Raw genomic sequence first — 57,671 nt, 5'->3', positions numbered from 1 at the left:
CCGAACCGGCCGGTGCGCCGGTGTCCGGGCCACCGGTGATCGGCTGTCCTAGCGGAGGAGCGGGCGCGACTGACCCTGGCGGCAGCACGCCGCTCGCCTGCGGCGCGGCGTGATCGTCGGTGGGTGCGGCACCATGCGTAGCGGCGACGCCGTCCGCGCCCTCTGTCCGAGCCTGCGGACCGGCGACCGCGTCATTGTCGGCCATGTAGCCGCCGTCCGTCGCGGCAGTCGGCGCGCCGGTGGGGAGCACCGTAGAAGCGATGCCGTTTCCTTGGTCGTGTCCATTGAGCGAGGGCTGATGATCGGCTGGTCCGGTAGATATCGAGTCAGGCTTCGACTCTTCTACGCCCGCGCCGACAAGGTGGTGGAGGGGGTCGTTCGCCGGACCGCCATGGTCGCCGAGCGCGCCGCCTCCAGCCCGAATATACGAACCGCTCTCGTCATCGGCAGTTTCGAGGGCGCGAGCGGACTCACGCAGTGCCTTCGCGGTCCCGTCGTGATCGGCCGCCAGCTTGTCGCCCGCCAGCTTCCGAGCATCGTAATAACGGTTCAGAGCGTCGAATACCGGCTGTGCGATCGGTCCATAGGTGTCCAGAAAGCTATCGAGCCAGGCCTGGGGGCGCTCTGCCCATTTCCGGGTATCGTCCGCGACCTGGTCATGCTGGAGGGCCAGCTGACGAAGCACCGCAGGGTCGATATTCATGCTTTCCGGCATGATCCATCAAATCCTTTCCAACACCGATAGGACCATTGTCGGGGCTTCCCATCCATGGAGGCTCAGCAATCGGGCGCGACGGTGACCTGCGGCCGAGCCGTATCGCTCGGCACTGTCGATGTGGTGAAGAAAGGGTGGCGCGCAATGTGCGCATGCGCGTATACAGAATCGCGCAGGCACTGCCGAGTCGGCTCCTCCGCCAGCAGCAATACCAATTCATTGCAGCGGCGCTGAAAAGTCAGATCGCGCACTACCGACAAATCCGAAGCGCCGCTACGAGGCCGGCCGCCTCGCAATTCTCCGAGGCTCGACCGCGACACGTCCGACCGATGGAGTGACTGCGACGCCGCAACGAGATCATCGATCTCCCTGAGCTCGTCCCATTGATCTGCCGAGACGTCCCGGCCTCGACGTTTTGCTGAGAGAATCTGCTGGCGCACGTCTACGGCACCGAGGGATCGGGCCGGAGCCGGCCCGGCGCCTGCTACCCGGCTATGTGCGTCCCAAGCCAGGTCCGCGCACTTCGCACCGATCGCCTCAGGTGCGACAGTCGCGACATATTCGATTGCTTGCGGCGACGCGATGAGACCGAACCGGTCGATCAATCCCGGCTGTGGCGTTATCAGGTCTAGCTCGGCGGCCGCGCTTACTTCGCCTGCCAAAGACACCCCGCTCAACTGTCTGCACAGCCTGTGATCGATCGGTAGCGACGAAGCCAGGGCCGACATCCGAGCACCCCGATCGGGTCCGAACACCGTCGCGAATTCGGCGAGCACGCGCGCCGGATCGGCGATGCCCTCCCATTCGGTATCCGCAACGTCCCAGACCCAGGGCGTTGACACCGCACGGGGCAGCAATAATCCTGCCGGAATCCAGCCTCTGCCTTCGTTGGAGGTCAAAAGAGGGGTCACGTGGTTGTCGTGCCGCAATACCAGCACTGCCCACTGCAACCCCGCGACCGATGCGCCTGTCACATCGAGCACTCCGGCCAGTAATGTCCGCGCCAGTACCAAATCTCCGTCGGCATGATCCCCCACCAGGTGCGCAGGTGCCGCCGCGGCTGCCATCGCAGCGCCGACCGCGGCCCGGACGACGTCGCCGCCGGATGACTCTCTTGCCTCATCGTTCTGCTGCGGGTAACGCTGCGGCACCTGAGATTTCCCGTTCGAGGCGAAGATAGCCGATGTGTGTGCGAACAACCCGGCCGTCGCCCGCGTCGCTTGGCCTCGCGGTTGTGTCGGTGGCGCATGCGAATCGGTCGAAGCCGCCGCCGAACCGCTGGTCGACTGTTGTGTCCCGGCTGTGGTCCGCGTCGCTGCGGTCATTGATATCCCCTCGGCCGGGGGCAACAGGCCAGCGACGGCCGGCGGAACCTGTTGGGAGGCCTCCATACCAGACGTCACCCGGGTCTCATCGGTGATAGGTCTCGGGCCGGCAGCTGGTGTCGTCACAAGGCCATCATGAGCAAAGGCCTCCACCGATCCGTCGTCTGTTGCATGCTTCGCCCTGCCGAGTTCCATCTCGTTCTCACCGGAAGTCATTGCGTCCTTGGGATTTCGTGGTCCGAGGACCGCAGCCGACACATCACTTTCCATCGTCGCCCGACCCGAGAGGGGGCCAGCCACATCAGCAGGGCGGGAGAGGTCTACCCCAAGCGGGTCAGCCCGTTCGCTGGACACAACGCTTACTGAGGAATGCGCTGTACCGTCCCCTGACTCGACAGGAAGTGCCGATTCATCCCTTGGCGTCGTGCCGTCCACATCGTCAACGGTAGGCGGGGATCCGGTGCCGAAAAGCGTTCTGTGAAGCAGAGGCTTGTCCGATCGGCCTCTCCCGAGAGCGGATCTGTGCCCATTCGACGGCTGCCCGACCGTCTCGGTATCGTGCCCGGCTGCCCATGGGCTCGGTTGCGCCAGCGCGTCAGCGATTCTCTTCAGTCCCGGCAGGTTCGTCAGATTGATCGCATTCGACGAGTTGCGCACCACATCCGCGACCTCATGTCGAGCGCCCTCCAGAAGTCTCGCAGCCATCTCCTGCGACTCCGAACTTGTCCCACCGCTTCCCGAATCATCGGCCTCCGAGATATCCCTGGTAGCCCGGTCTACGATGTCCAGGATTTGGTTGCGCGTCCGGTCGACGAGCACCGCGAAATCACCGAAGGTGTCGGCCGCGGCGGTCAGCGCGTCGGCGAACGCGCGCTGTGTGTCTTGCTGGGACCGCATGTCATCCTTGATCGACTGCAGACCGGCACTGGACCGGACCCGGTCATCGAATGCGTTGCGCGCTTGATCAACTCGTTCGAAGTCGAGGCCAGCGGCGTTGTCGCGCGCGACCCGCTCCATCGCACGCCAGTACGCAGGCGAGATAGCGGGCCAGTTCGTACCGACGATCATGTCCCAGTAGGGGCCGACGGGCTCGGGTTCCCACACGATGATCAGCCCGTCCCAGCTCGAGGTAGCTGGGCGGCACCGCGCGCGTCCGTCGCCTCGAGCGCGTTCACAACATGCGTCGCGTGTTGATACAGCGACTCGGCTCGATGATCACTTTCCCCCACCGCTATGCCGAATGCAGCCCTGATCCAGTCCGTCTTCGCCGTCATCGCATTGTCCAGCAGTGAGGTGGCGCCGCGATCGGTCACGAAACTGCTGACCGCACGAGCCACCCTGCCATTGACCGCGTCGATAGCGAGCGTGAACCGACCCGCCGCGGCGATGACCTCGCCGGCTTCGTCCATGTCGAGCATGTCGAATCCTGTCTGTCGGGTCGTCCTCGTCAGGTCGTGCTCGCGCCGAATTCGGCTTCCTCCGCGGCTCGATAGGTCGCCTCCGTCGGCAAGTCGAACGCGTCGACCGTGTAGGACCGGGTGCCGTTGTATTCCATCTCCGCGCGCAAACCCACCCGGGACTTCATATGCGCGAGCCGGGCGAGCCGCAACAGCTGATCGGCCAGCCATATGTCGCCGTTGTCGCGCGCCTCGTCACTGAGGTGCATCCCGACCACCTCGCCGTCCCGGTTACAGGCGACACCCGCCGTGCGGTCGAGGTTGAAGACCTCATAGATCAGGCTGCCCCAGTCAGGTTCTACCGCAGCGGCGACCAGCTCCCCGAATTCGATATCGTCAGGGTCGTTGGGGTACATATCGGTCATCGGTCTGCTCCTCGGGCTGTTCGTCGGGTGTCGGATCGGTATTCGGTACCGGCTCGGGAGCGGTCGGCGCGTCCGCCGACTCCAACTGCTCCACAAGTGATTTCCAGACGGCATCGCTGACTGTCATGACTTGGCGCAGGCTCCAGAAGCGGGCGCCGAGGTATAACTCCCCGGTGCCGTCCTGGTCGACCTCCAGGTGGTCCGGTCCATCGGTCGGCGGGTTGAGACTGACCGTCGTGATCGGCGGACGTTTGTCGTCGACATTGACGAGCTCGGTCGCCACCCCCGGCATGAAACTCTGGCGAATTCTGCGGCTACCCGAGACCGAGAGCCCCGCGCAGTTCGTGGTCAGCGAGATCTCCGAATTAAGCAGCAATTGCAGCACCCAAGCGCGCGCGACGATGTCCGGACGATCCGCGTTTACCGCGATCGCACGGATTTCGCCGAGATCCACCACGAGCACCGCCTCATTGGTCGTCACACCGATGACCACCAATCGCTTCGGTGAACCGATGGGGTAGGGCAGGTCATCGGCCGCGAGTGTCATCACGTCCGACCCCGTACTCGCGGTCGCCGGATGCGCATTGACAGCGCCGTTCGCAACGTCGATGGTGTACGCCGCGAAGGGCTGCGGTGCCCGGCCGGCGACGGCGGCCAATCTCGCCAAACCCTCGTCGTGCAACCAACGCACCGTGTCGGCGACGGTGACGCCGCCCTGCTCGGTCATTGCGGTTCCATGAAGTCGGCCGGATCCGGCACGGTGTCCATGATCACCCGATACTGCCGTGCCGCATCGGCGGTGCTTTCCTTGATCGCGGCCATGATCTCGGTGACGAGTTCCTGGCTGGTGAACCGATCGGTGGTACCCGGGGTCAGATACAGCCCGGTCAGCCGCCCCATGGCGTCGACTTCCGGAATGACCGCGCCGCTCGGTGACGGCCTGCGCGCGCGAATATTGTCGATGTTCTCGCGTAGTTCGGCGATCCGATGACGTAGATCGCGTGCGGCATCGAGGGCCGCCTGCACGTCGGGATGGATGCTGCTCATGCGCTACCTCCGGATTGGGTTGGAGCCTGTGCGGGGTTCGGGGTGGCGGGCGTGACCGTCGGCGCGATCGACGGCCGCTCCCCGATCACCTGCTCGGTGTGCGGAGTGTCGTCGACATACATCAGCCGATCGGGATGCCAGGCCACGACGCGGTTGCGATCGCCCGCGCCACCCGCACCGCCCATCCCTGGAGCCATCGGCATGTACGGCATCATCGGCTGACCCGAGCGTTGGGCGGCGGCGGCCTGAGCCGATGCCGTCGACAACGGCTCGATCACCGAAGCGCGTTGGGCGAAAGAGGAATTCGCGGTCGTGGGCGTTCCCGTCAGCGGGGTAACCGATGGCATCGGGGCGACGTTGAACGTGCTCGGTGCGGCAGTCGACGAAGCGACGTCCGGGATACCCGCACTGATGTCCGACGGGCCGCTGATATCGCTGACCGATGGTGTTCCGGAATCCGCGTAGTCGGCATAGTCCGGCACACCATCGTAGGAGCCATAGCCGGTCTCGGTCGGATCGTTTGGGGCATTGAGGGATTGGCTCAGCGGCGCGGCCGAGGTCATCGCGCTCATCAGCGCGGGAAGCAGCGAGGACAGCATGCTCATGTCCGGGCTGCTGCCGCTGGCGCCACCAGCCGCAGCGGCCGTTGCGCCTGTGGCCGAATTGCTTGCCATCGGCAAGTTCGCGCCGACCGCCGTGGAGTAGCCGGTGATGGCATCGGTGGAGCGGGCGTTCTGTTCCTGGAATTCGGCGAGCGCCTTCTGCGTCCGAACCTCGTTCTTCGATCGCATCGCGGCCACGAGCTCCTTGCGTGTGGCAATGATCTCCTCCGGCGTCGGATGCTTGGCCTTCGCTGTATCGAAGGCCGAGCGATAGCGGTCGACACCGTCGGCCAGCTCGTCGAACTCACCGGCGAGCTGGCTCAACCGGTTGCGCTGCCGGCCAAGCGATTCCGCCGCCGCCGTGCCGACTGGCGTCCAGTTCTGCAGTCTCCTTCCCGCGCTGTCGAGTTCGGCCGCCGAGTCCGTCCGAAGGCCACGGCCGAAGTTGCGGAGCGCGTCGGCGAACCGACCGGCAGGCCCCGTCCCCGGTCCGGTACGCAATTGCCGCGCGAAGGTCAGCGAGTCTACGGATTCCACGGAGCGCGGCGGTCCGGCTGGCGGCTCGCGCGGGGTGAACCGCGGCATTCCACCCACGGGATTGGTGACCAGATCACTCCCGGCACGCCCGATCGAGCGAGCGTTCTCGTCGTCGGTCGTGCTGTAGTCCACCGCAGAACCACCGACGTGGTGCGCGATGCTGTGCACATCGCCGAGCGAGCCCAACACGTTGTTGATCAAGGCAGCCGTTCGGGTGTTCAGATGCGGGACAAAGTACGCGGAATTCGGATCGGCACCCGCTGGGGTCACCCATCCTTTCGGGATCGCCGTTCCGGTTTCCCGCACGTGCGACGCGAGCCTCGACGCGACCTCGACAAGCTCCCGAGGATCGACATTCAGTGCCATCACAACCTCCATACACGCCCGATCATGCCGACGTCACGGCCGGCATACTCGCGGACGGATCCCCGGCCGGCGGTACGGCAACAGCCGGATCACCGGATCCGGCAATTTCGATGCCGGGTGGGTGCGCGAAGCCGAGGAAGTCGCCGAATTCACTACTGTCGCTCGATGTCTCGGTCGAAGGCGACTGCTTTCCGTCGCCGGGTGTCGCCACCCCGGGTGGTTGCGTGTCGTTGCTCGCCATCAGGTCCGCCAGCGACTGCTTCTTGCCTTTCACGATGACCTCGAGGGTGCCGCCCTGATCCGGACCGAACACGACGACCAGCGCCGTATTGCGGTCCCAGATCGCGACATCGCCGGTCATCAACTGATTGGGATCGACACGGTCACCGATCTGCTTGTTGTCCGACCATTTCGCCTTCGTCGACTTGTAGGCACTCTGCGCGTCGGTCGCGTCGTGGTTGGCGAACGCCGCGTCCAGTGCCTGTGCGACCACCGCCGACACGCGCTGAGAACGAGTTTCCGGCGGCGGATAGGTGTACAGCACGCTGCCATCGGCGGCCGGAATTCGGGTAGTGCCTGGCGCTCCCGACTGCGACGACGACACGTTTGTCGGCGTACCGGCCTGCTGCGCAGGTGTTGCCGGGTTACCGTTAGTCGTCGCCGGATTGCCGTTGTTCGACCACGGCGTCGACGGCGCCTGGCGGGTGCTCGGCGGCTGCGCTTGGGTGGGCGGCCGTTGCGGCGATGGTGGATCGATCTGCGGGCGGTGGTCCATCGGGTTGTCACCGTTGAGCCTGCGTATCATGTCTTGCTGGGCAAGCTGATTCATCCACGAGTTCGGGTCCATGCCCGCACCGAACGGCGAAGAGGGCGGCGTCATCGGCGCGGATATCGGAGAATTCGCCCCCTGCCGAGTGATCTGGTCAATAGCCCGCTGCAGATCCGAATCGGGATTGTTCGGCGGCGCACCAGTCGACTTATCTAGCCCGCTCGGGTTGCCTGTCAGCTTGTCCAAGCCGTCGAAGGAGGGGTTCTGGGGCTTATTCAGATTCGGATCAAGCGGATTCGGCTGGTTGGGATTCGGCTGGTTGGGATTCGGGATATTTGGATTCGGGATATTTGGATTCGACGGTTGCTTGAGCGCCGCCTCGAGCGCCGCCAAGCGCTTTTGGGTGTCATCGACTCCGTCGGTACCCTTATCGACGTTGTCTTGTACTTTCGCCGTCGCTTGTGCAATCAGGTCGAGGAATACGCTATCGAGTGTTTCGCCGCCCGACGGGTCGACCATGATTCCGGATACTACTTGGTTTATCGCCTTGATCAGCTTGCCGATATCGTCCTGTCCGCGCTTTTTGATCTCGTTCAGGTCAGAAATCGCCGACACCATGTCAGTATGCAGTTTGTTGAAGCGGTCGGACGCGGTTCCGATACGAGCGACAGCATCCTGATAGGCGGTTATGGCGGCGGATTGCTGCGCACCCTCGAGCCGCATCGGACGTACCGCAGGAACCTCCGTGTGGGGCACGTCCTGCGGCTTTTTCATATAGCCGTATCCTTTATATACCGCGACCATCCAACTGGCCAGCGAATCAGTAGGGCCAGAATACCAATTTTTGAGTTTGGGGCTCAACTTGACCGGCTGGGCCAGAAAGCCGTCCTTCGAATTAGCCATTGTGCCCCACAAAGGGCGCTGTGCCGAAAAGGTCCCCGGCAGCGCCAGCCCCAGCCCACTCCAGATCCGGAGGAGGAACGACCACCCCACCAGGGACGCCCCCGGCGGGTGTGCCAGGGCTGGGACCAGTAGGCTTAGCAGGATCTGAACCCGGTTCAGAGATTTCGACCGCACCTAGCGACCCGAAAGCCCTCGTCAACTTCATCCCGATACCGTCGGGAAACACTGTTTTCTCACCCGTCTGAGTCTTCGCGGTGCCGACGGGGAACGCTTTCTGCGCACCCTTCAGAGCGCCAACTCCCTTCGGGGCGTTTTTAGCAGCATCATCGACCGCGATTTGACTCTGCTTGACGGTATCTTCGGCTGCCGCCTTTTCGGCTTCGGCTGCATCCAGAGCCTTCTGCGCCTGCGCCTTCGCCTTCGCCGAAGTCGCACTATTAAGATCTTTGGCAGCCTTTGCCACATTATCCGTGGCAGTCGACAGATCAGCCTTTGCGGTCGCCAAATTCCTTGTCAACTTTTCAGCCGATGACTCAGCTTGGCTGACAACATTCTTCAAGCTATTGATCGAGGCGCCTTTTCCGATGAGCATGCCTAAGCCTGTACCAACGGCACCACCCGCAGCACCGGTCCAGGTACCGGTCGCGAGATGCTCAAGATCAGTATGCCCGCTGATGGCTTCATTGAGAGCTCCGCCGACGGCACCACTGCCCGCCCCAAGAGCGAGCTGCTTGACCCATCCGGCCTTTTTACCCATGAGCCCTGTAGCAGCCAGATTTACAAGAGCTCCCAAAACCTCGCTAGACATGTGGCCTCCTTATGCCGAAACCGGGATAGACTCTGGTGGAATCGAGACAGCACTCGATGCGCCCTGGCCGGGCGCCGGTATCTCGATACCTTTTGGATGGGAAAAGCCGTCGAAGACTCCGAAACCTAGTTGCTGCCCGATCGTTTCGGCGCTGAATGGCCGCAGCGTGCCGTTGATGATCGCCTCCGCAGAGGTACCCGCGTCTCCGCGGAAGACAGCCATCAACGCCAGGTGCCGGACGCCGGCGTCGTCGATCCATACCGCGACGTCACCGGTATCCAACTGATAGGGGTCCACGCGTGAACCGATCTCGTCTCCAACGGGCAGCGGAAGTGACGTCGTGGCGTAGGCCGCCCTCGCGTCAGTCCCTGCCATGTTGCTGAATGCGACTGTGAGCGCCTGTCGGACAATTACCGAAACAATCTGCACGCGACCATCGGGGAACATGTACGGGACCCCCTTTTCGTCGGCATTCTGCGCACGAACCGGAGCGGAAACCGGACTCCCGGTGGTCTTCGCGGCCTTATCGGGCGCCGCCGACTGCTGTGCCGTCGAGGGCTGCGCAGTCGTGCCCGCCGACGATTGCGGCACACCGTCCCGGGTCTGGCCGGCCACTACCCGTCGATCGGTAGTGTGCGCATGGTCGGACGCCACCGTGGGCCGCCGCGGGCCGGAATCTGTCACCCTCGGAGGCTGCCGCAGCTGTGCGGGCAGGCCGTAGTCGCCGAAACCGGGCGGTACTGCCGACCCGGTCATCGGCTGCGATGGTGTGTTCGGCGGCGTTGCCGGGTCCGCAACTGACGCAACCGAAGGAGAAGGCGTGGACGCAGCTGGCGGAAGGACCGGCGTAGTTGGCTGGTCAGCACCGATCTCTGCGTGCTCGTTGCCCGCGCGCGAACCGACATCCTCCCATTCCCAGGGCTCGGGCAAAGGCGTGGAATCGGCTGCGAGGTTTACAGCCATATCGCGAGGTGCGTTGGGGTCACCCGACGCCAGGATCTCAGGCGGCGGTGGTGGCTGCTTCGGGTCTTGCTGTGGATCGTTCTTCGGATCCTCGCCGAGCGATGGTCCAGGGTTCTCATTGGACGATGGCTTCTGGTCGTCGACTGTGGCAGCGTATTCCTCTGCTTTGTCGGAAAGGCTCTGCATAATCTTCGAAGAGGCGATTGTCACCGAGGCAATAATGGTCATCGCGAGGGTGTCCTCGCTCAATGCGCCGTCGCTGTCGGTCGGTATCGCATCAGGAGTCCACTCCTTTGCCTCGATATATTGCCCGATCTTGCCCATATCGGCAGGATTGGTCTTGGCCCACCCGGCGAGTCGATTGATCAGGTCGCCGATCTGTTTTCGCCCGTCCTTCGAAAGATCCGCCGCCCTTTCGATAACGGTCGCCACCGCACCGTCAGCGTCACAGATTTTCTTGTATACATCCTCCAATGACGCGATCAGTTGCGGATAATTGGCTATATGCGCCAGCTCTGCACCTTTGATCGCCGGAATCGCCCAAAGATTCTCGGGTTTGTCCGGTTTCGGACCCGACCCGAGGCATACCCAGTTCCCCATCAGCAGCTGGTACACCGGCGGGTCGTAATGCGCTTGCGCATTACGCGAAAACTGCACACCACTCGGCATATGGTTAGGGTCTGGCATATACACCAACGGCATGTCCGGTGGAGCGTTTTTCGGTGAAATTGAAATCGTCGAAATCTCTGGATAACCGGCTATCTGATGAAAGAAGTCTTCAATCATGCCTGGGGCGTCGATGGCCCTCTTCGGCCCGAAACCCGCGCTGATCATCCCACCAAAACTGTGCGTCATCGGCTCCTGAGCGCCTCGCCACGCGTTAGGAAGTGCCCCGCGGACACCGTTGTTGAACAAGCCGCGAACCCCACCGTTCACGCTCGCCTTGCTCAGGCGGATACCACTCTTGAATGCGGTTTTGAAGCCCAGCCCCCCTACCCCACCGCCGATCAACCCACCCGCAGCCCCCAGACCGACTCCCTCCATCACCGAGCCGAAGTCCCAGTCATGCTCGATGCCGTTGATCACGCCGCCGACCACTCCCCCGAGGAGCGCGGCCCCCACCGGCCCGCCGACCGCGAATCCGATCGCGCCCGCCGCAAAACCGATGATGTCACCGAACAGACTCATAGCGATTACCTATGCGGTTCCACGACAACAGCCATCGGACATTCCTTTCCCGTCCGACTAATTGTCAATGATTCCCACCGATGGGAACCGAGGTCGGCACACGCGTACTGCCGCCGACGTCGCGGCAGCTAAGAGATTCGTTCCCAGGTCGCCTGCTTCAAGACGTAGCGCCTGCCCAAGCCATGCAGAACGATACCCTCTTCGGTTCGGAGATCGACGTCACAGCGGCGAGATCCATCATGACCGCATATTCGGCGCAGAGACCAAAATACCCACAACGTTACGGCCGGTGATGAATTCGATCACGCGACATCCTTTACGAATGCGATACACTCTACCGAACTGTCGAATCCGGCATCGAGGCGACGCACTGCTTGAAGCTCATGAGCTAAATTGCTCCACCTCCAATGCAGTTCGCCCGCCGCGCGCCGGTCCAGCAGTTCGGTCAGATTTGCCCGCATCTTCCGAAGCACCGAATCCCGCATAATCGACCACCCTGATCGGCCGACGCATAGAACGCTGTTGCCGATCGACGGATACCAGGCCGCTGGCTATCCACGAGCCGATTGTCGGCCACCGGATGGCTACGACCATCGGGTGGCGTGATAGCCACGGGGCAGAGGGACGACGTGCACTCTCCCACCAGGCTGGGGTGCCTCGACGCATCGTCCATTCCCGATGTACATGACGACATGCGTGGGGTTTCCGCCGTTGAACTGCGCGTCCGGGAAGATCAGGTCGCCCGGGCGGATATCCGCGGGCTGTACCTTGGGCAGTTGCCGATACTGCTCGCGGGCAGTGCGCGGGATCCGCCCGCCGGCAGCCGAGACCGAGTACTGCATGAGGCCGGAACAGTCGAAACTGTTCGGGCCCTCGGCTCCCCAGACGTACGGATCACCGACCTGCGCGAGCGCCACGGATACGGCCTTCTGTGCCGCGGGCGTCGCTGTCTTCGCGCTGCCCGGCGCAACTTTTCCGTTGATGTTGTACAGATATTGCGCGGTAAGCCGGTTGATGGCATTGGCTGTGTCGGTGGCGGTGTCATGGGTGCCAGTCACGATAGTGTGCGCCTTTTGCAGTGCGGCGGTGAGTATCTGGTGCACCTTTTGCTGACCCGCTTGGGTATACGCCTGCGGTCCCAAGGCCGCGAGCGCGGTGTCGACCTCACGAAGAAGCGAGGTGACCGCGTTGTTGTCGACCTTGCTGGTGCCTGCCAAGCCGGAGATGTAAGCAGCTAGTTCGTTGTCGAGGTTGACGAAGGCGGTCGCGGCATTGTGCTGGAAGCGTTGGCGGGCTTTGACTGCACTGCTGGTAGTGCCTTTGCCAGTAGCTTTGCTGCCCAGCTCGCGGCGAAGCGCTTTTACCTCAGGGTCATCGCTGGGACCGTCGCCGTAGGCGGCCTTGAGTTTCTGCAGAACCGCTATCGCTTGTTGCGCTTCAGGCGTCAGCCCACCAGCGGCGTTACCGGTATTGCCACCAGAGTTACCGCCTCCGCCCGCAAGCCCCGCGATCGCCGAGGCGATCATCGGCAATGTGCCCAGCGCCATCGCTCCTGCGGTGAGCGCAATGGGAGCGAGCCGTGCGATGGTTTCCGGATCCAGCTCTGGCAGACCGCCTGCGTCCGGCGGTTGCGGAGATGGATCCGGCAAGGATGGCGCATCCGTTTGTGGCGTCGGGTCGGTGTGTTCTCGTGGCCCAGGCTGGTCCGGCGCTGGTGAGGTGTAGGTCGGCACATACACGTCGGATGGCGGCGGCGCAGACACACCAGCCGGGCGGCCTGGTGAGCTCGGCGGTGGCGCGGTTGCCGGCGCCGCTGGCGCAGGACCGGAACCTGGTGCTTCCGAACCATTTCCGCTGGCGCCCGACGCAGGCGAACCAGTAACGGTGGGCGTACCGCCGGCAGACGGACGCTGCTGCTCCGTCTTTTCCGACCACGGTGTGGCGGACTGCGAAACAGTATTGGTGTCAGCATCATTGGCTGCGTCGTCGGCTTCAGCATCGACTTCGCCGGGCGACACCTGCGCGTTCGTCATGGTCCACCCCCTAACACTCGCTTCACTCGAACGTCGGCGGTTGTCGGTAGCGGCGCCTCCGCGAACTGCCGGGATCCCGGAGTTCCCGTAACCACCGTGTTCGCGGAAACGGCGACGCCAACCCTGGTCGGCGCGAAGCTCCGAGAATCCCAGTCCCAGAAGACCAGATCGCCCGGCGACACCACGTCAAGATCGACCCGCACGCCACACGCGGCCTGCCCCGCGAGTCCTGCCGGTAACAGAACCACCACCGGTTTCGCACCGGAATCAGCCGGCTGGCCACACCACTGTGGCGCGTCACCGGATCGGACCTGGAAATCGACTGATGTGCCGGTGTGATCACACCGGCCCGTCAGAGCGGCGGCCGATGCACCATAAATGACGAATCGCGCCATTGCTTCCGGACTGGTTACCTTCACATCGTTGTTCGAAGCAGCAGCCGATCCAGGAGCCTCGGTGGATGTTTTCGCCTGCGCCAGCGCGAGTTCCAGAGCACAGTCGGCAGCCACACCGACGTTGACAGTCCGCTGGGACGGACCTTGTAGCGGAGCAACCCGCATCGCCGAGATGCATGCTCGGTACCACGGGGGAATCTCCGTGTCGTCGGCTGCGGCCGTCAGCGATGCGTAGGGATTCGCAGTGAGCAACGGCACGGAAATACCCGCACTTTGCGTCGTTGGTGCTCGACTTGCGGGAGTGCCAGAACCCGCTGTCGCGGAGGTTTTCGGGTCCTGTCCGACCGCTGCATCACACTGGTCGTGAAAAGTCCTCGTGCCAGAGCTGTTCGCTGGAATGAGTGCGACAAGCAGCGCGAGTGGGCTCCCTCCGCAGCAAACGAAGATAAGTATCACGATAATCGGCCATACTCTGACCCGCTTCTTCGGTGAGGTGCTACCGATGGGCGGGATCATTAGCTACGTCCTGGCCTCAGGTAGGCGTCGACTTCGTTCATAGCGTCCCCCCACTTGTCTCGCGGTATATTGCCGGGATCGGGAGGGATTACCGTGTTCGCCGGTGTCGTAGGTATGTTGTGCAGCCAATGGCTTGTGTTGGTGGCAGCGTCGATCCGTTTTCTGGCTTCCCGCATCAGCAGCGCGTTGCGCGGATCCTCGACGGCGGCGTTTACGGCATTGAAGACATTAGTGGATTCTTGGTTCGCAATCCACTGCATCATCCGCGACGCACCGATCCTATCTATATCGGACAATTCTTGCCGCAACTGCTTCCGACGGGCCGGGGTGAAATCAAAATCCTTATCCTTGACCAGAGTATCCAGTCGCCTACCGTCAGCCATGCCCTGCACAAGTTTAATAATATCTTTCGAGTAATAATCTTTATCCTGAGCGAGATATTTCTGAACAAAACTCTCCGCTTTGGACCCGAGACGAACATTGCTGGTTCCATTCGCACGTTGGTACATTTTTGCCGCACGCTGCAAGGACGCGTAGTCGGCCGCGACCTCAATCGCGGTCCCGCCCTTCTCACCGCGCGCGAGGCTGCTCGCTGAGGTGTGAGCGCGGCTCATCGCGGAAACCACGTGGGCCATAAGTGGGTATGCACCCGGGTTGGTATCGACGTTGCCGTCGACGATGCCCCAAGAACGAGCTACATGAAACACCGCTTCTTCATTTGTCATGCCTGCACCCCGCAGCGCACCCCACGCTGCGTCCGGCGGAACGCGGCTGTCGTCAAGCCCGAGCAATGCAGCTGCGATACCCTGGAAGGTGTCGATGCCGCCGTAGCTTTGCGCGGCATGCTTGGCCGACCGTGCAAACAACTCACGATCCGAAACCGACTGCGCCCACCAGCCATCCGGACCAGCCAGCCCCGGCACGGCCTGGGCGGACCACCATCCAGTAGTCGCGGCCCGTTCCATCTGCGCAAACGGACGAAATGGTGTCCGTGTTCCCGCGACGAGCTCGGTCAACGGCGAATTGGCGATCACGCTGAATGCCGCGAGGCGAGAGACCAAACCACCCGACGACGAAGCCGGAAGCGAATTCGCAAGGCCGACTACACCCATCCCCCCGCCGCCCCCGGAAGCACCCGGGGCGGCGAAAATACCGCCTGCTTGAATCGACTGCCCGATCCGATTGGCGATCGCCAGAGTGGTCTGTGTCATCCGGCTGTTCATCCGCTTCAGTTGCACTACGCCGACACACAGAACGATCACACCGATTATGAAAACCTCGATTACATTGCCCCCGGCCTGCGCGAGCATTCGGCCCAGAAACAGCGTATACGCGGCGAGTAGTACCACATTCGCGCCCAGCCGAACCCCCGCGACACCTGTGTCTACCAGCCTACGTATCATGGACGTCTGCGTAACCCCGTAGATGAACCCGCCGAACGGTATATCCCAGAAAAGGAATACGATACCGTTGTAGACGACATCCGCAGAGGCCCACATTATTCGGAACGAGAATACCGAGGCGAAGTAGATCACCACGATACCTGCGATCAGCAATAATAGCCCAGCCCCCACCTGACCGACGGATGGCCGGTCGGTGGCGGCCCCGGCTGCGGGAAAACATGTTTTCACGCCATTTCGCACAGTATCCTCGTCACTGGCATTCATTCCGGCGGTCCACACGGCCTTACACGCAGGCCGGTCATCGATGACATAACCGAAATTCCATACCTGCAATGGATGGCGCGCGAAGTTATCCGCCAACTGCGTCTGCATAGAAGCTGTCAAGGTCTTGGGCTTCGGGTGGTTGTCTCCCAACAGCCCAGCCGCGACGGAGACGCCAACATCACGCCCCTGCGCCAGAACGCCCTCCGACGACAGCACTTCGGACATCGGATGTGCCAGTAATATAGGACCGAGAGTCGAGACGACGATCATCATCACCACTTGTGCCGCGGCCTTTGCCGCCAGGCCGCGCACGATGAACCAGCCGACGAAGACAGCCCCGACGGCAACGCCGGCCCCAACCATCGCAGGCAACGGCACCTGGCGCGTCAGGCTGTCTACCACGCTGGTCACAATGGTCCCGAACCTGTCCATCCACGCCAGACTCAGGGCGGCACCCATCAACCAGATGGCAGTTGTGACGATGACCAACCACCCGGCCAGTTCCAGATCTATCACCAATGACATCGCCAAATTGCCTGGGTTCAGCAGGCCACCGAGCGCGCCGCGATCGGTGACGAACATGTAGCTCGACAACGGCACACCCGAGGAGTCCGTGACGCCCATCCAGCTCAGCCCGCTGTTCACCATTCCCGTCGACCCGGCACTTGACCCGCTGGTGGGCGCCGCGGTCGCTACCGCACCCACCAGACCCGGAAATACGAACAGAACGAACAGGACAACCATCACCCAAGCCAGACCATGCTGGCGCCGCGACTCCGCGATCCACGCTCCGCACCGGCGCCGCAGCATGCTCGGCTGCCATCGATCGGGATCCCACATCAGCACCGCAATCATCAGGCGGTCGCGGATGGTCACGGCACTACCTCACGCTGACGAGCCTCGACGCGGTTCCCGTTGCCTGCGGTCGGCGTGCTGGTGATCGCTGCGGCGCGATCGGCTCGTGCCGGGCCGAACACTTTACCTCGACCGATCCTGCTCAACGCGTCACGCATGAACATCTCCCCGCGTCGCGCCTCGGGGACCTGACGGCCGGGACCACTCGGTGGGGAAGTCTCCTCCCGCAGTACCTGAAGCAGAAACGGCGACTCATCCAAATCCACCCCCAACCATTCGAGGCTGTTACGGGCAAGCGTTTCGTCACGCTGGCGGAAGACGAACCGATTAGGGATCAGATTGTGCGCTGCTCCTTGGAAATCCGTACCCGGATCGTGTGAGGCCAGCCCGATGGCCGCCAGATGCTTACGACCGTCGCGACTGAAGTCTGAGATGACGGTCGCACCGACCTGGGTCTGGGTGAAGTGATGTGCCTCATCGCCGACCAACAGCCCGAATCTGCCGTTGTCGGACAGGAACGCTTCTCTGCCGGCAACGCCGACCAGCTCGTAGAGCGCCGTGCCGAGCCGCTTGGTCAGTGGCAACCGGTTGTACAGGTGCGGGGTGGTCAATTCCTCCGCTGTCGGTAGCGCCAGTTTGTGCGTCCGGACGATCGTGGCGGCTGCATCGAGACGCAGCGGCGGCAGCTTCGGGTCGAACAGCACAGGCACCCGATCGACGACGGTGCCGAGCCGAGCCGCCAAGTCCGCGTATTCGTCTCCGTCGCCAGCCCGGTCGCGCAGACTCCGTACCACGTTGATGAAATCGAGCAGACTCCGAATGTGGTGTTCAGCAATGCCTTTCGGCGTCAGCAGGTTGCTGGCAGCGGCGCCCGCACCGGAAGTCGGCGACAGATCGAGCAGCGGCAGAATCGAGTCGAGTGTTCGCTCGCCGGCGATCCGCGGCTCGAAAAGCCGAAGCGGGTCGAGTGAGACCGTCGGATTCGCGAGATCGATGACGACGGCATCATCTATGGACGCGGCGAAGTGTTCCCACTCCCCCACCTGACTGCGATCGATTGCCAGGAATTGACCACCCATATCGTGCACGAGCACAGCCATCAACTTCAGGAAGAAAGACTTCCCGGATCCGAGTTCGCCGGTTACCGCGAACGAGGCCGAAAGGTCGTGTAGCGCAGCTTCCATGATGCCGAAATGAATCGGTTCGTAATGGCCGGACAGCAGGTTCACCCCGATCACTGGACCACTGTCGTCGCCGATCTGGCTGGTCGTGAACGGCACGAACCCCGCCCACATGTCCGACGGCACGATGTGTGCGAAGTCGTCGAACGCTCGGCGAGCGGGACTTCCGGGGACGAGCATCGACCACAGATCGACCTGCGCGCCGACTGGAGCGGTCATCTCGATCTGGAATCGCTTGTACCTACGCTTGAGTGCGTTGACCGCGTCCAAGGTCGTATCTCTGGAAGGTCCACCGACCGCGATGACGGTGGTGAAGGAGACCTCGGACTCGCCACCGTTGACCTCGAAATGATTGTTGTACTCACCCAGCATCTGTGCCTTCGACATCAACGTGTTCTGCGCGAACGACACCTCTTGGTCACGCTGATCCATCTGCTCGCCGAGCCTGCGCAAGTTTTGTTCGTTGTTCTTCAGCACCGCATCCGCAGGTTTGGTCGAGACCCGGATGCCCCAGTCGACCGTGACATCGCCGACCCCCTCCAGCACACTGAGGAACTCGCTACTTCCGGGAAAAGCCATGCCCGCGTAGGGAAACGAGTGCGGCGTGAGCATCGCCTGATACGAAGGCATGTATGCGTAGTCCGGCTGCACGATCTTTACCACCGGTACGAAGGACGGCCGAATGCGCCGGGAGTTGTCGGCCTGAGCACCCTCATCCAGCGCAGCCGAGCGAAAGACCGCCGACGTCGCGTCATCCAGCGCGCCGACTCTTGCTGGCGCTGTCGGATCACCTGCCGCGCCGCGTGACAGATAGTGCTCCCATAGCCACTGGAACATCGCCGCGGGCACCGGCACCGGGTCGAAATCCCCGCCGATGCGCGACAGGATCTCGTTCGCCTTTTCCAGGTACGCATCCTGATCGGCGCGTGAGAGCGCGGTCGCGTCGAGCGTTGTCGTGCTACCACGCCACATTCTCGATATCGCCGAGATGCCGGAGTTTGCCGCCCCCACCGGGATCGACAGCAAGAAGATGCGAGTCTGCGGCACGATTGCGCAGACCCGTTCGTAAGAGGCAACAACCTCGTCGGCGTAATCCTCGCACTCGTCGAGATCCACGCCCTCCACCATCTTGGTGAGCACGTCGAGTGTGTTGAGCCTGGCTTGAATGCCGAGCAGCAGCGAGCCGCTCGGCAGGTTATTAATAAGCGAGTGATGGGCGAGCCGCACGTCGAACTTGTCGCCGGCTTTGCGCAAGCCGTATCCGAGAGGGTTGATGAAGTAGGTAGCGGTGACCAGGCCAGCGTGCGTAAATTGCAGGTTCCCGCGAATCGCGGCGGTTGGCTGGAGATCCCGTCCGAACACCGGAGATCACCGTCCTGTGATTGCGACGCCGGGCCCACTGCCGTTCATCCGTGCGGTGAGATTTTGGCCGCCGCTGAGCAGCGATCGGATGGTCGCCGATTCCTCGATCGGCGCGCGTCCTGTCTCGAAAGGCGAATCCGGCAGAATCATCGCGATCGTCTCCTCGATGAACAAGGTCTGGTGCGCGGATTCGGCGTCGATCGGGACACCGGAGGCCGAAACCGGCTTGCGGACCAGGATTACCCGCGCGATCCACAGTGCACGGGAGACCATCCGGACTCCCGTGTAGGGCACGAGCCCCAACGCAATGACGGTTAGGACGGTCACGATTAGCCCAGCCACAAAGGTAACCGCAGGGTTGATCGGCATGGTAGTCGCGCCGATCGACGTAACGGCCAACAGTAATGCGAAGGCGCCGACCTGAGGCAAGGTATACGGCCCGAACGGTATTTTTTGACCATTTTGGGCTTTGCCGATCATAGTGGGGACACGTTTTATCGGCGTGAACACCTTGATTACCATCGTCATCGATACACGCCAATAGGGTATTCCGGGACAATGGTGCCGAAGTCATATCGCGAGTAATTGATCAGCGATGGTATATAATACACCGCGACACCTGCGACAATAGCCGCACCCACCACCGAAATCGTTGTTCCAACCGATAGCTTGTTAACCGCCGCCTTGGCGAGTAACACATAGATCGAGATGATGGTGATGATAACTAGTCCAGCTGCCTTCGCGAAACCCGCAAGTGCGACCAAGAAGTTGAGTAAATATAGCATGGGGCAACCCCTTTCATTTCTGCGTTGCCGGCGGAATCTGCGCAGCGGTAGTGGTCGCTGCTGGCGAAGAACTCGATGCGCTCGCGCGCGAGTCCTGCTTGCCGACTTCGGCAAGCGGGTTCGACAAAGCAGGCACCGCATCCATCGACCGCACTTGCCATTGCCCAGCGGTACGCACCATCGTCAGTGGATAGGCGAGCGCGGGCACCGCACCGCTTTCACCCTTCGGTGTGATCGTGGCGAGCACACGCGCGGACGAGTTCTTGGCACCGCAGTCGGCGTCATCGGCCGTGACCGAAACCGAGTCCACTCCGGTGAACGGTGACGGTTGCAGGGCCGTGATGCCGGACTCCGGTGCCACGTATCGGGCAACGTCACCGGAGCCCGCCAACAGCGCGCCCAGAAACCCCGAAGCCACCTGGGCCAGTGGGCTTTCCGAGCCGCACGGGGTCGAATACGCCGAACGAAGATCGATGCCCCGCTTGGGCGCCTCGACCAGGGCGGGCAGAGTTAGCGCCCGTAACCGTCCCCCGGCAACCGACACGGCGACGCGGTAGAAATTGCGCTGTTCGGCACCCGCGGCGCCGGACTTGCCGACGCGCACGGAGACAGTCACCGACCAGACTTCCACGGCTGGGCTTGATACCCCGCGCGAGACGTATACGACCATCGGATCGGACGCCTGCCTGGCCGCTCCCGTTGTTCCGCTCGGTTGTAACGCCGCCGCGCCGCTCACATATTCGTCCAACCGATCCTGTTGTCCGGCAACACCACTCACATAGGCAACGACGAACTGTTCCGCGAATGAACCGGCCAACTGGGCGTGCCCAAAAGTCAGCGCTATCGGATCGTCGGACGGTGGGGGCGGATCCACCGAGAAGAAACCGGCAATCGCGTTCATACCCCCGAGTACCGCAAGCACCGCAAGCACCGCGATCACTATGTTGTCGCGCCGCCGCCGTACGGCCATCCGACGAAGCAATGCTTCGCTCGAATCGTCGCGATCGCCGGTGGTTACCTTCACTCTCGAAATGGTAGAGTTCCGGCAAATTTCGAGTTCTTCAGCCGTTCCCACATATGGGGAGGCCCGAGCCCGCCGCGCTACGTTTCAGTCGCCCAGCCCGATCATGATGTAGCTGATCGTCATAACCGATCGGAGAATGTCGCCGGCCCGACTCAGCCGGATACCGCCGCGGGTCGTACGGCGTGACCCCATTCGTGATGTGAACGGTTTGCGCGAGTGCGAGTTCGGTGGTCGCGTATCCCGGATAGGGGTAGACGAGCAGCGATGTCGGCAGGTATCTACCGGAGTAGTCGAGGGTCCGTATCGTGACACCGGCCATGTCGCCAGACCGAAGCCGCCCGCCCAACTCTCTCAGCCGGTCACGGTCGTCCGGGTAGAAGACATCCACCGGCTCGAACAGGTAGTCCCACCGGATCCATGGCGCGGGGTCGGTGAGCCAATGCGAGATACTGACTCGGTCCAAATGAACTACCGCGAGATGAATGCCCGCTCGGCGGTGCGCCTCTCGCAGACCGGTCCGTTCGAGAGTCGGCCACTCCGATGGGGTCTCGTCCGAGGTGATGTCCTCGATCAGCATCCAGGCGCCCTTGGTGCGGAGATCGTCGCGGGCCCGAATCGTGATTCGCCACCGACCGGGACGACCGGACGTCGGGATGATCGTCACCGGGAATTGCAGCTTGCCCCCCGGCTTGGGGTCGTACAGCAGATCGAGCACCTCGACGTGCCGGTCGAAGGCGGACATGCGGTGAAAAAGCTCGGCGATCGAGGTCCTCGGCACGTACTCTTCCACCGACAAGCCAGGAAGCGATGTGATGCCACTCGGCTGCTGAATCGTCTGGGTGCCGAGATCCCATATCGCACCCACCGCCGGGCGCAATGGCGGCACCTGCTCGGCTTCGGTACCGAACCACAGCCGGACCGCGTGCACATCGCCAGCCGGCCCCAGCACGGGCCGGATAAGCAAACGATGCGGGCCGGAAGCGGTCGGAATGCTGAGATCGGCTTCGCGTGCTTGTTCACGCGAAAGGGCGATCGCGTCGATGATCCGCAGGGTGGATAGACCATCGTAGAGGGCGGGCGTCTTGGTGAGCAGCCGCTGAAGTGTCCGGTGCAAGCCGACGAAGTCCCGTGGCTCCCCGCCCACCGAGGCTATCGACATAGCATCGGGGGTCAATGTCTCCACAGTCACCCACGGAGTCACAGCGTTATACCTCGCACTAGCACCGTCCCTCTCGCACCGTTGTACGTAATTAATGTACCGCTGAATTGTGGCTCGATCAATATGTGCGCACGGTTACAAGAAGTTGAGAGGTACGGACGCCGAACGGACACGGCCTTTGCTGTCGCCTGGGCGAGCCGCAGCTTCAGGTCAGTGCTGCGAGGACATGGCCAGCAACCCCGCGCCCGCCAGCGCGCCCAGATCACCCAATGTCGATGGCACTACCTGCAAACCAGGCAGATAGCTGACCTGGGCGTACGTCGCGGCTTCGGCACCGAGTGGCCCCCACAACGCCGGGCCGGCGTCGGCCATCGCACCGCCGACGACAGCAAGGTCGATGTCGAGCAAGGTGGCCGCCGAGGCGATCGCCCGTCCCAGCGCCGTACCCGCACGCTCGACGGCCGCGACTGCCATCGGGTCACCGGCTTGCGCGGATGCCACCAGTTCGGGCACCGACGCGCCGGCCCAGCCGAGGCCGCGGGCCCAGTGCATTGCCGATTCACCGCCCGCGACTGCTTCGAGGCAGCCGCGGCTGCCGCATCCGCACGGGTCATCGAAGCCAGGGACGGGTAAGTGGCCGATGTTTCCCGCGTTGCCCGTGCGCCCGACAACCGCGAAACCGCCGATGGTGATACCACCGCAGATGCGGTTCGAGACACCTATCGACAGCGAATCCATCACCCCCGCGGCCGCGCCGATATTTCGTTCGGCCAGAGCCAGGCACACACCGTCCACCGCGAGGTGAACGGTAGCGGCGGGAAAGAGACCCTGAACGGCTTCGACCATGCCGAAACCCGTTCGCCACTCGGCGACTTCGGGCGGCGCGACCACTCCCGCGGCCATGTCGACCGGCCAGGCGCAGGCAATACCGACGCTTTCGACGTCGCCGCCCTCTGCCGTCTCCTCCAGCAACTTGCGACACTTTTCCCAAGCAGCCTCGGTCGGTATCGAACTCGTACGGATATCGCCGGCGTCGACGTCCGCCGCAACTCGGGCGGCCGCGAACCTGGTCGGGGCGATTTCCAATGCCAGCATGGTCATGAGTCACACCACAGCTTCCGCGCAGCCGACGTCGCCATCAGAGGCCACCTGTTCCGGTCGGCTCCAACGGTCGGCCGAGAATGATATGCCGCCGTGGCGCCACCGGCACCGGCCCGCTCCTGACCGGGCGTGGGCCGTTGCGGATAATCCGCAGTGGGCGAGTGCGATCAACGGGTGTCGGGCGGTATCGGTCGAGGTCATCGACCACCCGGCCGGAGTTGTCATACCCGACTCCCGCCCAGATCATGCCCCGCGGTGCATCGCCACGCTCGATGAGCGATTGCGCGAATTCCCGGCAGCGTGCGACCAATGGGCAACTCTGACAGATTTCGACCGCCAACTTCCAGCGGTCGGGTGCGCCGACATCGAGATCCCAATCGTCCGGCATGCCTGCACATGCGGGGCGTGGGGCGGCTTTGACGGGAAAAGACGAACTGGCCGCTGACGAGGGTGCGCCTCCAGCCAACGGATGGATATAGGTAGAGCTCATGGCCGTCTCCGAGGATGCCGAGGACACGGCAGGAACGCGCGTGCCCATTGGTTCGGGAGGTCATCAGGGCTGCTCAACAGACCCCGGAAGGTCCGGCGATGAAGGCCGGTACCGGAACCGTAGTCCACGTTCGGCCGCTCGGCAAGCATCCGTGCCACCAAATGATGGCTCGTTAACGGAGATGTGACGCGTTCGTGACGTAATCAGCGGCTCATTTAGTGGTGACTCATTCCCTTGCGGCGTGTTTTGTGGTTTGCTTGGAAACATGGCCGCAGACGTGGAGTACACCATCGACGAACTCGCGCGCGCCGCCGACACCACTGTCCGCAGCGTTCGCGTCTACCACGAGCGCGGCCTGCTGCCTTCACCCGAGGTTCGCGGGCGGGTCGGCTACTACGGTTCCGGACATCTCAACCGCCTGGAAACCATCAGCCGACTGCTCAGCCGCGGCATGAAGCTGAACGGAATCAAAGAACTGCTCCAGGCGTGGGATCGCGGCGATGGGCTCGGCGACGTCCTTGGTGTCACCGATCAGGCTCAGGCTCCCGCGCGACCACTCGATTTCCCAGACGAGGACGCGATTCCAGAGCTTCCCGACTACGCACGTCGCGCACTGGCGGCCAATACCGACCCGCGTGACGCATACCGGGTGACCAATCCCCGGTGCTCCGATCTTGCGACCCGCCTTGTCGATTCCGGACTCGCACCCGATACCACCTTCCAGCTGGTGGAGCGGCTCAGATTCGACTGTGATCGAATTGCCGAGCGCTGTGCCAACGAACTGTTCGACCGATTGGTTGGGCAGGCCGTCAACGAGGCCGACCCCTCCGGACAGGCACGGGCCAGCTTCGAGGTCGACCTGGCGGTCGCACGCTTGATCGTCACCCGTGCGGCTTCCGAGTTGCTCGACCAGGCCTTCGGCAGGCACGCAGAACGCTACGCCCCGCCGGTCGAGCAGCTGACCTCACCGATGTAGCGACTCAGGGTGCGTGTTCCCATTGCCGGGAATGACATCGCGTCTACGCATTGGCGCGTCGGTAGCCTTCGAGGCTCCGCTGACCCAGCTTGTCGTTAGTCAAGCGATCTCCGACAAGGACTGCAGAACCCCGTGATGTCCGTAGATAAACGCCCGCACCCACTAGGCAGGAAAGCCCGGTGTATCGACCCGAAACGACACTTGTGGGTCCTCAGCTTGGTTGCGCCGTCATGTGCGTTGCTGCCGTCACAACTGGTGCTACATACCGGCACGCCGGTGTTCTGGTGGATCGGGCCGATCATTGTCTTGGTCGTCGTCCCGGTCTTGGACTGGATCGTTGGCGAAGACGGCAGCAACCTACGCGACGAAGACTACGAGTTGCTGTCCAACGATCGATACTACCGATGGTGCACCTTCCTCTTCCTCCCAGTGCAGCTCATCGGACTGGTGATCGCCACCTATATGTGGGCCGGCAATGATTTGAGTACGATCGATAAGTTCGGCCTTGCGGCAACTTTGGGCTTCGTCAGCGGTATCGGCATCAATGCCGCCCATGAACTAGGGCACCGAGCAGAGCGCATGGAACGTTTATTCGCAAAGATCGCGCTGGCACAATCCGGATACGGGCATTTCTATGTCGAACACAACCGGGGCCATCATGTGCGGGTCGCTACTCCCGCAGATCCCGCGAGCGCCAGGATGGGCGAATCACTGTGGAAGTTCTTGCCACGCACCATATCCGGAGGCTTCCGCTCAGCGATCGCGCTGGAGGGCGAGCGACTGGCCCGCAAGCGCCGCCGTTGGTGGAGTGTACATAATCAAATCTTACAAGCATGGTCGATCACCATCGTGTTGTTCGCCGCGCTACTCACCATCTTCGGTTGGCAGGCGTTGCCATGGTTGTTGCTGCAGGCAGCGATAGGGATCGGCCTGCTGGAGACGGTCAACTACATCGAGCACTACGGACTGCTGCGGGCGCGCCGGCCCGATGGGCGATACGAGCGTTGCTCACCGCGCGACAGTTGGAACAGCGACCGACTGGTGACCAACATCTTCCTGTTTCATCTGCAGCGACACAGCGACCACCACGCCAACCCTGGACGTCGGTACCAAACACTGCGAAGTTCGGCGCAAGCGCCGCAACTACCCGCGGGCTACGTCACCATGATTATCTTCGCTGCCATCCCGCCAGTGTGGCGTCTGATCATGGACCACCGTGTTCTGGACCACTACAGCGGAGACATGTCCCTCGCTAACGTCAAGCCGAGCAAGCGACGTTCCGCGCTAACCTGCCAGTCATGCACCGAGTGAAGCAGACCTAGTTCCGAGCAGGTGGCGGCTTCCACAAGACGGTCCGACCGAGCGTCACCAGTGACGGCGCCGTCTGCACGAATTCCGCCAGCCGCTCGAGCAAGCAGGCATTGGTCATGTCGCTCCGGTCGGCGTTGCCCCACCGAACCGATGTTGTCGTGCGATGTCAAATGCGCCATCTCGGGAATTCAATCCACCACGTCGGGCCCGCGAAGGATGGTGACGCCGTTGAAAATGACACCGGGCATGAGACGTTCGCCGACAGTGGGTCCCCCGCGCCGCACTTCCTGGTCGGGCACAGCGAGGTCGGCCAGTTCGCGTGGTGTTGGGAAGCCTTCGATCGGTCCGTCGAACCGGACGATCTTTTCGTTCAGTAATTGTTGCTCCGCAGGCGTGAGATCTGGGGCGATTAGCCGCGCCCTATTCCGAACGCTGTTGATAGATTCGTTCAATCGCTGCAGATCACCCGTATTCCAAGGAGTCCCCGAACGCGCAACAGCAACAGCATAACCCGTTGCGGTACAGTTCTCGACTCGATCGGCACCATTGTGGCGATAAACTTGAAATAGCTTCTGCACCACAGTATACAGCCCATCCAGGGGAACATCTTCATTTAGGTACGAAGTGTCAACGACAACTATGTTTCCTTGGTTATCGAATTTTATACTATGCTCGATTTGGCCCACATTTTCATGGGTTGGACCGTAGATGTCACCCCATAGACGAATTTCTTTAATATTGACCGCAAAGCCGCTCGGCAGCGCAGCGCCCTGGTCGAACTTCATTTCCCATTCTGCCGCATATCGCGGGTTCAGATCAAAGTCAATTCCTCCCATACGCACTTGCTCAGGTAATATTTCCGATAATACAGAGTCATAAGGGTCGTCGGTGCTGAGCAACCTCCGCAGAGGCGAGTCCTCATTCGATACCCGGATGCCTTGCGGGGTACCTGTATCGAACATCACGGCCGATAAATCACCGCTCGATTGCCGCTGCGCTACAAATTCATCTGACAAGTCCGGCATATCGTCGCGCATCACATCCCCGGGAACATGCCTGGTAACAAGCCAATCACCTTTTTCGAAGAGCAACTTGCCGAGGTCGTGCCCGTCACCGGAAAGGCCTCGCAGATAACCCGGCGATGGATGGCCCGATATCGGACCATAGAACAAAGCAAGAGCATCGAGCACAACTCGCCGCTCGGTGCGCCCGAGATCATTTAACAGGTCGGCAGCATTGTAATGCAGCCGGTCGACCGCACCTTCGTATACATGGATCGGATCACGTTGCCAACGAATATCAGGCCGAGTAAGCAGCTCTGTGTAGCCACCACCCAGTTCGAGCACGGTCGGATCGATACGGAAATTCTGCATCGTGGCCTGATCAGCCCGAGAACCGTAGTATTCATCCATCAAGGTAGTCACGAACGATTGGTAAACTTCAGAGACCATCTCGGGACTATCAGGGCCGCTCAGCTTTATTTTCGCGAGAATTTTACCGTTGCCGTCAAAATCGAACGTTATATCTGGCTCACAGCGCAACTCCCCCTCTCGCCCAGCTAGACGGCCTTTGAGCTTGATACCGACGATATGCCCGTTCGGCGAAATTCCGTCAGGATCGGCTTTCGTAATATATCTTGCGTCGGTCAAGCTGAACTCGACTGACCCATATCGTCCGGTCATCCCGGCAAGTTCGCGACCGAGGCGGTTGTTGTCAGGCAACGGAGCCGACAGGAGTACTGGTAACGGCGTCAGCGTACGCAGGTCGGGGACAGGTGAGTTCTGGTCTATGGGCCACTGTCCGACGGCCGCCCCAGCAGTTTCGGTATCTGCCAACGACCCGACGACCCGTCTGAGCGGATCGGTGCTCGGATTCACGTCGCGAACATCGACCACCGCCTCGATCGGACGGTCCGGTCGCAGAGATAGAGGCTCGTCACGCACTACAGGGCTCGGCGGTCGAAACGACGGCTCGGGATAATCCGGCGCATACTTCACAAGCGCCAACGGTCCCACTTTACTCAGCAGGTGCTTGCCCAAGCGGCGGTCGTCACCCTTCAATACGGCGATGTCTGCAGGCGAAGGGCCGACAAGCGGTTGCCGATATTCAGCTGGCTCGAACTCTGCCAACATGTCCCTCAGCAACTTTCGGTCACTGGCAGTCAACTGCGGGGCAAGCCGGTCGAACGCCCAGGCCAGCCGATTGCTGGTGGTGATCGCGTCCCAGCCATCACCAGACCACACGTATTGCTTCCGAGAAAAGTCCAACGCTCCCTCGGGCCAGACAAAAACATCCAGTCGACTCGCCCCCGTGGTGAATGCATAACGCTCCAACCCAGCTAAGTACGGCACTTCAAATCGCCTTCCGCGCGCACTGTCGGCTAATTTCTGGGAATCATAGGAAGCGATAATTCGGCCGTCGCTGTCGAACTCGAACGACTGGCTGATGTCACCTAAGCGTGCTCCGTGTCGATCGATGACATCGGCTGCGAAATAGATACTCTTCCGGTAGAAGTCCATACCCGTATGCGTGTCGCGGATAGATTTTTGGCTCCAGATAGCAGTTCCGATCTCGATCCGACAATCACCGAATCGCAGCAACTCGAGACCGGACAGGTGCACCCGCAGCGCGCTGTCGGTCGCCGGGCTGGTCACCATCAGCTCATGCAATGGTCGCAGGACGGACGAAATACTCCGAGAATCGTATTCGGGCGCATTGGCAGGGTGCGCTGTATGCGTGCCTGCCATACCCAGTGCGAACGAACTGATCGCACCCGCCCAAGTCAATTCGAAACTACCAGTGATGGGCGAGGCTGCCGCCGCACCGGCGAGCAATCCGCCCAACCCGCCGGCTGCCCCCGTCAGCGCCCGTTGGAACAGAATCCCCGGCCTGCGCGCGAGTGCGGCACCGACCATCTGGCCGAACGTCATGCCGCCGAGCACAGATCCACCCGCCTGCGCCGCGGCGAGCGCGATGGATGTGCCATCGAGGTGATCGCGGTCTCCTTGCACGATCTGAATGCCTTGGATACCTGCGTCCAAAGCTGTTTGAAATCCTGCGAAGCCAGCTGTCGCGGTCACGGTGAGCATCCCGGCGCGCAATGCGCCAGCAGCGGCGGAATTCCGGGCGAGCCGGCTCACCAAACCTTCGAGCATCAGAAAGAACTTCTGGCGCGCTTTGGCTATCAGCGGTACCCCCCAGACAACGAACCCGCTTGGCGCGAGTAGTTGCAACTGATAGATGGTCATCAGCGCGGAGATGACCATCTCCCATCGGGTTTTATCGATGTCGGCGGCAGCCAGGCGCAGCCGCTCAGCCTGAGCACGACAGAAATCACCGTGCGCGTCGAGTTCATCGCAGTATTCCGTTGCGGTGCTGGCAATTCCACTGCTGGCGCTCCCGGTGATCGCGCCCAGCGCTTGAACACCAACCGACCTGACGAACCCGGCGAGACCTGTTAGCTCGCCCGCTGTCCGATGCCAAGCATCCGCGATTCGGTACATCGCCGCGGTGTCCGTCTCCTTCGGAAACCGTCCACCGTAGATTGCCTCCTGCAGTGGCACAGGAACACTCGCCAGAGCCTCCCAGACGGTCATAGCCTCGCGCCACGGCCCCGAGCAGAGCTGAACACGCCATCGCGGCCAACTCGCCGCTCTCGCCCGACTCTCATGAATCGAAGATAGAGCTTCCCCACGTCTGAGAAATACCGCTTGTTGTCACCGCTCCAGCACGATAGTCCGTTCCATACTAACCTGGTGCGGCTTCGATGATCGATGCCAACTCCGCCAGCCAAGCCTGCTGCCCTCGCTCGATGGATCCGAACAAATTGACGGCTCGTTCGACCTTCTGCAGGCACACCTCGGCATTGAACTTGTCCGGCTCGTCATCGAACCTGTGCGGCTCTGTATGATGCTCGACCCATTCCGCCTGACCATTCACCCAACGTCCGAATATTGCGGGCTCCGCTGGAAGGCGTGTTCCGCTGGCTTCGACGTACCCTTTGATACCCGCCAGCAAGAGGTCCGGATCCACGAAGTTCTGTTCGGTTGTGGTGGATGAGCCAACCGCGCTTATGAGTTCGTAGACGGAGTTGACATTGTCGGGTCGATCCCAATCGTAGACCGCGATCGAACCATCTGCACATTCCATCATGTTCCACGGGCCCAGATCACCATGGCTGAACAATGCCGCGCCCGGCGGTATCGGCTGGTATGTCAGTCGGTGGACCCTCGACAGCAGAGCCGCCTCGGAACGTAGGCGCGTAGCCGCCTCAGGAGCACGGGAATGTATGCGATCGGCGAGCTCGAGCCATCGCGCTTCGGTGAACGGCAGCTTGTTCGGGATCACCTCTCCCACAGGTGCCATTCGATGGATACCGGCGACCACGCGGCCGACTGTTTCGGATCGCTCCATGGTGTGGGGAAGCCGCTCTAGCCTGCTTCCGTCCAACCACTCGTGAACACGGAAATATTTGCCATCGATCTGTTTGAGGCACTCGGACTCCCCAGGCACCGGCACGGGCGTCGGCACTCGCCAAAGCCTCGACGGACCACGGTCCGCAATCGGCTTCTCCAACAATCGGAACCCGCTCCGCAGTCGCGGTACGGGAGGGATGGTGTCGGTCGGGCTCGGTATGAAGTGTTTGACGATGTAGGTATTGCGATCGGTATCCATCCGCCAGGCCTCGTTCGCGTGACTGCCCGAGACTTGCTCAGGGTCCTTCGAGAGCGTTCCGAGCCGGAACTCTTGGCAAATCCTTTCTGCGAGTACAGGATCCATCGACCCAGGACGCACTCGCTCGGACACCTCGAACCGGGCGCCGCCAGCACCCAGACCTTGACCGACCACGAGGTCGGTTGCGGGCTCCGATTGGACAACGTCCTTCAAAGTCCCGCTGGTAGAACGAATTTCATTACTTACCGCACAGGCCGCTCGTTCCGCCCTGCGCACCCTCGCTGCCACGAGCTTGCGGAAAAGTCCCGCAATCTTGCCGATCATCGAACGGCCGCTGAAGTACACGCCGCGCCGGACACCCACCTGGGTGTCCCGGGAACAGGACCGCTATCCAACAGCTCGACCGCAGGTCAGCGGCGCGAACATGAATAGAACCGGGACAGTGGATTACACCCCCGAAAGGCTGCGGAGCTGTCCTACGTACTGATTGAACAACGACAGGCCGATACTGAGCAGCTGTCCGAGATCACCGATGATCATTGTTTCTTCCTTCCTTGGGCGCAGTTAGCCCGTCACATGCGGACAAATGACAACTGCGCCACATAACGAACCTAACAAGATCAATCGCCACAGCCCGAACGCTATTCCCATGCCTGGCAAGTGCTGGATTGCAGCCTTGAGCCATGGAAGATTCGGAGCGGCCGCGCATGGCGATGTCCGTACGACCGGCACTGGGCATCAGGTGGACCACGTATATCGACTACCTATTTCCATTGCCGATTGAGCAACCGCTGCCTGTCCAGTAGCTTTCATCGCGTCATAGCAGGTAGCCGAGAAAGAACCGGCGAAGCTCGATAGGTTCGATGAGATTGGGTAGACGCCGATGACAGTCAACGAAGCGGTTCCGCGGTCAAGGCCTGGACAGGCTTCACCGATCGCACCACTTACGGCAAGGGCTTTGGCCGATGCACCACCACCTTATCCATACGGCTGGTTCGCGGTCGCCTTTTCCCACGAGCTCAGAGCGCGCGGACTGCTGACCCGACAGTTCATGGATCGCCAGATCGTTGTCTTCCGTACAGCATCGGGCACCCCCCGTGCGGCCGAAGCCTACTGCCCCCATATGGGCGCGCATTTCGGGCACGGCGGCACTGTGATCGGCGAAGAGTTGCGCTGCCCGTTCCACGGATTCCGCTTCTCGGTCGGAGGGCGGTGCATCCATTCGCCCTATGGACCTCCCCCGCCCGCGGCTCGCCTGGGCTTGCTCGAGTTACGCGAGGTGTGCGGGGTGGTGCTGGTGTGGCACGGGCCGCCCGGACAGGATCCGTGGGAGGTCGAGCCGCCGTCGACCGCGCCCGGCTGGCGCACCATGCGCACGAAAAGGCTTCGCTTCCACAGCCATCCGCAAGAGGTGACGGAAAACAGCGTCGACTTCGGCCACTTCGGCGTCTTGCACGGATTCACCGACTCACGTGTCGTAGAACCGCTGCTCGTGGACGGGCCGCGTCTACGCACCCGTTACGCCTTCACCCGGCCGGTCCCGATGCTCAATGGTATCGCCACTGAAATCTATATCCGAGTTGACGGATTGGGTTTTTCGCTCGTCGAGTTGAAGGTCGCCGCGGGCTGGGCCATACGCCAACTCGTGCTCACCACGCCGATAGGCGAACGTGAGGTCGACGTCTACATAGGCACGCAACTGCGTTCTCGTGGCCGTGGCCGCCTCGGTCGTTCAGTCTGGGCACCGCCGGAGGCACTCATCGAGCGGCTCGTGCTCCGCACCGTCGTCGGCGAACTGCGCCGTGACCAGGTGATCTGGGATCACAAGAAGTACCTCGGCCGTCCGGCGCTCGCCGCGGGCGACGGCCCGATCGCTCAATACCGCGCCTGGGCGCGACAGTTCTATCCCGAAGGAGTCGAACAATGATCGCGCTCAAACAGTGGGGAATCGCTGCGACCGCGGCGGGCGCGGTGGCAATCGAATGGTGGTTCCGCCGTCCGGTTCACACACCGGATGGCACGACCGCCGCGCCGTTGGCGAGAGCCGGTGCGGACAGCATTCCGGTCATCGGTGTGCTGAGCCGGTTGAAGTCGGTGATCACCGATCCCGTCGGCCTGGTGGTGCGCAACCGCGCGCGCTACGGCGATGTCTTCACGCTGCGAGTGCCGAGCATCTACGATTTCACCTTCCTGTTGAGCGGCGAACACTATCAACGGGTACTCAGCCTGCCGACCGATCACGCGGGCATCGGAGAAGTGCTGCACCGGGTGCCGACCGTCGGCTATTGGTTCCCACGCGAGCGAACCGGCCCAGAAACCTTGCAGGAACTCATTCTGCTCGGCCGCAGGTTGATGGCCGAGATGCTGCCGGGCACCGCGGTGAGCCACCTTCCGGACACCGTGGCGGAGATCGTTGAACGGCACACCACGCAGTGGTCGCGAACCGTCGACCTGTCCGCGGCCGTACATCCGATCGTGTACGAAGTCACCTGCCGCTACTTCCTCGGCGATGAACTGTGGGACAGACTCGGCGATCGCCTCACCACCTACTACCGAAATATCGGTGACGGCATCGACATTCCGCGCACCACATTGTCCATCACACCATTTCACTACCTGATGCCCGAGTTCCACGCGACTCGCAAGCTCTACCGGATGATCCGCGACGAGCTGCCCGCATTCGGCGACGCGCGATCTCCGCTCATGCGGGCCATCGACATGGCGCGACTACACGATGCACCGCTGTCCCACGCCGACCGCCTCTGGATGTTCATGTACGTGCTGTGGAACGCCACCACCTACCCGGGCACCTACACGTACTGGACGCTGATCGACGTTCTCCAGCGGCCACGACTACAGGAGCGGCTGGTCACTCTCGACAGTCGGCCGGCGCGGCAGGAACTGCTGAGCAGGTGTCTCATGGAAACCGTACGGATGCATCCCGTCTCATCGCTGATCCGCTATCTCGACAAACCATACGAATTCGTGCACGACGGTACGACCTATCACATACCGGCAGGTCAGGCCGTAGGCGTCTTCCCCGGCACCCTCAATCGAGAGGCCGACCGCGTCTCGGACCAGCCCGATACCTACGACCCGGACCGGTACCTTCGCGATCCCGCACCGAAGGTCGCGACATTCGGTCGTGGCCCGTTCGGCTGTGTCGCTCAACGCTTCAGCGAGACCGTGACGGGCTCCGTAGTGGACGAGTTGCTCCAACGCCATCGATTGCACTTGCTGGCAGAACTGCCCGTTCGGCGCGAGCGGGTACACCAGACCTATCCCGGCAGCCCGACGCCGGCCCGACTCGTCAGCCGGTGACAATGCGCACCCTTCCGGTCCGGCACATAGACACCCGAATCGACGTGGCCGTTCCGCCAGAGCGAGTGTGGGCGGTGCTGATCGACTTCGCTGCCTACCCCGAATGGAATCCGTTCTTTGTCGCGGTGGACGGTGTCGCCGAACCCGGCGCCGAGCTGTCGCTGCACACGAAGTTCTCCGCGCGCCGTGCGCCTCGAATTTTCTCGGTGACTGTGTACGTCGTGGAGGCGCCGCGAACCTTGTTGTGGGGCGGCGGTTTTGCCATCCCCCGTTTGGCGGACGGCCGGCACGGGTTCGACCTGTCGCCTGACGGTGACGGCACCGACGTGCGCCACCACGAACAACTGTCCGGCCTGATCATCCCCTTTGCCGGCAAACAGCTCACGGACTTGGAACAACGCTACCGTGAGCTCAACCAAGCGCTGAAGGAGCGCGCCGAAAACATCACCCCGCCAGGGTGACACCTTCGATGTCATGCCGGTTCGCCGCAGAGCGCCACAGTGAGCCCTCGAAGCATATAGCTCCCCAGCACGTCGTCGAACGAAACGTGGGGTGGTGAAACCATCTGCACGCCATCCAGTTCGAACAATTTCCAGAGGAAGACATCCGTCTCCAGCACGGCGATGTGCGCGCCTGGACAGCGATGCGGACCGGTACCGAATGACAGGCCCGCATCGACCGACTGTCGGTGCGGCCATACCGTCAACGGCTGCGGACCTATCGTCTTCTTGTCGATATTGGCGACATCGAGAGCGATGTCGATCAGGTTTCCAGCCGGTATGGTGACCGATCCCTCACCATCCGGCACCTCGACAGCCGCGGTCGTGCGTCTCTGCAAATTTCCCACTACCGGCTCGAGGCGCAGGATCTCGCGCAAGATGGCGAGTCGGTCGTCTTGGGGCGCGGCTCGATACTGCTCGAGCAAGCCGGCGTCGGTGAACAGATGCCACGCGGCGACATTCACGAATTCCCGGGTGGTGATCATCCCGGCCGCCGCGAATGTCAGGCATTCGCCGACGATCTCGCTGTCGGTCCACCCTTGCTCGAGCAGATGCGAAATCAGATCATCTCGAGGTTCCTGACGACGTGCCCGGGTGGCCGGACGCACATCCCCGAAATAGACCCGCAGCCAGCTGGAACCCTGCCGGATCGTCGACCGGATCCCCTGCACACTGGACAGGCCGGGCGCGGCCCGCTGCTCGGCGGGAAAGAACCGATCTAGCCTGCGTTGCAGGCCGCTGCGACTCTCGGTCAGCCCGACAACCGTCGCCACCACCTCGATCGTGAACGGGAAGACCAAGTCGGACAACTCGATTCGTCCGGCGGCTCGGAACCGATCGATCTGCTTCACGGCGGCCCGATTCATAACGCCGCGATAGTGCTCATCCACCCAGCGCGGCGTGAAGTACCGTGCGGTCTGTCGCCGATGTTCTCGATGATCGGCGCCATCCTGATAGAGCACCGGCCTCCGGATGCGCTTCGGCAACATCGCGACCGTCTCGACACCGAGCCCGGCCTGCGCCGTGTCGGTGCTGCGCAGCAAGATCGTCGCCGCATCGTAGCCACGAATCAGCCAAGTGCCGTCGGGGAGCTGTTCGACCGGACACCCGCTGCGTTCGGCGCCACGGTCGACCTTGCGCGCCGGCATCTGCTCATCGACCATCGGCGACCTCCACGCCCGAGTACACACTCGAACAATCATCACCCGTGGCATGGGTACGCATCAGGTAATCCTCCGAGAAATCGGCGCAAACCCTCTTAAGGGGCCGGAAGCCGCAAAACCGCTGGCCAGCACTGTTCTCTGTGCTGGTGACCGCCATGCTGTTCGCACACGCCACCCTTATGGGGTGGAGGTGTAGAACATGGCAATCGGTACTGACTCGCGGAATTGGGGTATCGGCCGCGTAGGGTTCCCCCCAGTGGCGACGCACGCCTTTGTCGGTCGCGACCAGGAGCTCGACGAGCTCTGCAGTTTGCTGCTCGGACAGCCAAGATTGGTCACGCTGGTCGGGCCGGGAGGGATCGGCAAAACGCGCCTCGCCGCAGAGGCCGTGCAACGTATCCAGAAGGCTCGGCGCACACCGGTGGTATGGGTGCGATTGGCGAGGTTGGGTACGGACGCACCGGCGACCGCGGTAGCCCAGGAGATCACCCGGGCAGTGCTCGATCAAGAATCCGCCGACAGCTCTGAATGGCTGAGCCTGGTCGACACATTCACCCGGATCGACGCGGTGGGCCGCCCCCTGCCGAGCATGCTCGTGCTCGACAACTGTGAACACGTGCTGCTCGGCGCGGGCGTGGTGATAGCGGATCTGCTAGAGGCGGTACCGGGCCTCACGATCCTGGCGACGAGTCGTGAACCGATCGGCTGGACCGACGAGCGCATCGTGACCGTTCCGCCGTTGTCGCATGCTCAGGCCGTCGAGCTGTTCCGCAAGCGCGCCGAGCTGACCGGCCATCCGGTCGAGGATAGGCAGCTCCAACTGGCCCGCCAAATATGCGACCACATGCACCGCAACCCGCTTTACGTCCAACTCGCCGCCGGTCGACTGATTCGGCAACCGCTGTCGGTCCTGCTGCACGATCTCACCGGTGGCGTCGACGACCGGCGGACTCGCTGGTCACAGGGCACCCGGATCGGCGTCGACGCGCGCCACCGGAGCATCGCCGACGCTATTGCCTGGTCCTATGACCTATGTCAGGAAAAAGAGCGACTACTGCTCGAACGGATGTCGACCTTCGCGGCGGGATGCGACTCGAATCCCGCGGAAATCACCGCGTATCGGCGCCATGAAGGTGGTGTCGATCTTGCCGCGATCAAATCGGTCTGCGGCGATGACGATAACGCCACAGCGCCGGCGCTGGCCACCGACGAGATCGAGGACTTGCTCTACCGCCTCGTCGATCAGTCCCTGGTCGCCGTGCAGCGGACACCGCATGCGGTCCGATACTTCCTGCTGGAGACGATCCGCGTCTTCGCCAGGCAACGCCTGGAACAACGGTCCGCCGCCGAACCACAGCGGTTGGCCGCACGGCACCGCAAATATTTTCGCGACAAAGTGGTCGCCGCCGCCGAGCACTGGGTGGGCACAGCTGAGCAGGAATTGCTCGATTGGTCCCGCGCGGAATGGGACAACATTCTGACTGCCATCGAGGGCAGCCTCACCGACCCTGAGGCCGCTGCGCTCGGATTAGAGATCTCTGCCGGCCTGATCGCATTGCGCGGACCGTTCTTTCGCGGATCGCTACTGGAGACGCGCCGCTGGACCGAGCGCTCCCTCGCGGTTGCGCGAGGGAGCATTCCGAAACAAAGTGACCTGTATATCAACGCCACAGCTCTGATCTGCTGGCTCTGCCAGTGCCAGGGCGATCACGAAGCCGCGGCGCGGTTACTGGACGAGTGCGTCGCCGCGTGCACCGGCAACGCCGACGATGGCTGGCGCGGCAAGCCGCACACCGATCCGAACTTGCCGGCCGCAGTCGATTTCGCCTGGGGCGCGGAGCTTTTCATGGCGGACGGCGATCCGCGGGCGATTCCTGTCCTGGCTCGTGCCAGGGAGAAATTTCATCAGCTCCGCGACCGCGGCGGTGAGGTCAGGGCGGAATTGGTCGAGGCCTTGGCCGCAGGCTTGCTCGGGCCCGCTGAACAGGCACTGCACACGACCCAACGGCATCTCGATACCGTCTGTGCCGCAGGAGCCGCCTGGGCCCGAGCCGGTGCGGAGACCGCCGCAGCGATCGCGCTCGCCAAACACGGAAATCCCAATGACGCACTGGTATTCGCGCGTTCGGCCCTCGAATACCAAACGCACCATGCCGATCGGTGGGGGGCGTGGTGGTCCGTGCATGTTCGCACGTGGTGCCTGGCGCGCATCCTGACCGATCTCACCTCATCCGGAAGCGCAGGGCGGGAACGGCTTCGAGCATTGGCCACCGAAATCGCGCGCCTCGTCGGCGGAGCGGCGACATTGCGTGCCGATCTCGGCGGCGATCTGACCACTATCTCGACCTACACAGCCGAGACCGAACGGGCGATCGGCATCGCGCGCGGCGTGCTCGGCGCCGAAAAGTATGCCGCGGCAGCAGCCGACGGCGCCGCGTTGCGACCGGAGTTCGCCGAGGTTCAGCGCCTGGCCCTCGGTACGTTGGCGTCAGGAACCGCCGCGACACAACCGCTACGCAGAAGCAGTCCGATGCACTGGGCCGAACTCTCCGCGGCCGAACAGCAGGTCGCGATTCTGGCCGCCGCAGGATGGACCAACACGGCGATCGCGGCCCGCCGCGGCAGCGCGGCCAAAACCGTCGACACCCAGATGACATCCATCTTCCGCAAACTGACGATCGCATCGCGTGAGGACATCGTCCGGTTCGTCCCCGAGCACGAAATCCACCATGTCCGAACCGAATCCGCGCGCAAGCCCGAACGTTTCGGCACGCACCGTATCCCTGCGATCGAGGCCGCGCGAGCCGAGTCTTAATTTCCGGCCGACCCGATGCCGCAGTAAGTCTCACAGACCACGTCGCGCCGCCACTTACCTAGGTAGTCGTAAATCCAGCCCTATGCACTCACTGATGCGCCGACGCGCGGTGAGGAGCAGGCTTGTCGCCGTCTCCACATGATCAACTCGGCGTAGAAGGCGACGTGTATGAGTCAACTCTTGCAGGTAGTCGGTGCGTTGCTGTTGCTCTGCGGGTTTGTCGCGGCACAACGCGGTGTCATCACCGATGCCTCGAAGTTGTATCTGACAGTCAACGCTGCAGGCGGCGCGCTTCTCGCTGTGCTCGCATTTCTCCAGCGAGACTGGGGCTTTCTGCTACTCGAGGGCACGTGGGCATTGGTGTCCGCGATTTCGCTCATCGAAGCGTCCAGGTCGGTGCCCGCGCGCCCGACGCCGACGTTGCCGGCCGCGCGCGCACCACGCTTGCGCGGTACTGAACTGGCCGACCCTCAACAATTGATCAGGCTGTTCCGCGCGACCTACGGCGCGGCACAGGGTCGGCAGTGGCTGCAAGCGCACATCTTCTGGTGGTCCCTGACCTTCCTGCGTGACAACGGCATTTCTCTCGATCTCGAAACACTCAGTGATCCGGCACTGGGCCGGAAAGTCGTCGCGATGGCTCTCCCACGCGGCCACGCAGGTGTGGAACCGAAGGGTCAGGCTGAGATGAACTTCGGGCTGTGGTGGGCCATTTTCATCGACGTGGCTCAGACCGTGTTCCGGCAGCGCCGCCGTATGCTCCCCGATCCCGGCCCTGGTCTTCCCGATGCGGAATCACTGCGGCAGCGCGCGACGAACCTCGGTCTCCGTCAATGGATGTCGAGTGCCACCTTCGAGGAGCTCGCGGGAATCGCTGCCGCACTGGGGATGATCGGAGACCGCGAGCGCCGAGGCCGCCCAACCGCCGACGAAATCATGACCGAAGTACTGCTCCCCGAGCTGCTGCTCACCGAAATGCACTGGCTGCACGCACCGAACGGCCGTACGAACTCACCGGGCAATCCGAGGGTCGACATCGTGTTCCTGCGGCGCTACGCCAGAGCCCGAGCCAGGTGGGCAGACGAACGGCAACTGAACCCCGTCGACCACATGTATCTACGCGCAGGTGACATCCTCGATCACTTCGACCACTTGCGCCAAAACGACCGTCGAGCCTTGGACGTCGATCCCATTCTGAACATGTATGACGATATCCGCCATGCCGACCTAGTAGTCGTCCCGCTTTGCTCCACAGCACAACCAGATGCTCATTGAGGGGCCTTGCGTAGTTGCTGCTTCCCAGCTGCGAGGATCCGTCACGATGGTTGCTATCTTTCCGGACCTTCGCTGGTAGACGCCCCGTGCCGTCGCACAACGACTACATGAGCTCAGCGTCGGACCGGGCCAGTCCATCTATCGTCGAACAGGTCAGCAGCTGCGTGAGCTACACGCCGAAGCCGGTACTGCGGATCACATCGGTCGGCGCGCCTCGCGGATCGCCGAAGCTTTTTGCCGTCTCCAACGCCCGATCTCGGGTTGCGACCGGACCCTCGTCGGTTGCACACGCTATGGTCCGGTCTATCGCTGAAGAAAAGGACCTGTTGCACCGCGCCGACCTATTCATCGGAAATCGCGACGGCATACCCCAGGTCGATCGTGACCATTACAACCGGCAGACTCTCGCGATGTTGCAAGGCTGGGCCGACGCGAACGTAGATATCGAGGCCAAAGGCCATTACTCCGAAATTTCGCGTTCACCACATGCACCGACTGGATGGGCAGGCAGATACCTCTCATTTGTTGCCGATGTTTCGCCTTCCAGGGTGATTGCACGGGCCGCGGCTCGCAGGTTATCTGCGTATTTTACGTATCACACACCAGGGTCGTGCATCTACGAACACGGTTGTCGGCTACTCCTATGTAGCCGTCACCGCCGGCCACGCGGCTACGCAGCCGGTGCACGCCGACAACCTCGTCTTCATGGGCAGCGCCGGTGCTGGTGTAGAGCGCGCCGCAGATCTGCACCTGGTCGGCGTGCTGACTTTGTTCGCGATCTTTGGGATCTGGCACACGTTTCGTGATTGGCCCAGGTCGAGATCTGCTGGGGCACTGGGTGGTTGAAGGAAGGGGCGGTGCTCTCATCTGGAAGTGCTGACGATCTTGTTTCCGCATCTCGACGGGCTGGAGATCGGTGTGTTCGTGCCGCCGGTTCCACAGTCCGGATCTACGCCGCCACCGCCGACGAACACGCACCGTGTCCCGGTTGTGCTGCACCGTCGCGGCGGGTCCACTTGGACATGAGCAAGCGGGCGTTCGTGATGCGGTTCCGTGCGCATGGGGTGCTGATGGCCCGGCGGCACCACCTGCGATCTGGCGGCTTGCGCAGGTGCGGCGGTGCAGTGGCAGTCCGGCACCACCAGCTGGGCGTTACACAAGGCGTGGTCGGTCGTCTGTAGGGCAGCGGTTCGTGGTCGGGTCAGTGCGGGCCTTCTGGGATTGGAGGCGGTGGGTCGTGAAGGGAAAGGAGGCTTACAGGACTCGGACGGTGTCGAGGGGATACTGGGGGGCGAGGATGGTCACGATTTGACCGGATTCCGCGCGTCCGAGCCATACGGGGTTTTGGGTGTCGCCTCCGGCGGGGAATGCGATCATGTCCGCGTCGGTGGCGTCGTCGTGAACGCGGATGAACTCGTCGGTGAGACGTTCGATTCCGTCGTCGTCATCATCGTCGTAGAAGCAGGCAAATCGGTCCGCGAGTGTCTCCCAGGCCGCAGCGTCAGCGAAGCATCCGTGATCGTAGTTGTCCATCATCCAGCCGACGACCCGCCCGTCCTCGAGCAGCCGCACATCGTCGTCTGCACAGACGGCCAGTTCCCACGTGGCCACCTGTTCGGGCGCGAGAACCAACCGAACCGCACACGAGCCGATATTGAACCCGGTTTCGCCCTGGAACTCCCAGTCCGTGCGGGTCATCGCGGCCTGGACACGGTAGGTTCCCGCAGGGATCTGCTCGCACAGCTCACGAACTCGTCGGCTGGGGCGGTCTTGATCAACATAGGCCCTATCGACGATGAGTCTTCCACTGGGGACACTCATCTCCCCGATTTCGACAGGATCTACGATGGTGACGATCTCCGTATCTGCACCATTGATCTGTGCCCCGTAAGCGATCCGAGTGCCCGGTTGGAAGAGGGCGCCGAGCTGACCGGGCAGTGCCGGGCGGGGCGGCTTCCAGGCACACGCGCCACCGGGCATCAGCGATAACGATCGCCGCAGTAGTGCGGGTACCGGCGTTTCGCTGTAGTCCATAGGGCCAGTGGTCTGGTGGGTGAACTCACCGAGTAGCAAGGTGTGCTCACCGGATCGCGGTCTGGGCCGCCAGATCTGGTTCTCTTTCGGCCACCCTGGATAAGTAGAAGGACCGGCATCGCCTTGCAGTTCGAGCCGATAGCTTCCCGGGCCGTCGGGGCCAGGATGGGACAGGTAGTCCCTGGCCGCGTTCCTGGCGAATTCGGGCATCTCCGTAGTGGCGTAGCGCCAGAGCTCCAACTGACGCAGAAACAGCCGGTCCGGCTCGATCAATCGCAGGTCCGCGCCAGCGATCCGCCGACCCTGCTCGTCGTAGGCCCAGACACCGAGGTAATAGTCAGGCCAGGAGATCAGGTGCACCTCGAGGGGGTAGTTCTGTTGCGGTGTGCTGAAGACCACGACGTAGGGCTGGCCTTGGCGGTCGCGCCGGTCGGCCCCAGGTCTCCCCAGCGGAGAGTGCCGACCTGGTGGCCAGGTCCCAGCCCGATGCGTAGGACACCTCGATGGTCGTTGCTATCGGATATGTCACCTGTGGTCCCTACTTTCTCATGCCCGCAAGCCTGCGCCGTCACTGCCCGTTCAGGAACACCCTCCCGCATTTTGGCGCCTGTCCAATCGGCACCAGGCTGTCAGCTTCTCGGCATTGGGAACAGCGCTGGTATCCAGGACAATTTTGAGGGTTCTCCTAACCCACCACTTACACATGCCAACAACCCAACGTCCCAGGTAGACCATATTCTGCCGTCACTTGGCTCGCTGAAGGATGCTCAGATATCGGATCGGAGCTACCACACCAAAATTAATCGGACACCTGATCGTCGAATGTCTGGTCGAGCTTCATCGCACACCGAACCAGTGAATCAAGCTCTGCTGTCTTATTGCAACAGAGACATATTCCCTCTAGCGGGGAGCCTGGCGTCGACTATGCATTTCGGCCGGAACGAGCGACGTGTACGTGATCGAAAACCGATGACGGCAAAAATGGGGGTTGTACAGCGCTGGTGTGATCCCCTAGCCTGGGGCGGACATGGCGACGAATGTTGCGCCGCCACCGATTGGACGAAGGTATCGATGAGACGAACAATGGCGAATTATCTTGTGGCGGGTGCGATTGCGACGGGCGCGCTAATGGGGGCCGGTAGTGCCGCGGCAGCCCCCGGGCTCACTTTGGAGCCGGCGGAAAACACGGCCCATGAGGTACAGCCGATTGATGCTGCTGGTTCAGGTTCCGCCTCTGGTTCGGCGAAAATCTTGTCCAGTCTCTCCGGTCGTATATCGTGCGACCTGGGACCGCCGATGTGTCCCTAATTTCCACTCGGACGGGGTATGCGGTTCCATTGTCGCGCTGCATATCCCGCTTGACCCCTAGACGCGGAGGCGGTCGACAGTGGTGCCCCCGAATTTGTGATGCTGGCTTACCCTTCCGCTAACTCAATGACTTCCCAGACGTGGCAAGTATTATCGGCACCCTTAATACGTGCGAATTGTCCTTCACACCCTGCCTCGGCCAGGCGCAGCTAGTGTGGCGGGTAGGGATTCGCCGATCTTGCGTGCTTCCAACGCGACGGCGTTCGCGACAGGCGATTTCGGTGCGGCCGTCTCAGGCGACACACAATTCCTTGTGCCTCGGCGAATTAATGACATTCAGCACAACGGCCGACGCATGGTTACATATGCAACTCGATGACCCTTCTCATCCTCGATGGTCTGGAAATCTGGCTTTGGTCGTGAAAAAATGACGCACCAAGTCAGCGTGCGCCCTCGCGACATCGACGGGCACGTGTTTTCAGCTATCGCCCAACACGATTCGATCCTCTTGATGCCGACGAAGCACGGCCCGCCGCCGACCAGCCCAGAGTTAGGTGGAACCGTTTTCGATGTCGACTCGACCTCGGCCTTCGCAGGGAGGTACGACAACGATCCGTAGGCATCGGAGGGCTGGAATCCAGACGACCACCAGCAGATCGACTGTTCGAAGCGACTTCGGAGGCGGCACAGCGCGTGACTCCGCAGGGCACAACGTACTCCGCAACCGCACCGGAGTACCTCGGGATGGCTCGCGCCTATATCGCGGGTGACTTACGTGCCTCTGGGTTCCACCCAGGTGATCCGTACCCGCTACTCGAAGCGATGGACGACCTGCGTGTCCGGCGCCCGTCCGCCAAAGAGGTCGCACGCGTGGTACGCAGGCTCGGCTGGGACAGGTTGCGAAAGATCGCTCCGCTACAAACATATTCAACGCGTTTTATGAGCGCGTCCCCGGCCCATCGATGAGATATTGGGACCCGCTGTTCGACATCGGTGCGGATGGGATGGGATCATCTCGGAAATCCAGGAACATGTGGATTCGACCTGCGGCACGAAGAAAGCCTACGGGAGCACTTTACCTTAACGCTGGCCGCGTGGTGCGACAAACTCGTCGCGAACTGGGTCGGCTGCATCGCTGAGGTAGGCGAAACCACCGCGAAGGTCTGGAGCCTGTACATGGCCGGATTCCGCCTCGAATTCGAACGTGATGTCGTCCAAACTCCCGCGGTAAAAACTTGGCAAGCGCGGGACCGCCATGGTGCCACTGCGTCCGTGGCGGGAGCCATGACAGTTCGCCCCACTGTCCCGCCGGGACTTCCCAACCGCGAGAAGAAGATTCGTCTGCTGTGAGAATCACGTCACACGGTAGCCGAACATCTGTCAGGTCGGAGGAGCAGCGTGATGCCAAATTTGGATCGCTCAACCGCGGACAAGACGACACCTTCGATGCGCGGCGGTGGCGATCCGGCCGCCGATCCGGTCGCCGACCGGCGGCGCGATCTACTCCTGATGCGAGCGTTTCAGAGCCGAGCTGTGGGGCCCGTGCTGCGGAAGTTCGCCAATCCGCTGAATGTTCTGCAGGCGGGGATGACATTCTGGTCTTCGCGCGTCGTGCTGCTTGCGGTCGAGGACGGGTTGTTCACAGAACTGGCGACGGGCTCGCTCGCGAAGAACGAGCTGATCGCGAAGCTCGGCTGGCATCAGCGCGCGGCCGGGCCAGCCCTCGAGGCCCTGGTAGAGATCGGCCTGCTGCGCCGCGAGCGGGACGGGCGCTATGCGAATTCCCGACAGGCGGCGCTGTTCCTGGACCGAGGCAAACCGAGCTATGTCGGCGGGCTGCTCGAACTCTCGAGCAAGCGACTGTACGAACTATGGTCCGGGCTAGGCCATCTGCTCCGTACGGGTTGCCCGGAGGCCGAAGAGGAACGCGGCGACAACGAATTCTTCACGACGCTCTACCGAGATCCAGCGGCACTGGAGAATTTTCTGTCCGGCATGACCGGAATCTCTACCGGTGAGGCGATGCTGATCGCGGCTCGCTTTCCGTGGAAACACTTCCGTACATTCGTGGACATCGGCAGCGCACAAGGAGCACTACCGGTCAGAGTGGCGCTTACCCATCCGCACCTCAGCGGTGCCAGCCTCGATCTCGCCGCCGTGGGACCGATTTTCGAGGCTTATGTCGCCTCCTTCGGACTCAGCAACCAAATCCGGTTCATCTCCGGAAATATGCACGTCGACCCCCTGCCGACTGCGGATGTCATCTGCTTCGGGCATCTGCTACACGGCTACAGCGAAGCCACGCGGCGTGAATTGATCGGTAAGGCATACGCCGCACTGCCGTCCGGCGGAGCGCTGCTGGTCTACGACGCCATGGTCCGCCCGGGCCGAAGAGACAATCTCACCAGCTATTTGTCGAGCGTGAACATCATGTTGGAGACGCGGGAAGGCTTCGAAGCCACCACGACTCAATGCACTGGATGGCTTCGTGACGCCGGCTTCATCGATATCGAACAACGTCATCTGATCGGGCCGACATCAATGGTGTACGGCCGTAAGCCAGGGCAGTTGACCACGAGCTCGACGGGAGAACACCGTGCCTGACCCGAACGACCCTAAAGCTGCGGTAGAGCGGTTCACGCCTCCGGATTGGGTCGAATTGTCGGTCGAGTTGCTTCGACGCCTGGCTGGGCGGCTCAACGACGGGACTCTGGCGGCGATGCGGTACCTGCTAGGCGCGCGGGAACACGCGGCAATGGTCGACGTCCTGATGGAGCAGCTAGCGCGGGACGGCGTCGGACTCGATGACCACGAGGGCCGATTGCTCGACCGAATGATCTTCCAGCCCAATGAGTTGCGCGAGCAGATACCGAAAATCGCCGCCACCGCTTCCCCGTGGTATCGCTTTGTTCCGGATCTCGGGCCACAGACCGACCCATATAACGTCGACCATGTCTTGCGCTGGGCCGCGTGCGATCCAGAACACCGGGCACGCACGCTGTATCAAGCGCGACGGCTACCGATAGGTCCCGAGTCCCCGGTGTCGCAGGGCCGAATATATGTCTTGGAAGTAGTAGAAGGCGCTGACGTCAGCACTATTCAATCGTCGGTGCAGTACACCCCAGGTGCGGTCAGCGTCGAGGTAGTCGCCGAGGGCGAGCGACTACCGCCATATCAAGCCGCAGCCCGAACCGCCGGGGTGGCGATCTGGATCGGAAAAGGCAAGGCGATCTTCCCTGCGCTGGATGGCTCGGACCATCGATGAACGCACCGCTCACCCGGCATGCTCATTGTCGCCACTAGTCAACGTTGTTCCGCGGGGCGCAGGCAACCGGCGCGCTCCTGTGATCACAGCCGCCGCGAGATCGTTGTACCCGTCGACCAATTCCGCGAGGTGATGCCACGCGGCGTGCACCAAAGGTTCTGCCACGCCAGTCGAGTGATTCAACGCGGCTTCCGCTCGTACCTGCGCCGCAGCGATCCGGTCGATTACAGATCCCATTGTTTCGGTGTGCACCGTTCCGCCGCGGCGATGTTGCGGTACAAGACGTTCGATCCACAGATCGATCGAGTGGACGAGGTCAGCGCGTGCACGGTTGAACGCGGGATTGGATGCCACGGCGTCGGGATCAGCCGTCCGATGCAAGTCTGCGAGTTCGCTCGCCCATCGAGCCAACGGGTGCCGGCTACCACGCGGGCCACGGATCGAACTCAGCAGCTCCCCGGCGGTCAACAGTGGATCGACGCGATGCGCCGACGTGCCCTCCACCATGAGGCGGCGCCGAAGTGGAAAGTCTGTATATGCATTGTTCATGAAAAAACCACCATTCACAGCGTCACAGGCGCGCTGCTGATTCTGCTACCGGCCCAGCCGATCTACTCGCAAATCAGAAATGCACTCAGGCAAACCGGAGGAACAACGAAATCCAGGCTACGAGCCGAGATGCGGCAGATTGTTCCCAGTACCGAGAAATACACCGTCGATCCGGCAAAATCTGCTGCCGTTTCAAGTTATTCATGAAACCGAGGTCGAAACGACACCCGAACACCGGTAGGTACCAGTTCGATACATTGAACACAGCACCTTTCCCAGCGCTGAGAAACCGCTCCGCTGCTCGCGTGCGAAAATGCCAATCGACAGCTTTCGATGGGGGCAGCCGAGCACGGCACGCGACCAGGGGTAGGTATGCTGTGGATCGATCCGGACGGACTGCGGGCCAACGGAGCCAAGTTCCAGGCCCTTGGCCAGCAAGCCCGGCGAACGTTTGAGCAGCTGCAGGCCGCCCTTGCTCAGGAAGGGCGATGCTGGGGTGACGACGAAACCGGCAAGGCGTTCGAGCAGACCTACAAACCTGACGCCGACCGAGGGCTCGCCGCCTTGCACCAGCTGGCGAAGGCTTTGAACGACTTCGGACACCACATTGCCACCGCCGCCGCCGATTTCGAACACCAGGACCTGGCCAACGCGACTCTGATACAGAATCCGGAGAAATCGGACCTCACCGCCGGCCGCGGACACTCGTCACCGGAGGTCGGCTGGCGATCGCCAGCCGACTCCGCCCTGCCGATCAGCCAAAATGCATCCGCGCCAAAACTTTTCACGCAACAGCCGACCGCATCGCTCAGTGCCACCCAGCTAGAACCCGGCCCGCCGCAGCCTATTTCGGGTGCCGGCGGCAACCCCGGTTTCGACCATAGCCTTTTCTCACCGACAGCGGTCGGTCCCGGCAGTGCCACCGGCATCGGATCGATCGCGAATCCATCTCAGCCGAATGAACCCCTTCCGATCGCCGAATCGACCGGTTCCGCTCCCGTGGCTGCGCTGACACCTGCCGCGAACGCTGCACCGCCCGCTGGCACCATTTCGTCCAGCAGCCAGCCGCGATCAACCAACCCATCAGCGGCACGGGATACGATCGAGCCGAACCGACAGTCCACAGCCACGCCGTGGGATTCGCACGCCCGGCCGGCGATCAGCGCGGCGAGGGACCGTACACCACCCCAGAGTCCATGGACATCGAGCAGCGGTTCGCCGTTGCAGTCTGCCAGGCCGCTGTCTCCGGCTCGAAGAAACCACGGTGACAAACCCGGGCGGCGCAGCAGCCAGAGGAACAATCGGCCAGCGGTAAGCGCGCCACTCAAAACACCGTGGCCTGGGCGTTCGGTCGGCAAATTGGCAGACACCGCGAACGCTCTTGCTGCCGAGCACAATCTAGCCGTAGCAGGGTTCGACGCCGCGGACCTTGACGAGTCTATAGTCGCCGAATTCCTGGCCGCAATTGAGACCGTTCTGCGGACTTCCCCGCTGGCACACATTCGCCAGGTCACGATCGATACGCTCGCCGATAACGCGCTTGTCCGCGCACGGCCGCAGCCAGGCAGCCCCGATGCCACGCATACGCCGCATTGGTCGATCGTTCTCAATCGTGCATTCGCATCGGACCCGGAGCTGCTGATGGAAAAGGTAGGTCAGGAAAGAAGTTCCGGATCAATGATCGCGGGATCAACCGAACGTCCGGTGTATGCGAGGACTGTTTGCGAGCTCGGCACGGTCCTCGATGTATCCGGCGGCATGCTTGCCCGCGGGGCCGCGCAACGTCGCCTGATCGCCGAGTACCTCCGTGGACGCACCGGCTACCGGCGCACCACATTCAGCCGTGTCGTCGGCGGCTATAAACAGTGGCGCGATCAGCTGTGCGGCCACAGCTTCGAGCACGGCATCTTCGCCCCGGCCAAGGCAGTCAGCTGGGCATTCGCCGACGTTGTCCTGAACGATGCCCACGCGACGGAACCCGCGAAGGTGTTGCACGCGCTCCTCATCGATGCCGCGCGATCGATCGAGGCCAGAAGGGCGGACCCCAGCACGCTCATCCCTACCTACGTAACGCTGGTTCCGTGGAACGGCTCCGCGTAGAGGTCCCGCAGAACCGCTGGTGAAGCGGCGGACCGCCGCCGACGTCGGAGCACGAGGATCTACTGATGTCTTTCGGCTACCTAGCGGAGAACCCTTGTTGAGGAAAGTCGAAACTGCCCAACAGGCCGGATCCTTGCGAGGAAATCATGTCCGCACCCACCGTCCAGACCGTCCACGAGGTGTGCGCGCGGTATCACGCCGAGAACGGCTTCGACACCGCGGTCGACGAGCACGATCACATTCTGCTGCGCACCGGTGCCACCGATGGCATCCTCATGCCCGCCGAACTGGCGGAGCGGGTCGAGGTCGAACTGATCCGGCGGGACATGGCCGCCCCGATCATCGTCAACACGAGGACCGACCTTTGGATGCTCCTTACCCAAGGTGCCAGCCATGCCGACCGCTCGGTAGCCAAGTTCGGCGCGCTGTACCGCTATCGCGCGACGATGACAACCGCCGGCGCGTTGATCACCCTGCCCGGCCCCGGCGACGAGGTTCGGTATTGGCACGCGAAACCCGTCGGGCACCGCAGGCCTTCGTTCAACGGCTTGGCGGACATCACTCTGCGGGTAGCTCACGTTCTAGCCGCCTGACCTGATCAGGTTCCCGCGTGCCGGAGCTGCCGCATCCGGCTCGCGAGCGGCTCGAACGTCGCCTGCAGAGGTCGGGTGGCTCTGCTGGTTTCCACACCGCCGAACTGCGCGGCCAGCACAAGCAAGATCCCGGCGACTTGCAGAATCGTCAGTGTTTCGTGAGCGAACAGCCAGCCGAGCGCGACCGCGACGACCGGACCGAGCAGCATCAGGCGCGACGCGGTTGTCGCCTCCACGCCGCGGTACAGACCGCCGAAGAACAGGGCGAACGCCAACGCGGTAGCCGCGATCGCCAACCAGGCCGTCGCACCGAATTGACTGACCGACAGGCTCGGCGGCGCTCCCTCGAAAGCGCTTGCCAGCGGCACTAAGATCAGCCCACCCGCCAGCATCTGCCAGGCGACCGCGCTCAGCGGATGCACGGTGGGCGGCACGCCCCAGCGACGGGTGAGCACCATTCCGGTGGCGGAGAGCAGCGCCAGCGCCGCGGCCGCCACTATTCCGGCGGTATCCAGCTGAGTATGACCGCGCAGGACGAGCAGTCCGACACCGAACAATCCGAGCAAGGGTGCCGTGAACTGGCGGGCACCTACATGCTGGCCGAGGGTCAAAACAACCAACGGCACGACAACGCATTGCGCTGCGGAGATCGTCGATACCACAGCGCCGGGTAATCGATGCGCGGCAATGGCTTGGCAGCCGAAGAACCCGCTGAAGTTCAGGACGCCGAGAACAATCATGCGAGCACACCAGACACCCTGCGGGCGAGCCGGACGCAACGCGATCAACGCCAGCCCGGCGGGCAGTACTCGAAACACCGCGTTCCACAGCGGCATCGCAGGCAGATGTTCTATCGCCAGAAACGCGGTGCCGAAGAGGAACGGACCTGCGGCACACGACAAAACCGTACTTATGTCGCCACGCAAGGCTATTCGGTGATCAACCATTTCCCACTCCTGTAGGTTCCCCGATGAGCAACGCGCGACCGGAATTCCCGCGGCGCAGCAGACCGACCACCTCCTCGGGATCCGACGGCAAAGAATGCGCGACCGCTGCCAGATCGGTGGCTATTTCGGAAAGTATTTTGGACACCTCGGTCGCGTTCGCTCGTAAAATGTCCGTCCACAACGTGACGTCACCCGCGGCGATTCGAGTGGCATCCCTGACTCCGGCCCCGCACAGCCGCAGCACGGATTCGTCCGCGCCTTCCAGGCTGGCGGCCAGCGCGGACGCGACCAGGTGTGGAACATGTGACGTACGGGCGACGACACGATCGTGGTCGGCATGCGTCATCAACAACGGATGTGCGCCGGTCATGCCGACGAAGTCCATTACGGATCGCAGTGCGTCCGCCCGGGTGCACGCTAGTGGGGTGAGTGCCCAAGTCCGGTCGCGAAACAGATCTGCCTTTGCCGCAACAGGTCCCGAGCGCTCGCCGCCTGCCATCGGATGTCCACCGACATAGCTCGTCAGATCGCAACCGGCGGCCTCAGCCTCAGCAAGCGGCGCGGTTTTGACACTGCCCACATCGGTGTAGCAGCGTGCCAGCCCGGTGGCCTGGTATTCGGCGAGTACCGCCGCGATGCAGCTCGGTGGCACTGCGATCACCGCGAGATCCACTGCTGACGATGGCAGTCCGAGTACCCCGGCACCCTTTGCAGCAGCTGTCGCAGCGGCTTCGGGATCTCGATCGTGCAAATACGTGCGCACACCATTACCGCGCAACGCGAGAGCGATGGAGGTACCGATCAATCCGGTACCGATCACGGCCACGGTCCGCACTTGCTCCCGCGAGATGCCATTCACGACTGTCTACCGTCTGCGGAAAGACGGCGAGGCACCGCATTGTTGATTGCGCTGGTTTCCATTCCCGACCTCATCCATTTGCCCTTGCACTGTAAAAACCGCGCAGGACGCAATCCAGATTCGATTGGGCAAAGATACTCGGCGGCGCACGACTCACTCAATAGGTAGCAGCCACTAGGTAACTCTCTAAGAGGACATACCTATACGAAGGCAGCGGCTACCGGCACGCAATATGCCGATGCCGCCTCGCAGCTCGCATACATGCGACTTGCGCGTTCTTTCGGGGCATATCGGTTGCGCGACGGATTCGGTTAACACGACCGCGAAACGACGACCAGCGGCGACGTTGCGAAACCAGATGACTCCAGCGAAGAGCTCGTCGAGAGATCGCCGGCGCAATCGGCGCGCCGCGATATCCGGCCGGCCTTCCGTACGGGCAATTCCTCGGCACACCTGATTTCCCTGCGCTACCTATCCGTTTACCGTTACCGAGGCGAACCATCACGTCCACAGACAAGGCACCCATGACCGACCACCGCACTTCCAAATTGCAAACCGTCCCACGCATGTACGACCCGAACCGACGCCGGACGATGCGGGCATGGCGTGTGACCGTCCCCGGCCCGCTCGATTCCGCTCCGTTGGCCTGGCAGCGCGCTCAGATCCCCGAACCCGCTGACGACGAGCTACTGGTGCGTGTGCTGGCGTGCGCGGTGTGCCGGACCGATCTCCACATCACGATGGGCGATCTCACGGCACATCGCGAGCACGTGGTGCCTGGCCACGAGGTCGTCGGTGAAGTTGTCGCCGCCGGGTCGACCGCGCGGCTGTCGATCGGCCGCCGCGTCGGGATCTCCTGGTTGCGCCGCACTTGCGGCAGCTGCCGCTTTTGTGCCACGGGCGCGGAAAATCTATGTGGATATTCGGAATACACCGGATGGGACGCCGACGGCGGGTACGCCGAATACGCCACCGTTCCCGCTGATTTCGCCCTTGAGCTTCCTCAGCAATACACAGACCTCGAGCTGGCCCCGATGCTATGCGCAGGCGTCAACGCCTACCGGTCACTGAACCTCGCGGAGCTGCCCGCCGGCGGCGTCCTCGGCATCTACGGTTTCGGCGGCAGCGCCCATTTCATGGCGCAATTGGCGATCGCCAGAGGCCTCGAGGTACATGTGATGACCCGCCGCGCGGACGCGAAGGCACTCGCGCTCGAACTCGGAGCGAGCAGCGTGCAGGACGTGGCCGCACAGCCACCCGAACCGCTCGACGCCGCAGTGCTCTATCCCCCGGCAGGGGAATTGGTCCTACCTGCCCTCGAGGCGCTTGTTCCCGGCGGCGTCCTTGTCTTGCCGAGCATCCACCTCCCCGACATCGCTCAGCTGGACTACCAGCGTCACCTGTTCTGGGAGAAGCGGATTCGTAACGTCACCTCGAATACCCTCGCCGACGCGCGCGCGTTCCTGGACTTCGCGTCCGCTTACCCGTTGCGGGTGACGGCGAACAGTTACGCACTCGAAGAGGCGGATCGTGCCCTGCGCGACCTCGATGCCGGCCGATTCACCGGCGCGGCCGTCCTCGTTCCCTGACGCTCGGCGAGGCGAACTTCGCCGAAATAGGTTCCCACTGAGACGGTCTCAGCTCAGCCGGCGCGAAATGTCGAGGTCTGGCGGCAGACCTGCGTCCGGGTCGTCCGAGTCCGGCGTGAACGGATCCTCCGGCTGCCCGTCGGGCCCGAAGATGATTCCATAGAATTTCTTGGGACCGTCGGTCTGCACCGAGCGGTTTGCGATCCACTCATCGACCTGATCGTCGCCTGTCATCGCCCGCCTCCTGGTCTTCGGCCTCAGGTTACCCGACCGATCGAGTGTCTCAGCCGAATCTCCGCCGTCGATCTCATCTTCTTTTGCGACGCGATCGACGACCTGCAACTCGCCATTACTCGCAACTTTTATCGTCGCAACATATGTGCCCCAGCCGGAGTACGCCGATGAATAGTCCATCGCCAGAATTACTGTTCCTCCGGTGTCCCGGACGTAGTTACACGCTTCCAGAACATCGTCGAACATTCGCCACTTCGCCCCGGCCAATCGGGCGGCCTCTCTGGCATCTATTCCTGCGTGTCTCACCTCGGCCCGAACTTCTTCCGAGATGGGCTCGAATCGGGGGCGTGTGCCAGATCCCCTCGCCGCCACCTCGAGTGCGAACAGGAATCCGTCTCGCTGGGCTCCTGGAATCATATGCCAGAAATATTCCGCGTCCTTCGGGTGCACGGCTACCTGATTCTCGATCGGGAGATCGAGCTGGTGCCGCACGTTGGCAAATGCGCTGTCGAGCGCGTTATCCAACTCGTCGATCGGCGGGCCGGCTTCCTTACCGGACGCTCGACGCTCGAACGCGCTCCGGCGTTCCCCGGCGAGCTCGTCAAGTGATCGAGTCAGCTCGGTCAGCTGAAGCAGTCTTGTCCGCCAACGACCACGCTCGACACCGACGGCCAATCGCCTGTACCACAGCATGTCCGCGAGCGCGCTGTCCAATGCGTCAATCGTCGAAGCCCAGGACTGAGCTCGGTCCGTGGGAATGTCGTGGGACTCGGTGTCAGAGAGCTCGGCGCGCAGTTCGAGCAGGTTCGATCCCACTCTCGCCGCGCGTTCATCCTGACTCGCATAATCGCGCCACGGGTGACGACCTTCCAAAACCCAGACTAGGTCCGCCAACTCGCGATCCACCTCGGCGTCGAGTCTCTCGTACTCGACCGAACGCCTGTAATTGGCTGCTCCGCGATCGGCCAAGGTTCGAAGATCTCGATACTCCTGCACCGAGGGATCCACGCGCTCGCGCGATGCCACTGCCATGTCCTCATACCGCTGAATATGCGAGTCAAGCTGTCGTTCCGACCAGCTCAGCAGCATCGGTGTTTCCACGCCAAGCGTCCGTGCCAATTTGTCGCGCGCCGCATCCAGCATTCGATCCAGCTTCAGCTGGGACTGCCGACCCGGACGCAGGTTTTCGATCCGCACCCCAAAACGTTCGGCAATTTCGGATACTTCGCGATTCGCTGCCGAATCCACCCGCAGGTGTTCGATCAACGCGGTGATCATTTCGTCGAGGCGACGTGCGCGGGCAAGGAGGTAGAGCAGATGGTCACCGAGTTCACGGTCCGGACTCGAATCGGTCTGATTCGCCAGTCTATATCGGTGAGATAGATCCTCGATGGCCGCCGCGACGGTGTCGATGCCGTGAACCCGGAAGTCAACCTGATCGTACAATTCGATGGTCTGCCGAACGAGGTTCGCGACCGCGAATCTAGTCATCGAATATCCCGGCTCCATTTCTCGATCGACTGCACCGAATTTCTCAAGGATCTCGATAGACCGGTCTTGGTCCTGTAGCTCATCTGGGAAAATCTTTATAAGGTGAGCAGCAGCGAGCTGTTCAGATAGCTGGAGACGCGCTTCGTCGAGAGCGATTGCCCAGGCGTCTCGCGCGGACGAGCCCTTTGCCTCCAGCTCCGACAGCTCGTAGCCATAATTTTCACCGATCTCCGTTAACTTGTCGCGCCATCGCGAATGTAGTGCCGCTGAGTTATCACGTAGTGTGACCGACGGCAGGCCGATCCCCACCCGGGTTCGTGTCGCCAACGAACGCAGGCTGTCTCGAAGCAGCACCCACAATGTTTCCAGCGAATCATAAGCTCTAGCCGAATTTTCGATTTCCCGAACAAACCGTGCCAGCTCTGCTTGCCGTTGCGCAGCCTCCGCGCCGAGTCCTTCCTTCAACCGCTGGAGCGCTTGCGTGCCCGCGCGCACATCACCGAGTCGATATTTCTCCGACAGCAGCCTGATAGTTCGTGTGGTGAAATCGATAATTTCTTCGGTGTCGCGAATTTCCATCGCCAGGCGTTCGACCCGATCAGGAAAGGTGCGCAAAACTCCCACGCGTTCATCACACCACCGAAATGCCGCATGATCGATCCACATCTTATCGATCTCTGACATCTGACGTACCAAACTCACGACCTCGACGGTGTAACGGCCCGGATTGTTTCGAACGTCTTCGGCTTGCGCAGAGACGTTGCCGTTGGGGAGCAACTCGACCAGGCGTGCCCGGTACGCATCACGCACACGAAGCAGTTTGGATATATCCACATTACCGTAGCGCACTTCGAGGCCGTACGCCGCGAGATTACGCTCGGCCAGCGCCATCAACGACATGGCGTCGTTCATCGCGGCCGGCAGTTCCGCCAGCGTGGAAATGTCCTCGATAATTGTACGTAACATTCCCACACGACGAATGTTGTCGAGCGCGACTCTCGTCTCCACGAACTCTCGAACCAGGTCGACCAATTCGCTGTTGCCGGCCACCCTAGCGTCGTCGAGCTTTTCCACGACAAGGAGCGGTTTATCGACGTCCTCTTCCGTGAATCCATTAATGTTATGAAGTTCGAGGGCAAGGGCTTGCAAGCGAGCCAATAAAGACAACTCATCGTCGCCAAGGACAGCGATTACCTCTTCGCTTTGCGCCAGCTCTACAATGACCCTATCGCGTAATTCCACCAGTGCGGGACTCAAAGGCGCAGCATCGCCCCCCGGGCTCGGCAAATTTCCCAGTTTCTGTGTCGGTTCCTGCCTGGCGTCTTCGCGTTCCTGTTCACCGAGCGGCGCCAGTGATCTCATCGGCAACTCGGGTCCACTACGTCCGATGAGGAATGCTTTCCAGCTCTCGACCTCCCTGGGTACCTCCATCGGAAAGCTCATGACCTGCGGATAGTCGATCACCAGGACATGTCCCTCGTCCTTGGGCACTTGGGGTTCACGCCAGTTGATCACTACGTAGACGTGTCCGCCGAACCCCGCGCTATCCGCTATCCGCCAGGTCGAGCACAGGAGCGCAGCTTCCAACGGATCCGCTGGGTCGAGCAGGCGCTGCTCGAGCTGGCGCAGCTCGGTGCCACCGAACTCTTCGTAGTCTCCCCCTACTGCCCATATGCCGTCCTCGAGTGTGGCTCCTTCCGGCCCGATCAATCGATCGAGCAATCGAAAGTCGCTGTCCGGGAACAGATCACGCAGAACCATGAGCTGCAGCGGAAGGCAGTCCCGAGCATCCTCGGCTGTGCCATACTCGGGAGGATCCGGGTCGACCAGTTCGACCAGGTCCCGATCGATACGCTCGAGTTCTCCCGTCCATGTCTCGTACGCCTCGCTGCCAGGTTGCACCGCGGCACGATTCAGTGCCGCCGCGAGCCGCCGCGCGGCGAGGTCCGCGACATCCTTCTGAATGTTCTCAATGATCAGATACGCATCCGCCATAGCCACCCATGACTCGACTGCGTCGCGCTCCGAATCCGAATCCGAATTATCCGCCTCTAGCCGCTCCCGCAGCCGCTGAACCAGTTCCCCGGCACTCAGCGACCCCGGCTCAACACCAACTGCGCCCGAGATTCCCGTGAGCATCTTCTGTGCGGTATCGGTATCGGCCAGGCGTTTTCGCGCCACAGCTACCGGCTGCGGTGTATCGCCGGAGCCAGGTGCCGCACTCGCGCTGACCGTTGATGCCTCCCGTGTGGACCATTTCTGGTCACCCGCCTCAGCCGACCTACCCTGCTCGACGATCGACGGGTACGAAGCAATTAGACCGAACGGCTTGCTGTACTTCGAGGCGACCGTCGTACCCAATCGGCTCGCGGCCAGTTCGACTACGTCGCCGCCGACGCCTTGGCCGACCAGATGGATCTTCGGACCAAACGGTTGCGCGGGTCCGGCCAGCTTTTGCGCCCATTTCACGAGGCGAGAGGCCATGTCGTCGGCTGCCAGGGTCAAGCGTTCCGTTTCCGTCTCGGAGAATGACGGGTCGTACCGAACGAACATCACCACCGCGACGTCGTCGCGTCCAGCCGATGCGGCGGCGAACAGGTCGGCTGCGGCTGAAGGTATCGCGCCGGGCAATATATTCATTTCGGCCACAGTCCCTACCTCGGAGATGACCCATAGCTCGGTCGCGTTGTCCACGTTGCCGTAGGCCAGCATCGCCGCCCCAGGAAATACCGCCGCACTCTGGTCGGTCCTCGACAATTCGTCGTCGAGTAGCAGCACCGGCGGTGAGGGTTCCAGAACTGTCGCCTGCCGCTCCGCGGCATCCAGAACGAGCTGCACTATTTGATTCTCCGGCTCCCCTGCCGATGCGGCAGCGAGGCGCTCACGATGTCGTGCGTCTATCTGCACAGCGGATAATCCGAGCCAGAGACATTCTTCGGCGAGAGACGTGAGTCGGGAGACTCGGCCGTGCTCCACCACCACTTCGAGCAACGAGCGGACCTCGGGCGCCACGCCGGCACCATCGACCATTCGAAGAAGCTTGTCGAGTTGAGC

40 protein-coding genes and 1 pseudogene (2 of these 41 running past the window's edge) are annotated in these 57,671 nt (G+C 62.3%); 14 read left to right on the top strand and 27 right to left on the bottom strand.

Annotated features, from left to right (window positions below; translation table 11 throughout):
- From ACFQ9K_RS02315 to ACFQ9K_RS02225, 19 genes are all read right to left on the bottom strand, one after another.
- Positions 1-715, bottom strand: the 5' end (the start) of a protein-coding gene (locus ACFQ9K_RS02315; protein ID WP_378724149.1) for a type VII secretion target. The gene continues 1,172 nt to the left of window position 1, outside the view; 715 of the gene's 1,887 nt are visible here — the first part of the coding sequence; it begins with the start codon at positions 713-715; the stop codon falls past the left edge of the window.
- 62 nt (positions 716-777) lie between these two features.
- Positions 778-3,108 carry a hypothetical protein gene (locus tag ACFQ9K_RS02310; protein WP_378724152.1) on the bottom strand — a complete coding sequence of 777 codons (2,331 nt, stop codon included), beginning with the start codon at positions 3,106-3,108 and terminating at the stop codon, positions 778-780.
- 41 nt (positions 3,109-3,149) lie between these two features.
- Entirely contained in the window at positions 3,150-3,458 is a 309-nt protein-coding gene (locus tag ACFQ9K_RS02305; RefSeq protein ID WP_378724155.1) for a hypothetical protein, read from the bottom strand.
- A 29-nt stretch (positions 3,459-3,487) separates the two neighbouring features.
- Positions 3,488-3,862, bottom strand: a complete 375-nt coding sequence (locus ACFQ9K_RS02300; RefSeq protein WP_378724158.1) for a hypothetical protein — start codon at positions 3,860-3,862, stop codon at positions 3,488-3,490.
- Complete coding sequence (locus ACFQ9K_RS02295) at positions 3,834-4,520, bottom strand: hypothetical protein (RefSeq protein ID WP_378724161.1); 687 nt, start codon at positions 4,518-4,520, stop codon at positions 3,834-3,836. The genes ACFQ9K_RS02300 and ACFQ9K_RS02295 overlap by 29 nt, the downstream gene beginning before the upstream one ends.
- A gap of 65 nt (positions 4,521-4,585) precedes the next feature.
- Positions 4,586-4,909: a hypothetical protein gene (locus ACFQ9K_RS02290; protein WP_378724164.1), complete on the bottom strand. Its 324-nt coding sequence runs from the start codon at positions 4,907-4,909 to the stop codon at positions 4,586-4,588.
- Entirely contained in the window at positions 4,906-6,318 is a 1,413-nt protein-coding gene (locus ACFQ9K_RS02285) for a PPE domain-containing protein (protein WP_378724167.1), read from the bottom strand. The genes ACFQ9K_RS02290 and ACFQ9K_RS02285 overlap by 4 nt, the downstream gene beginning before the upstream one ends.
- 118 nt (positions 6,319-6,436) lie before the next feature.
- A complete protein-coding gene (locus ACFQ9K_RS02280) occupies positions 6,437-8,086 on the bottom strand; it encodes a hypothetical protein (protein WP_378724170.1) in 1,650 nt (549 codons plus the stop codon).
- Positions 8,079-8,894 carry a hypothetical protein gene (locus tag ACFQ9K_RS02275; protein ID WP_378724173.1) on the bottom strand — a complete coding sequence of 272 codons (816 nt, stop codon included), beginning with the start codon at positions 8,892-8,894 and terminating at the stop codon, positions 8,079-8,081. The genes ACFQ9K_RS02280 and ACFQ9K_RS02275 overlap by 8 nt, the downstream gene beginning before the upstream one ends.
- Before the next feature lie 9 nt (positions 8,895-8,903).
- Entirely contained in the window at positions 8,904-11,045 is a 2,142-nt protein-coding gene (locus ACFQ9K_RS02270; protein WP_378724175.1) for a hypothetical protein, read from the bottom strand.
- A 584-nt stretch (positions 11,046-11,629) separates the two neighbouring features.
- The gene (locus ACFQ9K_RS02265) at positions 11,630-13,078 is read right to left on the bottom strand and encodes a DUF4226 domain-containing protein (RefSeq protein ID WP_378724177.1); all 1,449 of its coding nucleotides are present in this window, start codon (positions 13,076-13,078) and stop codon (positions 11,630-11,632) included.
- Between the two features lie 910 nt (positions 13,079-13,988).
- Entirely contained in the window at positions 13,989-16,532 is a 2,544-nt protein-coding gene (locus ACFQ9K_RS02260; RefSeq protein ID WP_378982688.1) for a hypothetical protein, read from the bottom strand.
- Positions 16,529-19,054: an ATP-binding protein gene (locus ACFQ9K_RS02255; protein ID WP_378721083.1), complete on the bottom strand. Its 2,526-nt coding sequence runs from the start codon at positions 19,052-19,054 to the stop codon at positions 16,529-16,531. Before ACFQ9K_RS02255 ends, ACFQ9K_RS02260 begins: the two co-directional genes overlap by 4 nt.
- Before the next feature lie 6 nt (positions 19,055-19,060).
- On the bottom strand, positions 19,061-19,582 hold the full coding sequence (locus tag ACFQ9K_RS02250; protein WP_378721084.1) for a hypothetical protein: 522 nt from the start codon (positions 19,580-19,582) through the stop codon (positions 19,061-19,063).
- On the bottom strand, positions 19,579-19,839 hold the full coding sequence (locus tag ACFQ9K_RS02245) for a hypothetical protein (RefSeq protein ID WP_378982685.1): 261 nt from the start codon (positions 19,837-19,839) through the stop codon (positions 19,579-19,581). The genes ACFQ9K_RS02250 and ACFQ9K_RS02245 overlap by 4 nt, the downstream gene beginning before the upstream one ends.
- Positions 19,840-19,852: 13 nt before the next feature.
- Positions 19,853-20,863 (bottom strand): conjugal transfer protein, encoded by a 1,011-nt coding sequence (locus tag ACFQ9K_RS02240; RefSeq protein WP_378721087.1) that lies wholly within the window; start codon positions 20,861-20,863, stop codon positions 19,853-19,855.
- Positions 20,864-20,900: 37 nt separating this feature from the next.
- A complete protein-coding gene (locus tag ACFQ9K_RS02235; RefSeq protein WP_378982682.1) occupies positions 20,901-22,052 on the bottom strand; it encodes a GAF domain-containing protein in 1,152 nt (383 codons plus the stop codon).
- Between the two features lie 180 nt (positions 22,053-22,232).
- Entirely contained in the window at positions 22,233-23,123 is an 891-nt protein-coding gene (locus ACFQ9K_RS02230; protein ID WP_378721089.1) for an ROK family protein, read from the bottom strand.
- A gap of 37 nt (positions 23,124-23,160) precedes the next feature.
- On the bottom strand, positions 23,161-23,511 hold the full coding sequence (locus ACFQ9K_RS02225) for a hypothetical protein (RefSeq protein WP_378721090.1): 351 nt from the start codon (positions 23,509-23,511) through the stop codon (positions 23,161-23,163).
- A 367-nt stretch (positions 23,512-23,878) separates the two neighbouring features.
- Here ACFQ9K_RS02225 and ACFQ9K_RS02220 point away from each other — a divergent pair, with 367 nt between their 5' ends.
- Complete coding sequence (locus tag ACFQ9K_RS02220; RefSeq protein ID WP_378721091.1) at positions 23,879-24,589, top strand: MerR family transcriptional regulator; 711 nt, start codon at positions 23,879-23,881, stop codon at positions 24,587-24,589.
- A gap of 135 nt (positions 24,590-24,724) precedes the next feature.
- Positions 24,725-25,900, top strand: coding sequence for an alkane 1-monooxygenase (locus ACFQ9K_RS02215; protein ID WP_378721092.1), 1,176 nt, complete (start codon positions 24,725-24,727; stop codon positions 25,898-25,900).
- A gap of 188 nt (positions 25,901-26,088) precedes the next feature.
- On the opposite strand, the gene ACFQ9K_RS02210 is transcribed toward ACFQ9K_RS02215, so the two are convergent.
- Both ACFQ9K_RS02210 and ACFQ9K_RS02205 read right to left on the bottom strand, forming a co-directional pair.
- Positions 26,089-29,496 carry a hypothetical protein gene (locus ACFQ9K_RS02210; RefSeq protein ID WP_378721093.1) on the bottom strand — a complete coding sequence of 1,136 codons (3,408 nt, stop codon included), beginning with the start codon at positions 29,494-29,496 and terminating at the stop codon, positions 26,089-26,091.
- 151 nt (positions 29,497-29,647) lie between these two features.
- Positions 29,648-30,898 carry a phosphotransferase gene (locus ACFQ9K_RS02205; protein WP_378721094.1) on the bottom strand — a complete coding sequence of 417 codons (1,251 nt, stop codon included), beginning with the start codon at positions 30,896-30,898 and terminating at the stop codon, positions 29,648-29,650.
- A 634-nt stretch (positions 30,899-31,532) separates the two neighbouring features.
- On the opposite strand from ACFQ9K_RS02205, the gene ACFQ9K_RS02200 reads away from it, so the two are divergent.
- From ACFQ9K_RS02200 to ACFQ9K_RS02190, 3 genes are read left to right on the top strand one after another with little or no spacing between them, the layout of a single operon-like run.
- Positions 31,533-32,501 (top strand): Rieske 2Fe-2S domain-containing protein, encoded by a 969-nt coding sequence (locus ACFQ9K_RS02200; RefSeq protein ID WP_378721095.1) that lies wholly within the window; start codon positions 31,533-31,535, stop codon positions 32,499-32,501.
- Positions 32,498-33,895, top strand: a complete 1,398-nt coding sequence (locus ACFQ9K_RS02195) for a cytochrome P450 (RefSeq protein ID WP_378721096.1) — start codon at positions 32,498-32,500, stop codon at positions 33,893-33,895. Before ACFQ9K_RS02200 ends, ACFQ9K_RS02195 begins: the two co-directional genes overlap by 4 nt.
- 2 nt (positions 33,896-33,897) lie before the next feature.
- On the top strand, positions 33,898-34,356 hold the full coding sequence (locus ACFQ9K_RS02190; protein WP_378721110.1) for an SRPBCC family protein: 459 nt from the start codon (positions 33,898-33,900) through the stop codon (positions 34,354-34,356).
- 11 nt (positions 34,357-34,367) lie between these two features.
- Here the strand turns inward: ACFQ9K_RS02190 and ACFQ9K_RS02185 are convergent, their stop codons facing one another.
- A complete protein-coding gene (locus tag ACFQ9K_RS02185) occupies positions 34,368-35,558 on the bottom strand; it encodes a cytochrome P450 (RefSeq protein ID WP_378721098.1) in 1,191 nt (396 codons plus the stop codon).
- A 256-nt stretch (positions 35,559-35,814) separates the two neighbouring features.
- Between ACFQ9K_RS02185 and ACFQ9K_RS02180 the strand changes: the two genes are divergently transcribed.
- From ACFQ9K_RS02180 to ACFQ9K_RS02170, 3 genes are all read left to right on the top strand, one after another.
- Positions 35,815-38,373 (top strand): ATP-binding protein, encoded by a 2,559-nt coding sequence (locus ACFQ9K_RS02180; RefSeq protein ID WP_378721099.1) that lies wholly within the window; start codon positions 35,815-35,817, stop codon positions 38,371-38,373.
- Between the two features lie 168 nt (positions 38,374-38,541).
- On the top strand, positions 38,542-39,648 hold the full coding sequence (locus ACFQ9K_RS02175; protein WP_378721101.1) for a hypothetical protein: 1,107 nt from the start codon (positions 38,542-38,544) through the stop codon (positions 39,646-39,648).
- 552 nt (positions 39,649-40,200) lie between these two features.
- Positions 40,201-40,494: an alpha/beta hydrolase gene (locus tag ACFQ9K_RS02170; RefSeq protein ID WP_378721102.1), complete on the top strand. Its 294-nt coding sequence runs from the start codon at positions 40,201-40,203 to the stop codon at positions 40,492-40,494.
- Between the two features lie 408 nt (positions 40,495-40,902).
- On the opposite strand, the gene ACFQ9K_RS02165 is transcribed toward ACFQ9K_RS02170, so the two are convergent.
- Positions 40,903-42,081: a DUF4241 domain-containing protein gene (locus tag ACFQ9K_RS02165; protein ID WP_378721104.1), complete on the bottom strand. Its 1,179-nt coding sequence runs from the start codon at positions 42,079-42,081 to the stop codon at positions 40,903-40,905.
- 1,605 nt (positions 42,082-43,686) lie between these two features.
- On the opposite strand from ACFQ9K_RS02165, the pseudogene ACFQ9K_RS02160 reads away from it, so the two are divergent.
- From ACFQ9K_RS02160 to ACFQ9K_RS02150, 3 genes and pseudogenes are all read left to right on the top strand, one after another.
- Positions 43,687-44,278, top strand: a pseudogene (locus ACFQ9K_RS02160) (class I SAM-dependent methyltransferase); the annotation flags it as partial.
- A 113-nt stretch (positions 44,279-44,391) separates the two neighbouring features.
- Positions 44,392-45,594, top strand: a complete 1,203-nt coding sequence (locus ACFQ9K_RS02155; protein ID WP_378721105.1) for a methyltransferase — start codon at positions 44,392-44,394, stop codon at positions 45,592-45,594.
- Positions 45,587-46,255, top strand: coding sequence for a hypothetical protein (locus ACFQ9K_RS02150; protein WP_378721106.1), 669 nt, complete (start codon positions 45,587-45,589; stop codon positions 46,253-46,255). The genes ACFQ9K_RS02155 and ACFQ9K_RS02150 overlap by 8 nt, the downstream gene beginning before the upstream one ends.
- Positions 46,256-46,264: 9 nt before the next feature.
- Here the strand turns inward: ACFQ9K_RS02150 and ACFQ9K_RS02145 are convergent, their stop codons facing one another.
- Positions 46,265-46,762, bottom strand: a complete 498-nt coding sequence (locus tag ACFQ9K_RS02145) for a DUF4254 domain-containing protein (RefSeq protein ID WP_378982789.1) — start codon at positions 46,760-46,762, stop codon at positions 46,265-46,267.
- Positions 46,763-47,176: 414 nt separating this feature from the next.
- Here ACFQ9K_RS02145 and ACFQ9K_RS02140 point away from each other — a divergent pair, with 414 nt between their 5' ends.
- Together ACFQ9K_RS02140 and ACFQ9K_RS02135 are read left to right on the top strand one after the other, a co-directional pair.
- On the top strand, positions 47,177-48,904 hold the full coding sequence (locus ACFQ9K_RS02140) for a hypothetical protein (protein WP_378982679.1): 1,728 nt from the start codon (positions 47,177-47,179) through the stop codon (positions 48,902-48,904).
- Positions 48,905-49,050: 146 nt separating this feature from the next.
- The gene (locus ACFQ9K_RS02135) at positions 49,051-49,497 is read left to right on the top strand and encodes a hypothetical protein (protein ID WP_378715711.1); all 447 of its coding nucleotides are present in this window, start codon (positions 49,051-49,053) and stop codon (positions 49,495-49,497) included.
- Positions 49,498-49,502: 5 nt separating this feature from the next.
- Here ACFQ9K_RS02135 and ACFQ9K_RS02130 read toward each other — a convergent pair whose 3' ends face one another.
- Positions 49,503-50,333 carry an EamA family transporter gene (locus ACFQ9K_RS02130; RefSeq protein ID WP_378715713.1) on the bottom strand — a complete coding sequence of 277 codons (831 nt, stop codon included), beginning with the start codon at positions 50,331-50,333 and terminating at the stop codon, positions 49,503-49,505.
- Positions 50,334-50,436: 103 nt separating this feature from the next.
- Complete coding sequence (locus tag ACFQ9K_RS02125) at positions 50,437-51,303, bottom strand: prephenate dehydrogenase (protein WP_378715715.1); 867 nt, start codon at positions 51,301-51,303, stop codon at positions 50,437-50,439.
- 566 nt (positions 51,304-51,869) lie between these two features.
- Between ACFQ9K_RS02125 and ACFQ9K_RS02120 the strand changes: the two genes are divergently transcribed.
- Positions 51,870-52,892 (top strand): zinc-binding alcohol dehydrogenase family protein, encoded by a 1,023-nt coding sequence (locus ACFQ9K_RS02120; RefSeq protein ID WP_378715717.1) that lies wholly within the window; start codon positions 51,870-51,872, stop codon positions 52,890-52,892.
- Between the two features lie 48 nt (positions 52,893-52,940).
- On the opposite strand, the gene ACFQ9K_RS02115 is transcribed toward ACFQ9K_RS02120, so the two are convergent.
- On the bottom strand, positions 52,941-57,671 hold the 3' portion of the coding sequence (locus ACFQ9K_RS02115; protein WP_378715719.1) for a hypothetical protein. It continues 2,670 nt past the right edge of the window; 4,731 of the gene's 7,401 nt are visible here — the last part of the coding sequence; the start codon falls outside the window, past its right edge; the stop codon is at positions 52,941-52,943.

Source organism: Nocardia sp. NPDC056564 (assembly GCF_042793755.1).
Lineage (GTDB): Bacteria > Actinomycetota > Actinomycetes > Mycobacteriales > Mycobacteriaceae > Nocardia.
The sequence above is the reverse complement of the archived record's forward strand: the minus strand, read 5'-3'. Positions and strand labels throughout refer to the sequence as shown.

Coding starts and splice junctions, on each gene's coding strand:
- ACFQ9K_RS02155 (WP_378721105.1), top strand. CDS start 44,392: ATGCCAAATTTGGATCGCTCAACCGCGGACAAGACGACACCTTCGATG.
- ACFQ9K_RS02225 (WP_378721090.1), bottom strand. CDS start 23,511: ATGCCGGACGATTGGGATCTCGATGTCGGCGCACCCGACCGCTGGAAG.
- ACFQ9K_RS02140 (WP_378982679.1), top strand. CDS start 47,177: ATGCTGTGGATCGATCCGGACGGACTGCGGGCCAACGGAGCCAAGTTC.
- ACFQ9K_RS02215 (WP_378721092.1), top strand. CDS start 24,725: ATGTCCGTAGATAAACGCCCGCACCCACTAGGCAGGAAAGCCCGGTGT.
- ACFQ9K_RS02190 (WP_378721110.1), top strand. CDS start 33,898: ATGCGCACCCTTCCGGTCCGGCACATAGACACCCGAATCGACGTGGCC.
- ACFQ9K_RS02120 (WP_378715717.1), top strand. CDS start 51,870: ATGTACGACCCGAACCGACGCCGGACGATGCGGGCATGGCGTGTGACC.
- ACFQ9K_RS02130 (WP_378715713.1), bottom strand. CDS start 50,333: ATGCCGCTGTGGAACGCGGTGTTTCGAGTACTGCCCGCCGGGCTGGCG.
- ACFQ9K_RS02195 (WP_378721096.1), top strand. CDS start 32,498: ATGATCGCGCTCAAACAGTGGGGAATCGCTGCGACCGCGGCGGGCGCG.
- ACFQ9K_RS02210 (WP_378721093.1), bottom strand. CDS start 29,496: ATGACCGTCTGGGAGGCTCTGGCGAGTGTTCCTGTGCCACTGCAGGAG.
- ACFQ9K_RS02280 (WP_378724170.1), bottom strand. CDS start 8,086: ATGGCTAATTCGAAGGACGGCTTTCTGGCCCAGCCGGTCAAGTTGAGC.
- ACFQ9K_RS02270 (WP_378724175.1), bottom strand. CDS start 11,045: ATGAGTCTGTTCGGTGACATCATCGGTTTTGCGGCGGGCGCGATCGGA.
- ACFQ9K_RS02245 (WP_378982685.1), bottom strand. CDS start 19,839: ATGCTATATTTACTCAACTTCTTGGTCGCACTTGCGGGTTTCGCGAAG.
- ACFQ9K_RS02305 (WP_378724155.1), bottom strand. CDS start 3,458: ATGCTCGACATGGACGAAGCCGGCGAGGTCATCGCCGCGGCGGGTCGG.
- ACFQ9K_RS02185 (WP_378721098.1), bottom strand. CDS start 35,558: ATGGTCGATGAGCAGATGCCGGCGCGCAAGGTCGACCGTGGCGCCGAA.
- ACFQ9K_RS02290 (WP_378724164.1), bottom strand. CDS start 4,909: ATGAGCAGCATCCATCCCGACGTGCAGGCGGCCCTCGATGCCGCACGC.
- ACFQ9K_RS02250 (WP_378721084.1), bottom strand. CDS start 19,582: ATGACGATGGTAATCAAGGTGTTCACGCCGATAAAACGTGTCCCCACT.
- ACFQ9K_RS02310 (WP_378724152.1), bottom strand. CDS start 3,108: ATGATCGTCGGTACGAACTGGCCCGCTATCTCGCCTGCGTACTGGCGT.
- ACFQ9K_RS02275 (WP_378724173.1), bottom strand. CDS start 8,894: ATGTCTAGCGAGGTTTTGGGAGCTCTTGTAAATCTGGCTGCTACAGGG.
- ACFQ9K_RS02135 (WP_378715711.1), top strand. CDS start 49,051: ATGTCCGCACCCACCGTCCAGACCGTCCACGAGGTGTGCGCGCGGTAT.
- ACFQ9K_RS02220 (WP_378721091.1), top strand. CDS start 23,879: ATGGCCGCAGACGTGGAGTACACCATCGACGAACTCGCGCGCGCCGCC.
- ACFQ9K_RS02205 (WP_378721094.1), bottom strand. CDS start 30,898: ATGATCGGCAAGATTGCGGGACTTTTCCGCAAGCTCGTGGCAGCGAGG.
- ACFQ9K_RS02230 (WP_378721089.1), bottom strand. CDS start 23,123: ATGACCATGCTGGCATTGGAAATCGCCCCGACCAGGTTCGCGGCCGCC.
- ACFQ9K_RS02265 (WP_378724177.1), bottom strand. CDS start 13,078: ATGACGAACGCGCAGGTGTCGCCCGGCGAAGTCGATGCTGAAGCCGAC.
- ACFQ9K_RS02175 (WP_378721101.1), top strand. CDS start 38,542: ATGAGTCAACTCTTGCAGGTAGTCGGTGCGTTGCTGTTGCTCTGCGGG.
- ACFQ9K_RS02145 (WP_378982789.1), bottom strand. CDS start 46,762: ATGGTGGAGGGCACGTCGGCGCATCGCGTCGATCCACTGTTGACCGCC.
- ACFQ9K_RS02300 (WP_378724158.1), bottom strand. CDS start 3,862: ATGACCGATATGTACCCCAACGACCCTGACGATATCGAATTCGGGGAG.